The sequence below is a fragment of the Acinetobacter sp. AOR34_HL genome, from assembly GCF_027854795.1.
In the GTDB taxonomy this organism is placed as follows: domain Bacteria; phylum Pseudomonadota; class Gammaproteobacteria; order Pseudomonadales; family Moraxellaceae; genus Acinetobacter; species Acinetobacter junii.
Map to the genome: position 1 here is coordinate 1 of NZ_JAKTID010000085.1, position 57,671 is coordinate 57,671.

Sequence of the window (57,671 nt, forward strand, 5' to 3'; positions counted from 1 at the left end):
AGACAACAAACCAGTAGCAATTAAGTTTGCAACGATAACACTCACTTGTATGTGTTAACGACTGTTTGGGGTTGTATAGTCAAGTAATTAAGTGCATGTGGTGGATGCCTTGGCAGTCAGAGGCGATGAAAGACGTGATAGCCTGCGAAAAGCTCCGGGGAGGCGGCAAATATCCTTTGATCCGGAGATTTCTGAATGGGGGAACCCACCCGCTATAAGGCGGGTATCATAAACTGAATACATAGGTTTATGAAGCGAACGAGGGGAAGTGAAACATCTCAGTACCCTTAGGAAAAGAAATCAATTGAGATTCCCTTAGTAGCGGCGAGCGAACGGGGAGCAGCCCATTAAGTTATGTGTGTTTTAGTGGAACGCTCTGGGAAGTGCGAACGTAGAGGGTGATATTCCCGTACACGAAAGGGCACACATAATGATGACGAGTAGGGCGAGGCACGTGAAACCTTGTCTGAATATGGGGGGACCATCCTCCAAGGCTAAATACTCCTGACTGACCGATAGTGAACCAGTACCGTGAGGGAAAGGCGAAAAGAACCCCTGTGAGGGGAGTGAAATAGATCCTGAAACCGCATGCATACAAGCAGTGGGAGCCGACTTGTTCGGTGACTGCGTACCTTTTGTATAATGGGTCAGCGACTTATATTCAGTAGCGAGGTTAACCGAATAGGGGAGCCGTAGAGAAATCGAGTCTTAATAGGGCGTTTAGTTGCTGGGTATAGACCCGAAACCAGGCGATCTATCCATGAGCAGGTTGAAGGTTGGGTAACACTAACTGGAGGACCGAACCCACTGTCGTTGAAAAGCCAGGGGATGACTTGTGGATAGGGGTGAAAGGCTAATCAAGCCTGGTGATAGCTGGTTCTCCCCGAAAGCTATTTAGGTAGCGCCTCGGACGAATACCATTGGGGGTAGAGCACTGTTTCGGCTAGGGGGTCATCCCGACTTACCAAACCGATGCAAACTCCGAATACCAATGAGTACTATCCGGGAGACAGACTGCGGGTGCTAACGTCCGTAGTCAAGAGGAAAACAATCCAGACCGCCAGCTAAGGCCCCAAAATCATAGTTAAGTGGGAAACGATGTGGGAAGGCATAGACAGCTAGGAGGTTGGCTTAGAAGCAGCCACCCTTTAAAGAAAGCGTAATAGCTCACTAGTCGAGTCGGCCTGCGCGGAAGATGTAACGGGGCTAAAACTATGTGCCGAAGCTGCGGATTTGACATTAGTCAAGTGGTAGGGGAGCGTTCTGTAAGCCGATGAAGGTGTATTGAGAAGTATGCTGGAGGTATCAGAAGTGCGAATGCTGACGTGAGTAACGACAAAACGGGTGAAAAACCCGTTCGCTGAAAGACCAAGGGTTCCAGTCCAACGTTAATCGGGGCTGGGTGAGTCGACCCCTAAGGCGAGGCCGAGAGGCGTAGTCGATGGGAAATTGGTTAATATTCCAATACTTCTGTGTAATGCGATGAGAGGACGGAGAAGGTTAAGTCAGCCTGGCGTTGGTTGTCCAGGTGGAAGACCGTAGGCATGCATCTTAGGCAAATCCGGGGTGCTCTATGCTGAGAGTCGATAGCAAGCTGTACTTGTACAGTGAAGTGGCTGATACCATGCTTCCAGGAAAAGTCTCTAAGCTTCAGTTACACAGGAATCGTACCCGAAACCGACACAGGTGGTCAGGTCGAGTAGACCAAAGCGCTTGAGAGAACTCTGCTGAAGGAACTAGGCAAAATGGTACCGTAACTTCGGGAGAAGGTACGCTGCTGACGGTGATGGGACTTGCTCCCTGAGCGGTTGGCAGCCGCAGAAACCAGGCCGCTGCAACTGTTTATTAAAAACATAGCACTCTGCAAACACGAAAGTGGACGTATAGGGTGTGATGCCTGCCCGGTGCTGGAAGGTTAATTGATGGGGTTAGCGTAAGCGAAGCTCTTGATCGAAGCCCCAGTAAACGGCGGCCGTAACTATAACGGTCCTAAGGTAGCGAAATTCCTTGTCGGGTAAGTTCCGACCTGCACGAATGGCATAATGATGGCGGCGCTGTCTCCAGCAGAGGCTCAGTGAAATCGAAATCGCTGTGAAGATGCAGTGTACCCGCGGCTAGACGGAAAGACCCCGTGAACCTTTACTGCAGCTTGACATTGAACTTTGACCTTACTTGTGTAGGATAGGTGGGAGGCTTTGAAGTTGGAACGCTAGTTCCAATGGAGCCGTCCTTGAAATACCACCCTGGTAATGTTGAGGTTCTAACTCTGTCCCGTAATCCGGGACGAGGACCATGTCTGGTGGGTAGTTTGACTGGGGCGGTCTCCTCCTAAAGAGTAACGGAGGAGTACGAAGGTGCGCTCAGCGTGGTCGGAAATCACGCGTAGAGTATAAAGGCAAAAGCGCGCTTAACTGCGAGACCCACAAGTCGAGCAGGTACGAAAGTAGGTCTTAGTGATCCGGTGGTTCTGTATGGAAGGGCCATCGCTCAACGGATAAAAGGTACTCTGGGGATAACAGGCTGATACCGCCCAAGAGTTCATATCGACGGCGGTGTTTGGCACCTCGATGTCGGCTCATCTCATCCTGGGGCTGAAGCAGGTCCCAAGGGTATGGCTGTTCGCCATTTAAAGAGGTACGCGAGCTGGGTTTAGAACGTCGTGAGACAGTTCGGTCCCTATCTACCGTGGGCGCTGGAAATTTGAGAGGATCTGCTCCTAGTACGAGAGGACCAGAGTGGACGAACCTCTGGTGTACCGGTTGTCACGCCAGTGGCATCGCCGGGTAGCTATGTTCGGAAGGGATAACCGCTGAAAGCATCTAAGCGGGAAGCCTACCTCAAGATAAGATTTCCCTAGGAATTTATTCCTCTAAAGAGCCGTTCGAGACTAGGACGTTGATAGGTTGGGTGTGGAAGCACGGTGACGTGTGAAGCTGACCAATACTAATTGCTCGTGAGGCTTGACTATACAACACCCAAACAGTTGTTGTATTCAAGATAAATTCAATACACAACTTGATTTAGTGTATAAACTAGTTAAAATGCTGAACACAAAGTTAGACTCAATATCTAATCCGTTAATAACTCTTTGGATCGTAAGTAAGGCAAACATTATTAATTAATGTGAATAAGACCCGAAAACACCACAACAGTTTGCTGGCGACAATAGCAAGAGTGAACCACCTGATCCCTTCCCGAACTCAGAAGTGAAACCTCTTCGCGCTGATGGTAGTGTGGCGTTTGCCATGTGAGAGTAAGTCATCGCCAGCTTTTAATTCTAAACACCCCCAACCTAACAGTTGGGGGTGTTTTTTATTGCGTGAAGAATAAATAAATTGGCTTGTGCTAATATCCCTCTATATTTGTATAGGGACATGGAGTAGATATGAAAAAAGGCTTGTTGGTATTGGTTGTTAGCTTATTAGTTCCAAGTATGGCTTTTGCAATCAATGACTTGGATACAGGTCTAAAAGCTTATTATCAAAAAAATTATAAAGTTGCTTTTGACAGTTTTGAAAAATCAGCAAAAATGGGAAACGTTCAGGCAATACACTATTTAGCAAGTTTGTATTTTCAAGGTTTAGGTGTCCCAAAGAATGTAGAAAAGGCTTTTAACTTATTTAATCAATCTGCTCAAAAAGGTTATGCTCCCTCCTTAGCAAATCTTTCGATTATGTATTATGAAGGTATTGGAGTACAAAAAAATCCTGAAAAAGGTTTTGAATATACTAAAAAGGCTGCGAATGCAGGAGATTTGCAATCTCAATTTAATTTAGGTAATGCTTTTCGCAAAGGGAACTTTGTTAAACAAGATTATACTAAAGCTGCTTTTTGGTATGAAAAATCAGCAAAAGCTGGTTATTCTTTTTCTCAAAATGAGTATGGTTTATTATTTGCTCAAGGTTTAGGTGTTGAACAAGATTATTATAAAGCTTACGCATGGATTAGTGTTTCAGCTGAAACAGGAAATGATCAGGCAATTAAAAATTTGAAGAATTTTACTCAAATTTTTAATATCCAAGAAATGAAAAAGGCTAAGGAGCTAGCTGATCAGTATAAAACACTTTATCTTAAATAAAAAAATTAGGTATTTCTGATGAAACTCAATTCATTCTCTCCACTCCCTGAAAACGATGATGAACTTCATCTTCCTGAACTGGTCTATTGGGCTTCTCTTGGTGATATGGAACAAGTCGAACAATTATTGGCTGACGGTATAGACCCAAACCAGACTGATGACGAAGGCTATAGTGCATTACAGGCTGCCGCCGAAAATGATCATTTGGCGGTGGTGAAGCTACTGGTGAGTAAAGGGGCAAATGTGGCTTATAAAGGCGAATATACTGCGCTGCAGCTTGCAGAAATGGCAGAGCATGATGAAGTAATTGCTTATCTTAAAAGTCTTTAAATCACGCATAAAATGATAAATAAAAAGAAGCCCCATCATCCTGACGGGGCTTCTTCGTATTCAGTTTCTTGTCGTTTATATTCCTTATCAACGACCGCTTCCTGCGTATCTTGTTATTTTCAATGAGACTTCCTGTCTCTTTATGTTTTATATGATAGGGCAAAGTTTTCAATTGAACTATTCGCCAATGACGACGATGGTTGTAGGCTTAAGCTTACATGGCAAATATATACTTCATAATAAAAAAAGCGGAATCATCAGACTCCGCTTTTTCTTTAATTTGATTTAGAAATGAATGTCTAAACCAACATATGGCCCTTTAAAATCAAATTTAAGATCATTTTTTTCATAATCATCTAATTCGATGTTTAAGATACGGTAGCCTGCTTTCAATCCTACATCGACTAATAAATTATCAATAAAGTTATATTGTAATTCTGCTTGGGCATCTGTGATTTTAGCATCATTAAAGTTGCTGTAGAGTAACTCGCCTTTAGCACTCAAACCTGTAAACGGTAGTTTGACCCCAGCTGAACCGTAGATCACTGGAATTGTTTTATCGATATCAGTTTTTGTTAAATTCAACGTTTTGACATCGCCATTCAAATTGGTTGCACCAAAACCAACATCTGCATTCACAACGTTATCGAGAATTTCATAATATAGAATGAAATCGGTATGATCGATATCTAAGTCATAAACAGGTTGACCTAAAACTTCATTTTCAGTTTGTGTTTTTAAATTCACATAACGGATTTTTGCATTTGGAATTAATGGAACAGGGTGTTCAACAGCAAGAGAAATTTGTGCAGCCCCTTTACGGTCAAGGTCTTGATCTTGAGCAGAAGTTTGGGTTGCCATATTTGCTTTACCGTCGTATGCCCAGTAGCTCACATCACCTTTGACACCAATAACATCTGCTTGTGCTAAACCACAAAGGCTTGTTCCTAAAGCAAGCATCGATATTTTTAAAATTTTCATCATATAGTCCTAATTTATGAGCATAAACCGTAATGAATTGTTGTGAATTCATCATAGATTGGGCGAATCATATAGTGATCTGTAAAATTATGCAGTAGTCTAATTTTAGTTTTTTGAAAAGAGAATAAGAAATGAAAGAGCAAGAAAACGTTGTTGAATATCCATTATATTTGGCTGGTAAAGCGGTAAAAACAGCAGCGTGGTTAGATGTACATCATAAATATCAGACTCAGGTTTTCGCACGAGTTGCTTTGGCTGATGCTAAAACACTAGAAAAGGCAATTGCATCAGCTGTTAAAGCAGAGGCCGAAATGGCTGCTTTAAAACCTTTTGAAAAACAAAAAATATTGTTGCATTGCGTGAAACGGTTCAATGAGTTGCGTGGTGAATTGATTGAGATTTTGATTGCGGAAGGCGGCAAGCCTCGTGGTGCAGCAAGTGCTGAGGTTGAACGGCTGATTAATACCTTCCAATTGGCTGCGGATGCAGTGACTCAAATGGATGATGGTCGAATAATACCTTTAGCTGTAACACCAGCAGCTTCTCGTTATCGTGGGATGGTTAAACAGGTGCCGATTGGCGCAGTTTCCTTAATTAGTCCATTTAATTTTCCTTTGAATTTAGTGGCGCATAAGATAGCACCTGCAATTGCAGCGGGTTGTCCTTTTGTACTGAAACCAGCAAGTTTAACGCCAATTAGTTCGCTTAAAATTGCAGAGGTACTGGCTGAAACAGATTTGCCTAAAGGTTCATGGTCAGTATTGCCTTGTGATCGTCAAGCGGCGGATATTTTAGTTACGGATGATCGTTTCAAGTTGCTCAGCTTTACGGGTTCTGATCAAGTCGGCTGGGATATGAAAGCGAGAGCAGGTCGTAAAAAGGTTACGCTTGAATTGGGGGGTAATGCTGCGGTGATGATTGAGGCAGATGCAATTGTTGATGATGCTTTGATTGACCGTTTAATTGGTGCAGCTTATGGTCATGCAGGTCAGATTTGTATCAGTGTGCAGCGGATTTTAGTGCATGCTGATATTTATGCGGATCTAAAAAAGAAATTAATCACAAAATTAAAAAAGATTAAAGTTGATGATCCAAGTTTAGCAACGACATTGGTCGGTCCAATGATTAAAGAAGCTGAAGCGATTCGACTGAAAAAATGGATTGATAAAGCCGAGAAGAAAGGTGCAAAAATACTTGTTGGTGGTGTTTTAGATGGCGTTTGTTTTGAACCCACCTTATTGGAAAATGTTGATTCAAAGTTAGAAATTTATAAGGATGAAGCATTTGGCCCCGTTGCCATTTTAGAAAAATATAAGGATTTCGAGCAAGGAATTGCAACAATTAATCAAAGTCGTTTTGGATTACAAGCAGGAGTTTATACACAAAATCTCAATAAAATGTTGTATACATGGGACCATTTACATGTAGGAGGTGTAATTATCAATGATGTGCCAACCTTCCGTGTCGATAATATGCCGTATGGCGGTGTGAAAGACTCAGGCTTAGGTCGAGAGGGAATTCAATCCGCGATTCGAGATATGCAGGAAGAACGGTTGCTGGCGATCAAGCAATAGATTATTCAGGTAGACCTTATGATTCTGCACCTAATAGTTTTCTGTATCTTAAATTTATCATTTGACTGTAAGGTCAACTATTGACTGAGTTGAAAAATAATCAATCGCTCGAAAAGTGTGATTTTTTCGTCAGGAATTTACAGTAAAAAGAAATAAAAACAGGTATTGTTCAGCTATTAAAAGCAGAAAAACAAAATCCAATCTTTAAGGAAGATGGTTTGGTTTTTGCTTGTTTGTACATGGAAATAAGAGACCCACAAGGTTGAACTTTCATGCAAGCAAAACAAGATTTTTACGGTACTTTTCTCTCTGTTGGATAATAACAAGTGAACGCAGTTTGAAAAGTGCCACATGAATATATTAGGTGTTCTATGGCAGATTCTCGTGAAAACTGGACATCACGATCTGGTTTTATTATTGCAGCTGTAGGTTCAGCTGTAGGTTTAGGTAATATCTGGCGCTTTCCATATGTTGCCTATGAAAATGGTGGTGGTGCCTTTCTTATCCCGTATTTATTGGCACTTATCACTGCGGGTTTACCGCTTTTGTTTTTAGATTATGCCACAGGTCATCGTGCTCGTAATTCTCCACCGAAAGCTTATCGTTCTTTATTTAAAGGCGGTGAAACATTAGGTTGGTGGCAAGTCTGTGTCTGTATTATCATCGGTTTATATTACGCTAGTGTTTTGACTTGGGCGGGAAGTTATATTTATTTCTCGATCGGGCAAGCGTGGGGTAGTGATCCTGAAAGCTTCTTCTTTAATACTTACCTACAAACTTCAAAAGCTTCAGGTTTTGATTTTCAGTTTGTTAGTCATCTATTTTGGCCAATTGTGGGAATTTGGGCATTAACACTCATCATTCTTTATGGTGGGGTTAAAAAAGGTGTTGAATTATCGAACAAGATTTTCATGCCTTTACTGTTCGTATTGTTCACTATCCTTGTTGTTCAATCTTTACGTTTACCTGGTGCGGTTCAAGGCTTAAATGCTTTCTTTACGCCAAACTGGGCAGCGATGATGGACTATAAAGTTTGGTTAGCAGCTTATGGTCATACGTTTTTCTCACTTTCTGTAGGTTTCGGGATCATGGTGACCTATGCATCTTACTTGAAGCCTAAAACTAACTTAACAGGCTCTGGTTTGATCGTTGGTTTTGCCAATGCATCGACTGAAATCCTTGCTGGTATTGGTATTTTTGCTGCACTCGGCTTTATGGCACATGCTGCGGGTACAGAAGTTAAAGATGTCGTAAGTGGTGGTATTGGTCTGGCATTTATTGCATTCCCTAAAATTATTTCAAGCTTAGGTGCAGGCGCAGACGTATTTGGTCTGTTGTTCTTCTCATCGTTGTTTGTTGCTGGTATTTCATCGATGGTGAGTATTCTTGAAGTGCCAATCGCAGCAATGCAGGATAAATTGAAATGGGGACGTAAGAAGGCAGTAACGATCATCGGTGGTGGTAGTGCGCTAGTTTCAGTGATTCTATTCTCAAGCGTTAATGCCATTAAGCTGGTGGATATTGTGGATCACTTCATCAATAACATCGGTATTATTGGCGGAGCATTGGTTTCTATCATTAGTATTGCTTGGTTTAAACGTTCTGCTTTGATTGAACTTCGTGATCATGTGAACCGTATTTCTACGATTCAGTTAGGTAAAGGTTGGGCGTTTACGCTTACTGTGATCACATCATTGATCCTGTTAACGACTTTGAGCATGACAGTGATTAACTTGATTAAGAACGGTTACGATACTTACAGTATGAGCTTACAAGGCGTGTTTGGATGGGGCAGTGTCATTTTCTGTGCTGTCGTTGCGCTAGTTTTAAGCAGAATGAAAGATCGCTAGGAGAATAAAATTATGAATACTTCAGCAATCGTAATGATGATTATTTCAATGGTGTTTTTATGGGGTGGACTCGCTTTGTCGATTCGCCACCTAATGAAGAATCCAGAAGATTTAGATGATGTTCTTGAAGAAGTTAAAGATCAGCATACGCTGTGATTGATTCTTAAAAAAAAAGCAGGCTTTTAAGCCTGCTTTTTTATTACGCTTGTTTTTGGATATGACAATAATAGAAACCATCACCTGATTGATTTGAAGGCAACAGCTGACGACCATGAATCTGTTCTATACCCCAATCTGCAGAGATTTTAATTTCTTTTGCATCGGGATGGTCTGCAAAAAAATCGACCATCTGCTGCTCATTCTCGACTTTTAATATTGAGCAGGTGATATAAAGCAGCGTACCGCCAACTTTAAGCTGTTGCCACATCTGTCTCAAAATCTGTTGCTGTAAAGCCACGGTTTGTGCGATGTCTGTGGATTGTCTGAGCAAGCGAATATCAGGATGACGACGAATAACACCTGTTGCAGAACAAGGTGCATCCAGCACGATACAATCGACGGGTTCTGGTGCCTGCCATGTGGTGGCATCGGCTGCGATAATCTCCACCTCAGTTTGATCTAAGCCAAGACGTTCGATATTTTCAGAAACACGCAATAAACGTTTTGCATCATGATCTAATGCGATCAGCTTTTTAGGATTAAAGCGCTCAAGGATGTGTGCTGTCTTTCCGCCTGGTGCAGCACAAGCATCAACCACCACTTTGCCATCTAGGTTCGGTAAAAGCGTGGCGCACAATTGAGCATGTTCATCCTGAACAGAAAAGCCACCTTCTTCGAAACCTGGTAAATGGGTAATATTGCCCGTTTGTTCCAAAACAATACCAACGTCAGAAAGCATGCAAGGACGAGCATTAATCTGTTCTTCGTCCAAAATCTCTAAATATTCATCACGACTAACTTGGCGTTCACTGACGCGCAGGGTGAGTGGCGCGACTTGTTTTAAGGCTTGGCACAGATGCTCTGCTTGCTCAGGCCAATCTTTTTTGATTCGTTTGAATAACCAACTTGGTAAACCATGTGTATTATTCAAAGCTATTTGAAATTCATCTGTTTCACGTGAAACACGACGCAGAATCGCATTGACCAAACCACTCATTGGCTCGAAACCTAATTGCTTAGCAGCATTTACAGTTTCCGAGATTGCAGCATGTACAGGAATACGGGTACATAAAATTTGATATAAGCCAAGATATAAACAACTTTCTAATGCTTCATTGTCTAACGGTTTGGTGAGCAATGGTAAGGTAATGGCTTTTAATGAAAACCACTGGCGTAAACAACCTAAAGTCAGTTCGTGATATAAACCACGATCACGTTCAGAGACCATATTGATATGTTGATTCAATACAGAAGTCAAAGATTGCCCATTTTGAACAGCCAAAAGTGTTTTGATCACTTGCGCACGTAGATTCAGATTTTTTATAGATGATTGATTCGATTGGCTCATGGGAGAATTTGTCCAAGATGTAATTTTTGAGTTTGGGCAATTTGGACAGCATTGAGCGCTTTACCACCTGACCACTGTAAACTGGTTAAGCACACGACACTGTTTTCACCACAAGCGACATGTACGCCTTGCTTATCAATTGCAAGAATTTCACCTAATTGAGCATTTGCTTTACTGATCTCGGAGCGCATTGAACTCCAAACACGTAAGGCGTTATTTTCATCCAATTGAATAAAAGCCACAGGCCAAGGGTTGAACGCACGAATATTGCGGTCGATTTGGATTGCAGTTTGTGTCCAATCAATACGTGCTTCTGATTTCACTAATTTATGTGCATAAACCGTCAGGGATTCATCTTGAACTTCACGTTTGGCAATAAATGATTGCAAACTTTGCTCAGTTTCAAGCACGGTACAAATAGCTTCAGCACCTTGAGTCGCTAACTTGTCATGCAAGGTTGCAGAGGTATCTTCTGCAGTAATTGGACAATAGGTTTTGTACATCATATCGCCTGTGTCCAAACCAGCTGCCATTTGCATGATGGTGATACCTGTTTCAGCATCTCCTGTTGCGATTGCACGTTGAATCGGAGCTGCTCCACGCCATCGAGGTAATAGAGAACCGTGAATGTTTAAACAACCATATTTAGGCGTATCTAATACGGTTTGTGGCAATATCAGACCGTAAGCAGCGACTACCATGACATCAGCACCCAAAGCTGCTAGCTCTTGTTGGGCAGCTAAACCTTCTTCAGTTGACGCTTTAAAATGCAGTGGTTGAAAAACAGGTAAGCCATGTTCAAGTGCAAGTTGCTTCACAGGAGAAGGTGTAAGCTTTTGTCCGCGCCCTGATTTACGATCAGGTTGAGTGTAAACCGCAATAATCTGGTGTGGTGTTTTTAATAATGCCGCCAATGCGGTTGCCGCAAATTCAGGCGTACCAGCAAAAATGATCTTCACAAAGATAATCCACAGAAAATTTACCCCAAATTATAAGCCAAAAAGCCACTAGCCCCTAATTAGGTGAAAGGAATTGTCTTTGAACAAAAAAAGATAGGTTCGCTGGTCATCAGTTAAACGATAACTTGTAGTATGATGGGAAAAGCTCAGTATCATTTCGCCAGAGAGAATGTCCTATTCATCTCGAGCACAAACTTGTTGGGAATAAAAAATGCCTGATTATCGTTCGAAAACATCAACACATGGAAGAAATATGGCTGGCGCGCGCGGTTTATGGCGTGCGACAGGTATGAAAGATGAAGATTTTGGCAAACCTATTATTGCGGTCGTCAACTCATTTACCCAATTCGTTCCAGGTCACGTGCATCTTAAAGATTTAGGGCAACTGGTTGCACGAGAAATTGAAGCTGCTGGTGGTGTAGCGAAAGAATTTAATACCATCGCGGTAGATGATGGTATTGCGATGGGGCATGACGGCATGTTGTATTCATTGCCATCACGTGATTTGATTGCGGACTCAGTTGAATACATGGTCAATGCGCACTGTGCAGATGCGATGGTTTGTATCTCGAACTGTGACAAGATCACACCAGGAATGCTCATGGCGGCTATGCGCCTTAATATTCCAGTGGTTTTCGTTTCTGGCGGCCCAATGGAAGCGGGTAAAGTTAAATTCCGAGGTGATGAAAAAGCGATTGACCTTGTTGATGCGATGGTTGTTGCTGCTGATGAAAGCTATACCGATGAAGAAGTTGCTGCTTTCGAACGCTCTGCGTGTCCTACTTGTGGTTCATGTTCAGGTATGTTTACTGCAAACTCGATGAACTGTTTAACAGAAGCATTAGGTTTATCATTACCAGGCAATGGTTCAATTGTTGCAACTCATGCCAATCGTGAAAAATTATTCCTAAAAGCGGGTCGTTTAGTTGTTGAACTTGCGAAACGTTATTACGAACAGAATGATGACAGCATTTTGCCACGTTCAATTGCAACTAAAGCTGCGTTTGAAAATGCAATGACGCTTGATATTGCAATGGGTGGTTCAACCAACACTGTATTACATTTACTTGCAGCTGCACATGAAGCTGAAGTTGATTTTACAATGGATGATATTGACCGCTTGTCTCGCCAAGTACCAGTGTTGTCTAAAGTTGCACCTGCAAAATCTGATGTACATATGGAAGATGTGCATCGTGCGGGCGGTATTATGGCGATCTTAGGTGAGCTTGATCGTGCCAATCTACTGAATACTTCATGCCCAACCGTACATGAAAAAACACTGAAAGATGCTTTAGATAAGTGGGATATTATTCGCACTGAAGATCCTGATGTTTATGAGTTCTATCGCTCTTCTCCAGGCGGTGTTCCTACGCAAGTAGCATTCTCACAAAACCGTTATTATTCAACGCTTGATGGTGACCGTGAGAAAGGCGTAATCCGTAATGCGGAACATGCTTTCTCTAAAGACGGTGGTTTGGCGGTACTTTACGGTAACATCGCATTAGATGGTTGTATCGTTAAAACAGCGGGTGTAGATGAATCGATTCTGAAATTCACCGGCACAGCACGTGTTTTTGAAAGCCAAGATTCAGCGGTTGAAGCAATCTTAGATCATAAAATCGTTGCAGGTGACATTGTTGTGATTCGCTACGAAGGTCCACGCGGTGGTCCAGGTATGCAAGAAATGTTGTATCCAACAAGCTACTTGAAATCAAAAGGTTTAGGTAAAGACTGCGCTTTGATTACGGATGGTCGTTTCTCTGGTGGTTCTTCAGGCTTATCAATTGGTCACGTGTCTCCTGAAGCTGCTGAAGGCGGTGCAATAGGTTTGGTTGAAGATGGCGATACCATTGAAATCGATATTCCAAATCGTACGATTCACTTGAATGTAGATGATGCAACGATGGCTCATCGTCGTACGGTTCAAGAAGCAAAAGGCTGGCATCCAGCTGAAGAGCGCAAGCGTAAAGTTTCTAAATCACTTAAGATTTATGCAATGCACTCTACGAGCGCAGCAAAAGGCGCTGTTCGCGTTCTGTAATTCTGATCGCCGCTTAAAGCGGCGAGATCCCTCTTACAATAAAAGGGGGATTTTTTTTTGATTTTATTAGATACTGAAGATAATTTTTGCTGACGTATAAATTGATACGTGAGTACAATTTCATTCACTTACAGATTTTATGACCATTAGAGGCTATCGACATGTCTTTGTTACGTCGTTGGTTTGATCCCATCCGATCGCGTTGGTTTTACCAAAAACCTTCTCGTCAGGCGGAATTACCCACGGAACAGGGTTTAAGCATTTATCTTCGTTTAGACGATGTTTATAGTTATCTTGCGGTACAACAACTGGATCAGTTGAATGAGATTTTGAGTGACGAACTCAAACCATTAAAGGTGATTATATCTAGACAGGGTGCAGAACCCCCAAATGGAATGACAGCCGAAGATTGGCTTCAATATTGTCTAAATGATGCCAAGATTCTAGCAAAACAGCATCGTTTTGGATTTGACGATACACCTGAAATACCAACAGCAGAAGCCTTACAACAAGCAGAAACAATTCTAAGAAATACGCCATTAAGAGAACAAAATTTTTTACATTTACTAGAAGATGTCTTTCATATGCTTTGGCAGCAGCAATATGGAAAATTACGTACTTTGCATGCTATGGCCAGCAAGCATCAAACTCCACAAAATTACCCAGAACGCATTTTTAAAGATGTGCCAGTGATTGCTAGCTATTTCGAATTTGGTGAGCGTAAGTATCAAGCTGTTGATGATTTATTACGTTTGACCCGCCGTTTAAAACAACAAAAACTACTTACGGGTAATCCCATCTTTTTGATTAATCATATTGAGTGGCGAGAGCATTTAATCAATGACGGTGAGTCTATAACTGAAGTTCAAGGTTTGCATCCAGAGCTGGATTTATATATCGCTCTTGAAGATCCAATGAGCTGGCTATTACTCGCCTACATCAAAGAAGAACTGGCAAATTATTACAATATCCAATTAAGCGTGTATCCATTAAGTTATCACGGACGTGATTGGTTTGATTGGAGTTTGGCAACACGAGTATCTAAGCGGACACAAGTTGCATTTACACCTTTTTGTCGACCAACCAAAGAGGCAACCTATGAAATGGCAAAATTGTTTTATAGCGTCCCTGTTGAGCAACAAGTCGACTGCATGCATGAGATTTTAGAAGCGGTTTGGACACGTGGAAAAGATTTATCCTTTAAGGCGCATTTTCAAAAAATGCAAAAGCGTTTGGATATTGACCAACTGACTGAACAAGATGTTGAACAATGCTTAAAGCAAAATGATGTTCTGTGTCAGGAAAAGCATCAACCTGATTTTCCAGTCTTAGAGTTTCGTATAGACGGACAAACTTATGTGTTTAATAGTTTGTATCGAGTGTGGATGATTGAAAGCATTATTAGTAATGTTTTAGAAGAAAAGTATAAACAACAAAGCCAAGAGTAACTTTGAGCATTTTAATACTGAACAATAAAAAAGGAAAAAATGATGGGAACGTGGTCACATGAATCGTTTGGAAATGACACTGCAAATGACTGGGCATACGAACTACAGGATGCGACAGACTTTGCAGTGATTGAGGCTGCTTTACAGGTGGCACTTGATGAGGGCGATGAGTATTTAGATGCTGATTTAGCGATGGAAGCCATTGCTGCGGTTGAAGTCATTGCAAAGCGTCTTGGCAAAGGGACTCAATCCGATGTTTACACTGAGAAAGTAGATCAATGGTTAGAAACCATTTCGGAGCAACCAAATGATGGTCTATTGTCATTGGCGAAGCGTGTTTTGGAACGAATAGTTGCTGATGATTCTGAACTCAAGGAGTTGTGGCTAGAGTCCGATGAATATGAGTTATGGTTGGGGAACATTCAGCAGTTAAAAGATGCTTTACAGTAAAAAAGGCAGCTCATGCTGCCTTTGATGATTAAATTTTTATTTTTTTAGGCTAAACAGAACATTCAGAAAGATAGCGGCGAAGGTTGCTGTACCAATTCCACCTAAGTTAAAGCTTCCGAATAATAACTCGAAATTACCCGCACCTAAGATAATTGTCACAGATGCAACGATCAGATTTTTATTATTAGAGAAGTCGACTTTGTTTTCGATCCAGATTTTTGCGCCAGCAATAGTAATTAAACCAAAGACCACAATTGAGGCACCCGTAAGTACCGCGGTAGGAATTGTGCTGATCACGGCACCAAATTTTGGTGATAGACCTAAAAAGATTGCAAAGACACCAGCGATTACAAAGACGATGGTTGAATAAACACGGGTAACAGCCATGACACCGATATTTTCACCGTAAGTCGTCATCCCTGGTGCACCTACACCACCTGATAACGTGGTTGCTAAACCATCGGCAACAAATGCTTTACCTAGTTGAGGAGTCAGGTCTTCGCCTGTCATTGCACCTACTGCTTTGATATGACCTAAGTTTTCTGCAACTAAAATTAATGCAACAGGTGCAATAATTAACATGGCATTCATATCAAAAGTAGGATGCGAAAAGCTTGGAATACCAAACCATGGTGCTGCTGCAATTTGTGAAAAATCGATTGGTTTTCCAAATCCAAGCACATTCGTCGCGATGACGTAAATGGCATAGGCAATCAGTAAACCTACCAACAGTAATAAACGCTGTAATAATCCTTTGGTAAATACCGCGATAACACCCATGCTCAGCACAGTGATGAGCGCCATCCACATTTCAAAAGGCTGACCTGCAACGCCTTTGATTGTTACTGGGGCAAGGTTTAAACCAATGATCATTACGATCGCACCTGTTACAACAGGTGGCATTAATTTTTCAATCCAGCGTGTGCCTGTCAACATGACGGCAAAGCCAATTAAAGCATACAAGATACCGCAAGCAACGATACCTCCAAGTGCAACTGATAGATTCGGGTTTGCACCAGAGCCCGTGATGTGACCTGTAGCGGCTGCAACCACACCAATAAACGCAAAACTTGAACCGAGATAACTCGGTACACGTCCACCTGTGATCAAGAAGAAGATAATCGTACAAATCCCTGACATTAAAATCGCGAGATTTGGATTAAAACCCATCAGCAATGGCGCAAGAACAGTTGCTCCAAACATTGCAAATGCGTGTTGTACCCCGAGTACCGCGCTTTGTAAGGGCGGTAAATATTCGTTTGTCGCAACAGGGCGATGATCAATCTTCCCCTGATACGGCTGCCATTTTGGAAACCAATTTGACATAAAGTAGACTCATTATGTGATATCAGCGCGTATGATACCCTGTCTTAAATTATGCTTTCATCTATTGGTCATTGATCTGAATGAACGCAAATGGTCATAAATTTTATGTTTTTACCTTTTGGTAAAATATATATGTAAATAAACTTCAGAATTCATTGTTGATTTTGCTTGTTGTATTTGCAAAATAGCTCAATTTAATTTTTAAAATAAATTTAAAAAAATTTTGTCCAGTTGGCATATTTTGCCAATTTAACCCTCATCAAACTGAATTATTTGATGAGGGTTAGACATAGAGAATGATTAACCTGTATTGCGAAGCCCTGCGGCAATACCAGCAATACTCACCATTAAGGCATGATCAACAGGTGTATGTTCTGTTTGATGCTCAGCTAAATATAAACGACGACGTTTCATCAACTCAGCTTGCAACAAATGAAGTGGCAATAGATAAGGTTTTCTAACCTGCATCGACTGATCTAAGACTTCATTATTGCTCAGAAGTTTAGACTCACCTTTCAGATTCAAAAGTGTATCAACCGCATTTTGTAATCGTTGTCTTAACTCTATCCCGAGAGCTTTGAGGTCCTGATCATCAGTCAAATGAGATTCGTAATACAACGCAATGTCTGCATCTGATTTAGACAGTACCATTTCCAACATATCAATTAAGGTTTGGAAATACGGCCACTGATCTAGCATGTCATTGAGCGTATTTTTATGTTGTTCATGCACTTGATTAATTGCGGTGCCAGTTCCCAGCCAAGCGGGCAACATCAAACGAATTTGTGTCCAAGCAAATACCCATGGAATTGCACGTAAGGATTCGATGCCGCCACTTACTTTTCGTTTTGCTGGGCGTGATCCCAATGGCAACATTTGCAACTCTAATTCTGGTGTAACGGTACGCAAATAACTCACAAAATTTGGATTCTCACGAACCGTTTGGCGATATACCTTAACGGAGAGATCCGTCATCTGATTCATCAAATCACGCCATTCTTTCTTAGGTTCTGGCGGTGGTAATAAAGTCGCTTCTAAGGTCGCAGCAGTATAGATTTCCAAGTTTTGTAAGGCAATCCCTTCTAAACCAAATTTAAAGCGGATCATTTCACCTTGCTCAGTCACACGAATAGCACCTGAGATTGAGCCTGGTGGTTGAGAAAAGAGCGCTTGTTGGGTTGGAGCACCGCCACGACTGATTGAACCACCACGACCATGGAATAGGGTTAATTGCACATCATGTTTTTTTGCAACCGAGGTGAGTTCTTCTTGTGCACGATATTGAGCCCAATTTGCTGACATAAAGCCTGCATCTTTGGCAGAGTCAGAATAACCAATCATCACTTCATGTTTGCCATGGATATGCTGCTTGTACCAATGCATATTAAACAAGGTATCCATGGTTTTGGCAGCGCCGTCCAAATCTTTCAAGGTTTCGAACAATGGCACGACACGCAGAGGATGTTGAATGCCCGCTTCTTTTTGCAAGAGCAATACAGCCAACACATCACTTGGATATTCAGCCATTGAAATGATATAAGCCCCTAAACTCTCTGCTGGTTGCTCAGCTAGGGTACGCATAGTGGCAAACACTTCGAGCACATCTGGATGTTGAATGAGACTACCTTCTGGCTCATTCAAATACTTAGGTAATAATGGACGTTTACTTTGTAATTCCTGAATCAAGAAGTTTTGACGCGCTTGTTCTGTCCACGATTCGAAATTACCCAAACCTAAATATTCCGTAATCGCAGAAATGGCTTGACGATGACGACCTGATTCTTGGCGGATATCAAGTTTGAGTAGTTCAATCCCAAAACAATTCACACGATAGATAAAATCAAGCAATTGTCCATTGGCGATTTCCGCAAGGTTACTGTCAACAAGGGAACGATAGCAAAGCAGAAGAGGGGCCAATAATTCATCTTTATTCCGAATGATATTGCTATCGTCGGCATCCAAACCTTGTAAACGTTGACCTAAACAATAACGTGTTGCTTTAAGTCGTTCACGGGTAATGCGTAGATATTCACGGTACGGCTCAGGATGTTCATAACCTAAAGCTTCACTAAGTTCTTTAGAACAATTTTGGATAGAAAGTTCCCAACGTAGATTTTCAATATCACGGAGGTATAAATCTGCAGCCTGCCAACGCGATAACCACAGGACTTCCTGTGTCACTTGATGAGTGACATTCGGATTACCATCGCGGTCGCCACCCATCCATGAAGCAAAACGGATCGGTGCTATGCTGAGAGGCAAAGCTTGCAGGCAATGCTGTTGTGTTAATTCATTTAATTCACGAATAAATTTAGGTACAGCATTCCATAACGTTTGTTCAATCGTTGCAAACCCCCATTTTGCTTCATCTACAGGCGTCGGGCGGTGTTGACGGATTTCATCGGTTTGCCATGCAGAGGTGACTAGCTGTTTGAGTGTGGCGATGGTCTGTTGACGTTCGCGAGGCGTTAATTTCTTTTGATCAAGCTGAGACAGACAATCCGTAATATCATCATATTTTTGGATCAGGGTACGACGACTCACTTCTGTTGGATGCGCTGTGAGTACTAGTTCAATTTTTAGATCGCAAATTTGTTGAAATAATTGCTGTTCAGAAATTTGCTGATTTTTAAATTTCTCAAATAGATGAGTGAGTGGATTTGGGCTAGGCGCATGCTCGTCAAACTCTGCATGACGTCGACTACGTACCACGTGATATTGTTCAGCGATATTAGCGAAGTTAAGAAAATGTGAGAATGCTCGTGTTAAGGGCAAAATCTCCTCATCTTTTAGCCCAAGGAAAAGCTGTTCTAACTGCTTCTCAGCTTCTATTTGACCGTCACGTGCACCTTTAGCTAAAGCGCGAATTTGCTCAATTTGATTAAACAAATCTTGCCCAGCATGTAGTTTTAATGTTTCGCCAAGTAAGTTGCCCAGTAATCGGACGTCTTCCCGTAATGGAGCTGTGATTTGTTGAATCATTCTATTTCTCCTGATGTTCTCATTCGACTATAACGTGATTGAGAGACAATCCAAGAGCAGAACGTAAAAAAATGTGAATTTTATTTAATTTTTGGGTTGATATTTAAGCAAAAAAAGCTCAATCGCTTGTTGAATCATCTGATCGATTTCACTCGCGGTCGGCACTTCATCCAATCCGAGTAGAACTCGGTAATGACGTAAGCCCAACATTAAAGACACGATTAATTCAGTTTGCTTTAAAGGATCGTCAGCACGAATAAATTTAAGTGCGATTGCCTGCTCAAAAAAATTACACCAAACATTGCTCATACGCGTATGTGAAGCATCAAAAAACTGCTGTGTTAAAGGGCTTTGTTCTGCTGCGAGTTCGAACAATAAGCGATCAAGTTTTAATGCCTCAGGAAGATAAATAATAGTTAAAGCACGATGGCACATCAGATAGAGTGCTTGTGTAAAATTGGTTTCTGCCGTGAGAATGATTTCTTTAGCACAAATAGATTCTTCACAGGTTTCTTCTATTGCACAGATAAATAAATTGGCTTTGTCTTGAAAGTGGTTATACACGGTCAGTTTCGTGACGCCTGCTTCTTTGGCAATTTGATTCATGTTGGCAACGTGATAACCCATTTTTAGGAAAAGAGATTTCGCAGCCTGTAAAATTTTAGCTCTTTTTTCCAAATCTTTAGGGCGACCACTACTGTTTTGCACGTTATCGTTCTCTTTTAATTAAATTAAAAATCAAATAAATAACTTTAATTTTTAATTAGTGTACTCATGGGTATATTAATTAAAAAATAAACAATTTATCATGATATTCATATTGTGCCTTAAAAAATCAATTTGAATAAGAGCGAAAAAGAGATGAATCTGCTAAATCATGTAATTGTGGGATTGCTCGTACTCAGCAGTGTCACTTTAACAGCATGTCAAAAAGAGGTTCCAAAGACGGAAGAAATTCCTTATGTCATGGTCGCGCAACCGAGTAGTAATCATATTGATCAAAAAAGCTATGCAGGTGATGTACAGGCGAGACAGCAAACGGCATTGGCATTTCGTGTTGGAGGACAAATTACCGAACGCTTTGTTGATGTTGGTGATCGAGTCAGAGTTGGGCAAGTATTAGCGAAGTTAGATGTTAAAGATGCTCAGTTACAACTTAATGCAGCTAAAGCACAGCTAGACAGCGCACAAGCAGCAGCAAAAATTGCAGCGCAAGAATATCAGCGTTATCAGCAATTATTGCCAGTAAATGCAGTCAGTCGCTCACAATTTGATGCGATCAAAAATCAATACGAAGCGGCACAAGCAAGTTTGCAACAAGCACGCTCAAACTATGAAGTTTCTTCGAATCAAACGGGATATAACCAGCTGATCTCCAATAAAAATGGCGTGATTACCGAACGTCAAATTGAAGTGGGTCAGGTGGTTGCAGCAGGACAGGCTGCCTATCTGCTCGCGATTGATGGAGAGCGTGAAGTTGTATTTGGAGTCCCTGAACAAGCAGTCGCAACGATTAAAGTGGGGCAGCCTGCTTGGGTCACACTGTGGTCTCAGCCAGACCTTCGCTTTGCAGCTAAAGTACGAGAGGTTTCTCCTGCTGCTGATCAATCTCGAACATTTACGGTCAAGGTTTCCTTATTGGAAGGTCAATCTAGCATTCAGTTGGGACAAAGTGCGCGTGTATTCTTTGTTGCAAATCAAACGAATGTCCTCAGCGTCCCACTTTCTAGTGTGACGGCTAATGATCAGCAGGCATTTGTATGGGTCGTGACGACAAATAAGACCTTACGTAAAGTTCCAGTTCGCTTGGGTGCTTATGGTCGAGATAGTGTTCCTGTCCTGTCTGGTTTAAAAGCAACGGACTGGGTTGTGGTTGGCGGTGTACATTTGTTACGTGAGCAACAAAAGATTCATCCTGTAGACCGAGAGAATCGTGAAGTCACGATCAAAACTGGAGGTTAATCATGAAATTTAACCTCTCAGAATGGGCACTGAAAAATAAAGGCATTGTGCTTTATTTTATGCTGCTACTCGGCATCGTCGGGATTATGTCTTATTCCAAGCTGTCGCAAAGTGAGGACCCACCTTTTACCTTTAAAGTGATGGTGGTACAGACTTATTGGCCAGGTGCAACGGCTAAAGAAGTCTCGACACTCGTGACCGATCGAATTGAAAAAGAATTAATGACTACAGGTCAGTATGACCGCATCATGGCTTATTCACGTCCTGGTGAATCTTTGGTGACTTTTGTTGCTAAAGACAGTTTACCTTCGAGTGCAATACCTGATGTTTGGTACAACGTCAGAAAAAAGGTCAATGATATCCGCCATCAGTTACCCAGTGGTGTACAAGGACCATTTTTCAATGATGAGTTTGGCGATACTTTTGGCAACATCTATGTCCTTACAGGGAACGATTTTGACTATGCGGTAATGAAAGAATATGCCGATCGTTTGCAACTGCAATTGCAACGAGTCAAAGATGTGAGCAAGGTCAATTTAGTCGGATTACAAGATCAAAAAATATGGATTGAATTATCCAATACCAAAGCGGTGCAGCTCGGTGTACCTGTGACAGCGATTCAAGAAGCGATACAAAAGCAAAATGATATGGCAAGTGCAGGATTCTTTGAGACTGGCACAGATCGTATTCAACTTCGCGTCAGTGGACATTTGCACAGTGTAGATGATCTGAAAAAAATGCCGCTATTGGTCGGTGATAAAACCATTCAATTGGGGGATGTTGCTGATGTTTATCGGGGCTTCAGTGAACCTGCTCAGCCTCGCATGCGTTTTATGGGGGAAAATGGAATTGGCATCGCGGTTTCGATGCGCAAAGGCGGTGACATTATCGCTTTGGGCAAAAACTTAGAAACCGAATTTAATCATTTGCAGAAATCATTGCCTGTGGGCATGAAACTTCAAAAAGTTTCAGATCAACCCGTCGCAGTACAACGCAGTATTCAGGAATTTTTAAAGGTATTGGCTGAAGCGGTTATTATCGTTTTATTGGTCAGCTTCTTTTCATTGGGTTTTCGCACAGGACTGGTGGTGGCTTTGTCTATTCCACTCGTTTTGGCAATGACCTTTGCAGGGATGAATCTATTTGATGTCGGTCTGCATAAGATTTCCCTCGGTGCCTTGATTCTTGCACTCGGTTTGTTGGTCGATGATGCCATTATTGCTGTTGAAATGATGGCAATTAAAATGGAGCAGGGCTATAGCAGACTCAAAGCAGCAGGATTTGCGTGGCAAACCACGGCATTTCCAATGCTGACAGGAACATTGATTACCGCAGCAGGTTTCTTACCGATTGCAACGGCACAATCAGGCACTGGCGAATATACACGTTCTATTTTCCAAGTCGTAACGATTGCGTTAATTGTGTCATGGATAGCAGCCGTACTCTTTGTTCCATATTTGGGTGAAAAATTACTCCCTGACTTCACCAAGCAACAACAGAAAGCAGCATGGTATTTGAGGCTTTGGGCGAGATTGCGGAAACAGCCTGAACCTGTTGTACAGGCACATGGACAGCACCATGATCCCTATCAAACCAAGTTTTATCAGTCTTTCCGTCGTATGGTAGAGCTCTGTATTACGTACCGTAAAACAGTAATCGGAGTCACGGTGGCAATCTTTGTTTTATCAGTTGCGATGTTTAAATTCGTTCCTCAACAATTCTTTCCACCATCTAACCGTGCAGAAATCTTAGTGGATTTAAAACTTGAAGAAGGTGCGTCACTGACAGCGACTGAACAGGCTGTTAAAAAGGTGGAGTCATTCTTATCTAAACAAAAAGGGATCGATAATTATGTTGCCTACGTTGGAACAGGTTCTCCTCGCTTTTACTTACCTTTAGACCAACAACTACCGCAAGCCAGTTTTGCGCAGTTTGTCGTACTCGCATCGTCTTTAGATGATCGTGATGAAATTCGCCGTTCTTTAGAAACGCAAATCAAGCAATTATTGCCTCAAGTGCGTACGCGTGTTTCGTTGCTCGAAAATGGTCCACCAGTGGGATACCCATTGCAATATCGTGTTTCAGGAGAAGATCTAAGCACCGTGCGTCTATGGGCACAAAAAGTGGCAAAAGTGATGAGTGAAGATCCGAATACCACCAATGTGCATTTAGATTGGGGTGAGCCAAGCAAGATTATTGCTATCGAAATCGATCAAGACCGTGCGCGTCAAATGGGTGTTACGAGTTTTGATTTAGCCAATTTCTTGAATGCTTCGGTGACTGGTACAGTGATGAATCAGTATCGCGAAAAACGTGAGTTAATTGAAATTCGCTTGCGAGGAGATCAGGCTGAGCGTGCAGAAGTGGCATCTTTAGCATCTTTAGCCGTTCCGACAACGCAGGGCACAACAGTCCCATTGGCACAGATTGCAAAAATCGAATCACGATTTGAAGAAGGCTTGATTTGGCATCGTAACCGTTTACCAACCATTACTGTAAGAGCAGATATTCGTAGCCATCTACAACCTGCCACGGTAGTTCAGCAGTTAGCTGATCAGATGCAGGACTTGCGTGATGATCTGCCAAATGGTTATTTGCTCGAAGTTGGGGGAACTGTTGAAGAATCTGCTAAGGGTCAAAGTTCAGTCAATGCAGGAATGCCATTATTCCTAGCTGTAGTGATGACTTTGCTCATGATTCAATTACGCAGTATGTCGCGTGCGACGATTGTATTGTTAACCGCACCATTAGGGTTAATAGGCGTTGTTGCATTCTTGCTATTGTTTAATAAGCCTTTTGGTTTTGTGGCTATGCTTGGGACAATCGCCTTGTCTGGTATGATCATGCGTAACTCATTGATCTTGATTGATCAGATTGAGCAAGATATTCAGGCTGGACAAGCAGCATGGGATGCGGTGATTGATGCGACGATGCGACGATTCCGTCCGATTGTACTGACAGCACTCGCTGCAGTTCTTGCAATGATCCCACTTTCACGCAGTATTTTCTTTGGTCCAATGGCTGTTGCAATTATGGGTGGATTGATTGTTGCGACCTTATTAACCCTATTTTTCCTGCCTGCACTCTATGCAGCGTGGTTTAAGGTCAAAAAAGCAACATATCTAACGTAATTATTTTGTGAATAAAGGTGCGAAATATTGAAAATTTCAATATAGTAGCACCTATATTTTAAGACCAAAAAATAATTGAATTTCATTGCATGATTGATTTGGCAAAATGCATGGATTGAGGTGAAATAGAGCATGGGGCAAGACAATATTGAACAGCATCGTCGCTATGTAGCGATTTCTTACGTGTTCATGTTTCTTGCATTATTTACAATTTTGTTTGCTGCGTTTGCATACATGTTTGCACGAAAAGTTGCGATTGTGGATAATGCCGAAGTTTGGATTCATGCGCATGCCCTATGGATCATGCGTAATGTGCTGTTATTTATTATGATGGCTTTTTTTGCCTCTTTGTGGTTTATCCCATTGTTCTTTTTTGCATGGGACAGTGCAATTTGGGTGACTGCTACAACAGTCACAGGTGTCGTATTTAGTTCAATTGCTTGGTTATTCTTGTTGAATGCTTGGCTGAAAGGACTTTCTAAGTATTTAAAAAATAAAGCAGTTTTCTAATAAAGCTGCTTTTTTATTAACTTAGACCTTGTAAATTTGTAATATAGCCCCTATCTAGGCTCTGTTGATCTCAAAAATAAGATCAACAGAGCCTATTTATTCGTAGAGATTTAATAAATTCCGTGAGGAGCATCGCCAACCATGGCTAAACGTGATTATTATGAGGTTTTAGGCGTTTCGAAAACCGCAGGTGATGATGAGATCAAAAAAGCCTATCGTAAGTTGGCGATGAAGTATCACCCTGACCGTAACCCTGACAACGCTGAAGCTGAAGAAAAATTCAAAGAAGCATCAGAAGCCTATGAAATCCTGTCTGACAGTGAAAAGCGCAGTATGTATGACCGTGCTGGACATAGTGCATTTGAAGGTGGTTTTGGTGGTGGCGGTGGCTTCGGTGGCGGTTTTAGTGCCGAAGATATTTTCAGCCAATTTGGTGATATTTTTGGTGGTGCATTTGGTGGCGGTCGCCAGCAGCAACGCCAACGCCGTGGTTCAGACCTCCGCTATGTGATGGAATTGACCTTAGAAGAAGCAGTTAAAGGCGTTAAAAAAACCATTACTTTTACGGCTCCTGCGCCATGTGAAACTTGTGATGGCAAAGGATCTAAAAATCCAAACGATGTCGAAACATGCCGTACTTGTCATGGTTCAGGTCAAGTTCGTATGCAACAGGGCTTCTTCTCTGTGCAGCAAACTTGTAGCACCTGTCGTGGTCAAGGCAAAATTATTAAAAATCCTTGTAATACTTGTCATGGCTCTGGTGTTGCAGATCGTCAACAAACACTTGAAGTTACCATCCCTGCGGGTGTGGACAACGGTGATCGTGTTCGCTTAACAGGTAAAGGCGAAGCGATTCGTGATGGTCAATCAGGTGATTTATACGTTGAAGTGGTTGTGCGCGAGCATGAGATTTTCCAACGTGATGGCGCTGATCTATATATGGATGTGCCAGTTAGTATCGCGGATGCCGCTTTGGGTAAAGAAATTGAAATCCCAACCTTGGACGGTCGTGTGAGTTTGAAGATTCCTGAGGGGACTCAAACGGGTAAATTATTCCGTTTACGTGGCAAAGGTGTTCGTCCTGTACGTAGCAGTATGGTGGGTGATTTACTTTGCCGCATCGTTGTAGAAACCCCAGTAAATTTAACTAGCCGTCAACGCGAGTTACTTAAAGAATTACAAGCATCTTTAGATGGTGATGGTCATGCATCGTCTCCAAAGAAAAAATCATTCTTTGATCGCCTCTTTGATTAATAGGCATCAATAAAAAAACCTGCTTCGGCAGGTTTTTTTATGGGAAATTTTAAATCCTCAGCAACCTTCATTTTTCAAATGAGGGAGCATTGTCTATCCTATAACATACTGAATTAGCAGAAATTTACCCTCTATTTTTAAAGAGGTGTTAGGGGGATTTAAGTCTATGATAAGTAATACTTTATAGATGTATAGATGCCATTCATTTGCTATAGTAGCGAAATTGTTTAAATAAAAGACTGGGAAACATTATGTCAACTTCTCCACGCATTGGGATCTTAGGTGCTGGCGGACGCATGGGCCGTATTCTGATTCAGGCTGTACAAGAAGCAGGCTATCAACTTGCAGCAGCAGTAGAACGCCCTGAAAGCAGTTTAGTCGGCGCAGATGCAGGTGAGCTTGCAGGCGTTGGAAGTTTGGGCGTAAAGATCGTTGGCAGTTTAGCTGAAGTATTAAAAGATTGTGACGTGGTGATTGATTTCACTGCACCAGCCGCAACAGAACAACACTTAAAGCTTTGTCGTGAAGCTGGTGTAGCGATGGTGATTGGAACGACGGGCATGTCTGAGGAACAAAAAGCATTCTTAGATGAATCAGCAACTCAAACCCCAGTTGTTTATGCTGCAAACTATTCTGTAGGTGTAAATGTATCAATCAAACTTTTGGAACTTGCAGCAAAAGTATTTGGTGATACGGTCGATATCGAAATCATTGAAGCACATCACCGTCATAAAGTAGATGCACCGTCTGGCACAGCATTTATGATGGGTGAAGCAATCGCTGATACCTTAGGGCGCAACTTAAAAGAAGTTGCAGTCTATGGTCGTGAAGGCTATACGGGTCCACGTGATCGTCAAACTATCGGTTTTGAAACCATTCGTGGTGGCGATATTGTGGGTGAGCATACCGTTATGTTTATCGGTGAAGGTGAACGTGTTGAAGTGACGCACAAAGCGACAAACCGTATGAACTTCGCTTCGGGTGCAGTACGTGCAGCAGCATGGGTTGTAGGGCGTGAAGCTCGTAAATATGACATGAAAGATGTCTTAGGCTTTAACGATATTCAAGTATAAAAAGTTCCCTTTTTGCACTATAAAAAGAGCTTATTGCGCTTTCAATAAATCCCAAAAAGCACGATAAGCTCCAAACCTCATTACAACAATTGAGCATGACATGAATAAAAAACATATTGTTCTTGCTACGCTGCTAAGTGCGACGAGTTTGGTCGTCAGTGCCGCAGAAGCTCCAAAACTCAGTTTGCATCGAAATAATATTAAAGTTTGGACATATCAAACTAAAAATAATCCAGTATTCCAATATAAAGCAGAAACAACGTTTGATGTGCCATTAGAACGGGCTGTAGCCGTAGTTCTTGATGTTGAACGCACCCCACAATGGGTTCCATATGTGGGTAAGGCTCAACTATTATCTCGAGACGAGAAGAAGGGCGAGTTCACATTATATATGGTGCTTGATTTTCCTTTTCCATTAAAAGATCGCGATGTGGTGATTAAAGGGAAAATGAGTAAAAATGCGGATGGCAGTATTAGTATTAAAAACAATGCCATTAAAAATAACTATCCTGAACAGCCTGATGTGATTCGTTTAACCCGCTATGAGGGTGATTGGACTTTTCAAAAGTTAGCAAATAATAAAGTCAAAGTATCTACAACAGGTTATGCAGATCCAGCTGGTGCAATTCCGCTTAGTTTTGTGAATATGTTTGTACAGCAACAACCCTATCAAATGCTGATGAAAATGAAAAAGGAAGTGAATAATCCTTTGTATGCACAACCGAAATTACCAGATGTACTGAAGTAATAAAAAAGCCTGATTCAATCAGGCTTTTTTATGTTCTAGGTTTGGGTGCAGTGCTGATAGTTAAGCTTAGATCGAGATGCGAGAAAGATTTGGATAAACACCAAAAGTAATCCAATCGCTGCAAGAGCTGCTCCGATCATTGATACTGAGGCATAGCTCAGACCTAGACTTAAAACAGCTCCTCCTGCCGCCGCGCCAACTGCATTGCCTAAGTTAAATGCTCCGATATTTACAGAGGAAGCGAGACCAGATGCTTCATGTGCTACCGACATAACGCGCATTTGCAGTGATGGTACAATTGCAAATGCTGCCGCGCCCCATAGAACCAGCCCAACAGCTGCTCCGACTTGGGTTTGGGCCAGCAGAGGGAAAACGGCCATCAATACAATCAAGGCGATGAAGAAGCCAATTAACGTCTTATCAATAGATCGATCTGCAAGCTTGCCACCTAGATGGTTTCCAATCGAAAAGCCAACTCCAATTAAAACTAACATCATGGTGATAAACATCGGTGAGGCGTGATTGAAAGCAACTAAACTCGGGGCGATATAGGTGTAAAGGGTAAACATTGCGGAGGCACCGAACACGGTGGTAAGAAGTGCCAAAATCACAGGGAGCCGAGTGAGAACTTTTAATTCCATTTTAACGTCGGGTTTTTTTCCAACAGCACCCACAGGCAGTGCTTTCCATAGAGAAAACATCGTTACTACACCCAACACCGCAATCGCAAGAAAAGACATCCGCCAGCCAATGGTTTGTCCTACCCATGTCGCTAAAGGAACGCCACCAATATTGGCAATTGTTAGTCCCATGAACATGGTAGCTACAGCACTGGCTTGTTTATGTGCAGGTACGACACTCGCAGCGACGACTGAGCCAATCCCGAAAAAAGCACCGTGATTGAGACTGGTAATCAAGCGTGCGCCCATCAGACTCATATAATTTGGTGCAAATGCCGCAATTAAGTTGCCTATGGTAAAAATGGCCATCAGAAGAATTAAAGCATTGCGACGAGCAAAACCACCGAACCATAAAGTGACGATTGGGGCACCTAGCATCACCCCCAAGGCATAACCTGTAATCAACATACCTGCACTTGGAATCGAAACACCAAGATCATGGGCAATGTTCGGCAATAAGCCCATAGGCGAGAATTCAGTGGTTCCAATGGCAAACGCACCAATAGCTAATGCGAGCAAAGGAAGATTGATGCGCTGCTTCATGTTTATTTATCCCATACTGGTGCAAGTTCAGGTGGGTCAATTTCACGACCATTACGATCCAGTTCCGCAATCAGCTGCATCTCTTGTCCGCTTAGTTTTAATTCTTGTGCTTTCAAGTTGCTGATCAGGTTCTCACGTTTGGTTGATGATGGAATAACCGCATAACCCTTTTGTAATGCCCAAGCTAAAGCAACTTGTGCTGAAGTAGCCTGATGTTGTGCTGCAATCTCAAGCAAAGTTGGGTCTTTGAGCACTTTCCCGTAAGCAAGAGTCATATAAGAGGTCACATCAATCTGTTGTTGTGTCAGGTAATTTGCCAAGTTTTGATTTTGCAAATAAGGGCTTAGTTCGATTTGATTGGTGGCAATATGTTCCGCGCCAATGCTATCAATCGCTTGTTGAGTAAGTGCAATATTGAAATTTGAAATCCCAATGAGTTTGGTTAAGCCTTGTTGTTTGGCTTCTAATAATAATTGCATCACTTCTGTGATATCTGTCCCTTGCGATGGTGCTGGCCAATGGATTAAGGTCAGATCAACTGCTTCAGTGCCTATTTTTTGCAAACTTTCTTTTAGGCTTGGGATCAGGCGTTGTTCAGAAAAGTTATTGACCCATATTTTTGTAGTTAAGAATAAATCTTGGCGAGCAATCCCGCTTTCACGGATAGCCTGTCCTACTGCTGCTTCATTCTCATAAATTTGTGCTGTATCAATAGCGCGATAGCCGACATCTAAGGCAGTTTTGACTGAATCAATCAGGATTTTATCATTTAAACGATAAGTACCTAAACCAAATTGAGGGATTTGCATATTCTTCACCTAATTTTTTAACTCAAAAGAGTCTAATTTGTTGATGAAGGCAATTTTGCGATGATTATTGTTGCTAAAAAATAGATGAATTTGCAAAATATAGTTGACTGAATATCAACAATAGGGGGTGATAATGAAATCAAGTATTGAGGAATTGCTCGCTTTTATAACGATTGTTGATACAGGTTCATTTATTGCAGCTGCTGAGCGATTAGGTCAAACAGCATCTGGCTTGAGTCGTTCTTTGAGTCGTTTAGAGTCTAAGCTTGAAGTGACTTTGCTGGAACGCACCACACGAAAATTAAAACTCACTCAAGAAGGTCAGCAGTTCTTAGCGCATGCCCGAAAGATTTTAAATGATTTGAGTGTGGCCGAAGAGGCTTTGCAGCGTTCAGATCAAGATACATCTGGTTTGATTCGTGTTGATTCGGCTGCGCCATTTATCTTGCACGTGATTGCTCCTTTGATGCGCGTATTTCGGCAGCGCTATCCGAATATTGAAATTGAATTAAACAGTAATGATCAAGTGATTGATTTACTAGAGCATAAAACTGATGTCGCATTTCGCTTTGGTGAATTACATGATTCAAGTCTTCATGCAAAATTGGTATGTAAAAGTCGCTTGTATATTGTGGCAAGTCCACATTACTTAAAACGGATGGGGACACCGACGCAAGCAAAACAATTGTTACAGCATGATTTAATTGGCTTCACACGCCCGATTCATATTAATCAGTGGCCGATTAAAGTAGATGATGAATACTTCTTTGCACAAGCCAAAATCAAAGCATCTAGTGGGGAGACAGTACGGCAATTGTGTCTACGAGGACAGGGAATTGCACGATTATCTGAGTTTGAAATCTGGCAAGATTTAAACGAAGGACGTTTGGTCGCATTATTTGAAGACCAAATTGAGCACTCTTATCAAAGCATCCATGCTGTTTATTACCAACAAGAGCATTTACCCAAACGTGTTCGTCTCTTTATTGAATTTTTGTCTGAGCAACTAAGCCAAGGTTTTTCTGTGTGTCAGTAGATATGGGTGGAACTTGAACTTCGAGAACAGGAATAGATTCTCCTGTTGTTTGAGGGATAGACATGACAATCTGTTGCTCTTTGCGCGTACACTCCAAAACAACTGTTGGTAATAATGATGCGCTTACGACCACACCATTTTCATTGGGTTTTTTATAGGTCAACTCTACCGTATCTGTTTTGGTTTGAGGGTTATGATTTTTTAGTTTCCATAGCTCATAACCTTGTCGGTTTTGAATTTTCAAATAACCTTCAGCGAGAGATTTGCAAATTTCTTGCTGCTGATGTGTTTTCTGATCAGGCAACTGACAACCTGTAAGTAGCAATATACTCACTAAAAATAAGTTATTAATTTTCATTGTTTTACTCCTCTGCTGTTGATTTTTATAGCTTAAAGGTGTTGTATAAACCAATACAGATACAGAAATTTTTAAAAAATCAGTACAGACATGACATTTCAATATCAACGCTTGGCGGAACAGCTGTCACAAAAGATTTACCAACATGAACTGCAACCGCAACAGAAGTTAAGTTCATTAAGAGAATTTGCACGCCAACAAAAAATCAGTTTAAGTACAGCGCAGCAATGTTATGAATTGTTAGAAGCCAAAGGCTTGATCTATGTCAAGCCTAAATCAGGTTACTTTGTTAGCTCGAGACAATACCAAAGTCCGGTACCTGAAAGCCCAAAATTTGAATCGATGCCAAGACGAGTTTCAAATTTAGAGTTGCAAAATCAAATCCAAACGGCATCCATACAAAGTCATTTAACGCCCTTAGGTGCGATTCAGTTATCTCCTCATTTAATACCTGTGCATGGGTTACGCCGTTCTTTGCAGCGAGCTTTGAAGCATTGCCAACCTGAAGATTTTTTGTACTGTAATAAACAAGGACATCTACAGCTCCGACAAGCACTTTCTGATCATTGGCGTGAGGATGGTATCTATATCGCCCCAGACGATATTTTTATTAGTAATGGATGTATGCCTGCACTGTCACTCTTGATTCAGCAAATGAGTCGAGAGGGCGATAGTATTATCGTTCCAACACCAACCTTTAACGGTCAGCTTCAGCTCCTTGCAGGATTGAAACGTAAAATTATTGAAATACCTGCGGATCATCAAGGCATAGACCTAGAGCGGTTAGAATATTTTATGCAGCAGGGTAGTGCGAAGTTATGCTTACTGACTGCGAATTTTCAAAATCCTTTGGGCTATTGTCTGAGCAATCAGCAAAAGCAAAAAATTGCCGAGTTGGCACAAAAGTATCAATGCTTTGTTTTGGAAGATGATATTTATGCTGAATGTAGTTTTCAAAAAGAACGCCCTTTACCGATTCGTTATTGGGATCAACAGGGCTATGTAATTTGGTGTGGTTCTGTTTCTAAATCTTTATCCAGTGCTTATCGTGTGGGGTGGTTTTGTTTAGGTCAACAATTACAGCACTTAAGACCAGCTCTGTTAGCAAATAATGTTGGGGTTAATACCCCCTTACAGCTTGGTTTAGCCGACTTTATCTATAGTCGTGCCTATCGAGAGCATTTGGAGCGTTTAAGACCTGCTCTCATGCAGCAAGTCGAACAATATCGTGCATGTATTTTGGAGCAGTTTCAGGGGATTCCGATCGCACTTAGCCAATCGAGTGGTGGATATGCGCTGTGGATGCAACTACCAAACACCATTACAGGTTTAGAGTTGTATTATCGCGCGCAGCAATATGGAATCAATATCGTTCCAGGTGAGGTATTTGGTGAAGATCAGCGTTATCAGCATTTTCTACGATTAAACGCTGGCCATGCTTTGACTGATGAAATCCGCCAAGCTATTCAGCAGTTGGCGGATTGGGTCAGAGAAAGTCTCACGTCGAAATTGAGTTAGTCGAAGTCTGCTTTCAAGACGATGCGATAACGTGCTTGACCTGAATGAAGTCGCTCAATGGCATCGTTGAGCTGTGACATAGGATAGAGTTCAATTTGCGGGGCGATATTTTTACGTGCTGCAAATTGAAGAAGTTGACGAAGTGCTAAAGGGGAACCCGTCGGTGAACCTGTTACTGATTTGGCACCATCAATCAAAGCACCGACTGAAACTGGAATAGGTTCTAAAGTCAGACCTAGAAAATGCAATGAGCCATTAGGTGCTAAAGTACTGAGAAAGGCTTGCCAGTTTAGCGTCACATTGACTGTACTCAACAATAAATCAAATTTTCCTCGTTGAGCTTTGATGGCCTGCGCATCGCGGCTATTCACAACGTGATCTGCACCCATGGCTTTCAGCTCATCAGTTTTCTCAGGATTTGAGCTAAATGCCGTAATTTCACAACCCCATGCTTTGAGCAGTTTAATCGCCATGTGACCTAAGCCACCGATACCAATTACACCGACATGATGCGTGGCTTGGATTTTATGTTTAAGTAGAGGATCGAAAACGGTAATCCCGCCACATAACAAAGGACCTGCACTTTCTGGGTCTAAATCATCGGGTAGGGGAATCACCCATTGCCAGCCAGCTCGAACTTTATCTGCAAATCCACCAGCATGTCCTACGATCGTTGCAACACTGCCGCCAGTACATAACACTTGATTACCACCGATGCAGGGATCACAAGCTTGACAACTTTCTGCTGTCCATCCGATACCTACACGTTGACCTACTTTGAGTCCTTTCGCTTCAGAACCAAGAGCAGTGATGGTTCCAATAATTTCATGACCAGCAACCACAGGATAAGTAGATGATCGCCAATCATTATTAATCACTGAAATATCTGAATGACATAAACCACAATATTCAACTTTGACTTCGACTTGATGGGCTTGTAAATCGCCTGCGTCAAATTTATAAGGAACCAGTTGTTCACCTGCTTGCATCGCAGCATAAGCACGTATTTGATTGTTGCTCATGGAAGGACTCCTTTGGATAGGATTGTATTTTATTTAAAGGGACAATGATTTTCGTGATCGTTGACCATGCCCACAGCTTGCATGAATGCATAACAAGTCGTTGGACCCACAAACTTAAATCCACGCTTTTTTAAGGTTTTAGACAGGGTTTGGCTGATCTCTGTTTGTGCTGGGGCTTCTCGATAATTGATCACATCATTGTTCAATACATCGTGACTGACAAAAGCCCACAGCCATGCAGAGACATCGTCCACATCCTGCTTTAATTGTTGCCAAGCAATCGCATTGTCTCGAATTGCTTTTAGTTTACCTAAATGGCGAATCAGACCTGTATCACTCAGTTTATGTTCCAGTTGATCATCTGTAAGCTCGGCAATTTTTGCTACAGGATGTTGAAAGAAATGAGCACGGTAGTGTTCTCTTTTCTTGAGTACAGTAATCCAAGAAAGGCCAGCTTGTTGACCCTCTAGGCAAAGCATTTCAAATAAACGCGCTTCATCGTATTCAGGCTTACCCCATTCTTCATCATGGTAAGCGATATACAGGGGGTCATCAGAGCACCAACCACAGCGTTGAATTGTCATTTTGATGCTCCTTATCGTTATAAATATCGAGAAAATTAAAGTTTGAATGCAACCCATTCATTTGGGCGAGTATCCCAATAATACAACTCAGCAGAACTCAAATCAGTGAATTTCAACCAAAAGTCTTTACCAGATTTATCTGCGAAACCTGTGCTGATCAGCAAAGCATCTTCGGTGATTTCCATAATCCAACCTTGATAGCTGGTGCCATTCAGAATAATTTTTTGCTGATTTCCTGATTCTGCAAATGTAACCAGACGTTCTATCAATGCTTCTGACATTGTGTGTTCCTAACGTAAATATGGGTATGGATTGACTGCTCCACGCCCTTTGCCATTTAAATAAATACCGTAATGTAAATGCGGAGCAGTATGACGTGCATTACCTGTATTGCCGACATAGCCAATCACATCACCCTTGCGAATATAATCCCCAACTTTAAGTCCGCGTTTGTGGTCATCCAGATGTGCATAGTAGTGCCAAGAACCTGATGGTCCTAAGATCCAAATGACCTTGCCACCCAAATTATTATTGCGTAAATCTGCGATGAGTCCTTCGGTTGCACTATACACTTTCGTGCCACGCTCTGCCATGATATCAATCCCTTCATGGCTTCGCCCTTGGCTACGTGCAGCTCCCCAAGTATCGCGCAACTCGTTTTTGCGAACACCTTTTACAGGTATGGGGAGACGAGAGTCTAAGCCCATATTTTTTAATTTGCTGACTTGTGCACTGGGTAAAGGAGATGGTTTTTGGGGTGTGGTGGTACACGCAGATAGAAAAATAATGAGCAGTCCAATCACCGTATACGAAATTGAATGTCGCACATAAACTCCTATGTTTTGATCCATCGCATTTTAAAGTGTTTAAGTTTTTTGTTTTGCAGTGATCAGTTTCTTCATCGCGGTTGGAATACCTTTAGCAATCGCAGATTCTGGTGTGAGCCATATCCCATTTAATTCTAAGCTCAGTTGTTCTTTCTGATCATGTTCCACGTGGAACATTTTTTCATCGAGCAACCATGTGAAGTGTGTAAAACTATGACTGATCTGTAAGGATGATACTTGAGCTTGTAACTTAAAGTGCTGTTCGATCTGTTGTAATTCAGTTGCACTTTCAATGATAGGAAGACAATACAATCCACCCCAAAGACCATGAGCTTCACGCTGTTGCCAAAACCATTCTTCACCTGACTGAATCACAACGACACTTGCTGTTTTAACAGGAACAGGTTTCTTGGTCTTTTTAAATGGCAACTCTTGTTCTAGGCCTTGTTGATATGCCTGACAGTGTTGTTGCATAGGGCAATATAAACAGAGAGGTTTTTTCGGAGTACATACTGTTGCACCCAAATCCATAATGGCTTGGGTATAGTCATGATTTCGCTGTTCTGGACATAAATCTTCAGCAATTTTCCATAAAGCACGCTCATGTTGTGGCTTGGATAAATCATCTTCAATCGCAAAGAAACGAGCCAAAACACGTTTCACATTGCCATCCATGATTACACCGTATTGACGCAAACCGAGCGACATGAGCGCCCCTGCGGTTGAGCGTCCGATCCCAGGAAGTTCAATCCATTGTTCTAAGGTTGCAGGGAATTTACCTTGCTGATGAACAATCGCTGCGGCTTTGTGCAAATTTCTTGCTCTTGCATAATATCCAAGACCCGCCCAAAAAGGAGCAACATCATCCCAGCTTGCCTGACCTAGATCATTTACGGTAGGAAAGCGTTGAATAAAACGATCGAAATATTGCAACACTGTTTTGACTTGAGTCTGTTGCAACATAATTTCTGACACCCAAACTTTATACGGGTCATCGGCAACTTGCCAAGGTAGGTCATGGCGACCATGTTGATCAAACCATGTAAGTAAAGCATCAGAAAATGAGAAATCAGACATGAATCAGAACATTGAAAAGTAGAATTATAGTATAGCGGAAATATGCACTAGAGGGTTTGTGCGAAGAGCTCATGAGCTTTACGATTTCTATCTAGGAGGATGAGAGGATTATCTGAAATTTCTAAAAACTCTCGAAAAAAATTGCACTCTGTTGGCGACATCCATGTCGCCGTTTCACAAGTCAATGTTGGCGAGTATTGGTATAAATACGAATTTTAAAATTACTTTAAATGCTTATCTAACAATTCATACATCGCTTCAAGACCTTGACGCTCTGCTTCTGCGTTATAGCCCAAATCTACGTTATTGGCTTTAGCACGCTCATCGGCTTGTGGGTTACTAAAACCATGTTTAGCATCTTCGAAAATAATTACTTCATGGTTCACTTCAGCAGCGTGCATTTCTTCACGGAAACTTGCAACATCGTCCAAAGTCACCATGCTATCTAGTTCACCATGTAACACTAAGATTTCTGCTTTTAGCTTACCTTTTTCAGCAGGAGCTTTGGGACTGAGATTCGCATGGAACGTTGTTACCGCTTTTAAGTTAGCACCTGAGCGAGCTAGATCCAATACCACTTTGCCGCCATAGCAGAAGCCAATCGCTGCAAGTTTTTCGGCATTTACCTCAGGCTGATTTGCCAAAGTATTTAGACCTGCTTGTGCACGATCAACTACAGTATCCACATGCTCAAACGTTTGCATCATCCATTCGTATGCTTGTGTTGAAGTTGTTGTTACTTTCTTATCACCATACATATCAATTGCGAGAGCAGCAAAGCCGTGTTCAGCCAGTTCACGTGCACGTTGTTCTGTATATTCATTACGTCCCCACCATTCAGGTGCAACGATTACGCCTGCTGTCGGCATATCGATTGCAGGTGCAGCAAAATAACCTACCAAACGTTGACCATCTGGTGCTGTATATTCAATTTCACGAGTTGTAATCGGGAAGCTCATTTTCAAATCCTAATCTGTATTTTTAGAATGCATTGATTAAAACATAAAAAGCAAAAGTTGATACGCTGAGAAAACTAATAAACTGTTGCTTTTGTTAAATAATGGCAATAAAAAAGAAGAATACAAAGATTCTTCTTTTTATAAATTGAGATGTTGATTTTCTATACTTTGCCACGTGACAAAAAGCCCACGACAGCGAGAATAACAGCGACAACCAGTAAAATAACGGCAAAATCTTTGGATAAACCTGCTACACCACCAAAGCCAAGTAAACTAGCAATTAATGCGATGATTGCAAATATAATAGCCCAACGGAACATATGAGTTACCCTCCTAATTTTATTATGTTTTTACTATAGCGTGTATTTTTTGAGCAAAATGTGGTGTTTCTGTGGTTGAAATGTTCACTATAGAAAGAAGTGTTAAAAAGCGAATGATTTCAGTAACTCAGTTTTTTGAATTGGAATGCTATAATATGCACATTCTCCTCTTTAGCTTAAAACCATGTCTTTAGAACTGCGTCCGAACTTTTGGAAAAACTACTCACTTGATCAGCTAAACCCTGCTGAGTGGGAAGCTCTATGTGATGGCTGTGGTTTGTGCTGTTTGGTCAAGCTTGAAGATGAAGACACCGCAGAAGTCGTATATACCAAAGTGGCATGTAAGCTTCTAGACTGTAAAACGGCACGTTGTTCAGACTATGCACACCGCCAAGAGCATGTTGCAGATTGTCTACAATTAACCCCTGAACGTTTGCAAACGATTACATGGTTGCCCCCAAGCTGTGCTTACAGACGTCTGAATGAGGGGAAAAATCTTCCGTCATGGCATTATTTGAATACTGGCTCTCGTCAGAGTGTTCTAAAAGCAAAAAAATCTGCGGCAGGACGTTGTATTTCAGAAACTGAAGTTAATGAAGATGACATTGAAGATTATGTCGTACGGTGGGTGCGTTGATCTTTTAATCATATCGTTTGGTTAAGTGGATCTTGATCAAAAACAACAATTTTACAGTATTTCTATGTGCTGATCTCCGTAATATGAATGAATGCGAAGGGAGATCAGTCATGTCAAAATTATTTGTAGCACCTTTAATTTGTAGCAGTGCACTTTTGCTACTCGCTTGTGGTCCCAATAACACCAACTCTAAGGCACCAGAAAACTCTGTTCAACATACTCAAAATACGCTCAACCAAACTTTTCGAATTGATACTTTTGCCCAGTTTGATGAACCTTGGGCTGTTGTTGTCTTGCCTGATCAGCGTTTACTGATCACTGAGCGTAAAGGACAGTTAGAATTATTTGATCCTAAAACTAAGAAGAATCTTAATGTTCAGGGCATCCCCACTGTAAGTTATGGGGGGCAAGGTGGCTTAGGTGATGTAGTCTTGCATCCTGATTTTAAAAATAATCATTGGATTTATCTCAGCTATGCTGTGCAAGGCAGTGGTGGTTATGGTGCTGAAATTTCTTGTGCCAAACTTGATTTATCTAATCCTGAGCAACCGAAGTTAACGGATTTAAAACGAATTTGGCAGCAAGTACCTAAAGTGTCAGGGCAAGGACATTATGCTCATCGTATGTTATTCGGTGCTGATGGAAAACTTTGGGTAAGTTCAGGTGAGCGACAAAAATTCGATCCTGCCCAAGATATGAAAAGCAATCTAGGTAAGATTCTACGTTTAAATGAAGACGGAACTCCTGTATCAGATAACCCTTTTAGCCAACAAGGTGGCGTGACTGCTGAAATTTGGTCATTGGGTCATCGTAATCCACTGGGTATGGCGTTTGATGACCAAAAACAATTGTGGGTAGTGGAAATGGGGCCGAAAGGAGGTGATGAACTTAATCAGATTCTTAAAGGCGCGAACTATGGTTATCCAATCGTATCGAATGGCGATCATTACTCAGGATTACCAATTCCAGATCATAAAACTCGCCCAGAATTTAAAGCGCCTGCAATCGATTGGACACCTGTGATTTCACCTTCAAGCATGATTATTTACACGGGTGATAAATTCCCGTTATGGCAGCAGAAAGCTTTGATTGGTGGTTTGTCTTCCAAGTCGATTGTTGTGGTTGATTTAAAATCGCAACCCGTTAAAGAAGTGCAACGTTTGGATATGAAGCAACGAATTCGTGGCTTACAACAAGCACAAGACGGTTCGATTTGGGTGATTCAAGATGGTCCACAAGCAAAATTGCTAAAGCTCAATGCAAACTAAATATGAACTCAAAGTGAAAAGATTAATGATGCAGTCGAAATACCAAAATTTATTTTCAAATAAAACATTGATGTTGATTGGGCTGTTGTCCTGTAGCTCGAGTTTATGGGCACAGCCTTTAACTGAGCTACAAATAAAAAAGATTGTCGATCAGCAATTTAAACCACTTTTAGAAGAATACAAAATTCCTGGTTTAGCCGTTGCCGTGACTTTAGATGGTCAACATTACTTTGTAAATTATGGTGTTGCTTCGCTACAAAGCAAACAAGCTATGACCAATAGTACCTTGTTTGAACTTGGTTCAGTCAGTAAAACGTTCAATGCGACTTTAGCGGGGTATGCGCAAGCACAAGGGAGGTTGTCATTATCGGATCATCCTGCCAAATACTTCCCTGAGCTTAAAAATACAGCAGTGAATCAGGCTACATTGCTGAATTTGGGAACCTATAGTGCAGGTGGTTTTCCACTGCAATTTCCAGATGAAGTTGTTACTCAGCAGGATATGGTTCAATATTTTCAAAACTGGAAAACAAAAACCAAAATCGGGGAGGCTCGTCAATACTCAAATCCGAGTATTGGTTTAATGGGTTATGTCACAGCTTTGGCGATGAAAAAGCCATATGCGGAATTGATAGAGAAAACCTTACTTCCTCAATTAGGAATGACACAGAGTTATATTCATGTCCCTGAACAAAAGATGTCACAATATGCTTGGGGCTATAAGAATAACCAAGCAATCCGTGTATCAGCGGGGATGTTTGATGCTGAAGCCTATGGTGTTAAAAGCAGTAGTTCGGATATGCTGAAATTTTTAGATGCACAGATCAATTCAGCTCAATTAGATCGGCCAATTCGTCAAGGCGTTGAAAATACCCATATCGGTTATTATAAAGTCGGTGCAATGACGCAGGGTTTGGGATGGGAGCAATATGCTTATCCCGTTAAGCTTGAAACACTTTTACAAGGCAACTCAAGTAAAATGGCTTTAGAAAGCCATGCAGTAACGCTGATCAAACACCCCCAAATTGCCTCACAATCCACTTATTTTAATAAAACAGGATCTACCAATGGCTTTGGAGCTTATGCCGCATTTGTCCCTCAGCATAAAATCGGTATGGTGATGCTCGCCAATACCAATTTCCCAAATGAAGCGCGTATTAAAGCAACCTATCAAGCGATGCAGCAGATTCTGAAACAGAAGGCAGCCCCTTAACTTGATCAGTTGTTGGTAGATTCAAATTGTAGATTTGATTCAGACACAATAGACTAGGATAAAACAGCATAAAGTCAGTGATGATGTCAGATACGCATATTCCTTTACCTGAACGTTTACGTCCTCGTGACTTATCCGAAATTATCGGACAAGATCATTTGTTAGGTGAAAATGCACCTTTGCGCCAAATGATTGATCAAGGGCATTTACCTTCGATTATCTTTTGGGGTCCGCCAGGGGTAGGTAAAACTACGATCGCATTATTGCTGGCGCAAGCAGTTGATCGCCCATTTATTAGCTTATCTGCGCTGAATACTGGTGTAAAAGAGCTACGAGAAGTGATTGCGGAAAGTGGTGATCTGCTGACTCCAGTGGTGTTTATTGATGAGATTCATCGCTTTAATAAATCGCAGCAAGATGCGTTACTAAATGCGGTCGAAAAAGGCAAAATTACGCTGATCGGCGCAACCACAGAGAACCCATCTTTTGAAGTTAATAGCGCTTTACTGTCGCGTTGTCAGGTCTATACGCTGAATAGTTTGGATGCTGATGCCATTCAAACACTCATCAATAAAGCGATTCAAAGTGATAAGTTTCTCAAAGAGCGTTTTATTCAAGTTGAAGAATATGATGCCCTGATTCAATTTGCTGCAGGTGATGCGCGTAAGGCGCTTAATCTGATCGATTTAATCGCCAGTACCTTTGAAGCTGATGTTGAAAATGTCGTGACCAACGCGATTGTCGTCAAAGTTGCACAGCAGAACATTGCGCGTTATGACAAGTCAGGTGAGCAGCACTACGATCTGGTTTCAGCATTTATTAAATCGATTCGGGGAAGTGATCCAGATGCTACCTTGTATTGGATGGCAAGAATGCTGAAAGGTGGAGAAGACCCAATATTTATTGCTCGTCGCATGTTGATTGCGGCATCAGAAGATATTGGAAATTCTAATCCAAATGCCTTGTTACTTGCAGGGGAGTGCTTCCGTTCAGTTCAAGCGGTGGGTATGCCTGAGGCGCGTATTATTTTAGGACAATGCGCAGTTTATTTGGCAACCAGCCCGAAAAGTAATAGTACCTATTTAGCCATCAATCGTGCCTTAGAGTTGGCAGAGAAAACGGCAAATTTGCCTGTACCATTGCACTTGCGCAATGCGCCAACCAAACTGATGAAGCAACAAGGATATGGGGTGGATTATTTGTATCCACATAATTATCCTGAACATTTTGTATTACAAGACTATTTGCCACCTGAATTGCGTGGTACGAAGCTGTATGAACGAGCCTTAAATAAACGTGAAGTTGAAGCTGAACGTTTGCAACAGCGCCGCTGGCAGCAAGAACAGCAACAGCAATAATACTTTCTGGGCGCGTGCCTCATTTTAAATTTACCAAAGCAGCATTTTAGTCCCGATTGATGGCATGTTGCTTTGGTTCCAAGATTCAATTGATATCAATATGAACTCAAAAACAGCAACACTGATTGGACTGCTTGCCATTTTGCTTTGGAGTTTAATTGTTGCGCTCATTAAAGAAGTAAGTACTCAGTTTGGTGCAGTTGGTGGTGCGGCATTAATCTATACACTTGCTTCAATATTCTTATTACTTTCTGTTGGTTGGACGCCTATCAAAAGTTTTCCAAAAACTTATTTGATTTGGGGTGCTTTTTTATTTGTCGCCTATGAAATTTGTCTTTCACTTTCAATTGGATATAGCCAAACAAATAGACAAGCAATTGAAGTCGGAATGGTCAATTATTTATGGCCAACTTTCACGATGGTTGCGGCGATTTTATTTAATCAACAAAAAGCAAATTTTCTGATTATTCCTGGCTTCGTTGTTTCTCTACTCGGTATTTGTTGGGTTTTGGGAGGAGAGCAAGGATTTGATTTGATTGGCATGGCTAACAATATTCAACAGAACCCACTGAGTTATGGATTGGCATTTCTAGGGACATTGTTGTGGGCGGCTTATTGTACCCTTACCGCACGAATCGCTCAGGGAGTAAATGGAATTACTTTATTCTTTATTTTGGTTTCGATCGTGCTTTGGATTAAATATCTTGTGATGGGGGGGAATGGCTTTATTTTTGATTGGTCATCCTCTATTTCCTTGGTTTTTGCTGCTGCTGCGATGGGCTTCGGCTATGCAGCTTGGAATGTTGGAATTTTGCATGGTAATGTGACATTACTGGCAGGAGCATCTTATTTTATTCCTGTGCTTTCCGCTTTTTTTGCTGCATTGTTACTGAGTACGCCTTTGGGTCTTTCTTTTTGGTATGGTGCGCTGATGGTGTGTGTCGGTTCTATACTGTGTTGGTTGGCGACAAAGGCGAAGTCATAAACAAAAAGTGTTTTTTATTCAAATCAGCTTGGTGAAATAGCTATTGATCAATGGTTTAAACTATTTATTGATTCAAAAATTTATCAAGCATTACAAAAATAACAAGTTATGCCTTTTTATATCAGAAAGAATGAGCTTTAATCTAAAAAGGCATAATAAAAATATAGTTTTAATCTATGACTTTTAAATATTTGAATAAACTGACGACAGCAACAATCATCGCCTTTACCTTATCAGGCTGTGCAAGTACTCCACTTGATCAAGATCGGTCAGAACAATTGTTTTTTGGTGGTCCGATCATAACGATGGAAGGTATGACGCCAACATATGCAGAAGCCTTGCTGGTTAAAGATGGAAAGTTTCTTTTTGTTGGTTCAAAAAAACAGGCAGAGCATTTAGCAAATTCGAATATTCAATCCATTGATTTAAAGAATAAAACACTTTTGCCAAGTTTTATTGATGCACACAGCCATGTAAATATGGTTGGATTCCATCAGATGGTTGCAAATCTTTATCCTGCGCCAGATGGTCAAGTTTCTGATATTGATTCTTTGGTTCAAGTATTATCTCAATGGAAAAAGCAAAATCCTCAAGTCATTCAAACGATGGGGGGGATGGATTTTGGGAAATGGTTATGATGATGCGCAATTAAGTGAACAGCGTCATCCGACAGCAACCGATTTAGATCGAGTCTCCAAAGATCAGCCCGTGATGATTTTACATCAATCAGGGCATCTCGCTTCAGTGAATCACAAAGCACTAGCCTTGTTAAATATCAATCAAAATACTGAAAATCCATCAGGAGGGATTATTCGTCGGGAAACCAACTCGAATGTTCCTAATGGGGTGCTGGAAGAGTCCGCATTATTTACTGCGATTGGTTCAATATTCAAAGATGTGCCACTGCAAGTGATGTTTGAAATTGCTCGTAAAGGTCTTGATGGTTATGTCAAAAATGGTTTCACTACAGTACAAGAGGAACGAGCAGATCAAGGTACGACGGAGATGTGGCAGGCGCTTGCCAAGCAAAATCAACTTCCGATAGATGTCGTATCTTATCCTGATATCACCACTAGCCAAGAATATATGCTTAAGCAAGGAAGTAGCCGACAATACGATCATCACTTCCGTATAGGTGGCGTTAAAATCAGTTTAGATGGTTCACCTCAAGGTAAGACTGCATGGTTAACTCAAGCCTATAAGATTCCACCTGAAGGTAAAGATAAAAATTATAAAGGCTATCCAGCGATCAAAGACGATCAACAGGTCGATCAATATATTAATGTAGCCTTCAAACATGGCTGGCAAGTGCTCGTTCATGCCAATGGAGATGCGGCAATAGATCAGTTTATAGGTGCTGTCAAAGATGCTACGGCAAAACAAGGTAAAGCAGACCGCAGAAGTGTATTGATTCACTCGCAAACGATTCGAGATGATCAGCTAGACCAATTGAAGGCTTTAGATATTATTCCTTCGTTCTTCTCATTACACACCTATTATTGGGGGGATTGGCATCGCCAACAAACACTAGGCGAGACGCGAGCAGCACATATTTCCCCAACAGCAACTGCACTAAAGAAAAATTTAATCTTTACCGAACACCATGATGCTCCCGTTGTTCCACCACATAGCATGATGATGCTCGATGCTACAGTCAATCGCGTGACGCGTAGTGATTATGTTCTAGGTGCCGATGAACGTATAAGTCCTTATCTTGCCTTAAAATCGATGACGGATTGGGCTGCTTATCAATATTTTGAAGATCAATATAAGGGTACGTTAAAGCAAGGAAAGCTCGCCGATTTAGTGATTTTAGATAAGAACCCACTGACTGTACCAAGCCGAGAAATCAAAAAAAATTAAAGTTTTGGCGACCTATAAAGAAGGTAAACTTATTTATCAGCAGTAGTCAAAATGAAGACATAAAAAAACCAGCTCAAAGGAGCTGGTTTTCTATAAATCATGAATGCTTAAAATGATTAGATATCATCTAAGTTAATGCCTAAACGTGCAGCAACTTCTTCATAAGCTTCAACCACACCGCCTAAACCTTGACGGAAGCGGTCTTTATCTAATTTTTTCTTGGTATCTTTATCCCATAAACGGCAACCGTCTGGAGAGAATTCATCACCCAATACGATGCGGTCATGGAACACACCAAATTCAAGTTTGAAATCAACAAGAATCATATTACCTGCATCGAATAATGCTTTAAGTACATCATTCACTTGGTAAGTAAGTTCTTTCATTTTTTCAAGTTGATCAGCAGTTGCCCAACCTAAAGCGATTGCTTGCGATTCATTTACCATTGGATCGCCAAGAGCATCATCTTTGAAGAATAATTCAAATGTAGGAGGCGTTAACTCTTTGCCTTCTTCAACACCTAAACGACGGCAAAGTGAACCAGCAGCATAATTGCGGATGACACACTCTACAGGAATCATTTGAAGCTTTTTAACAAGTACTTCCGTTGGAGAAAGTAACTTTTCAAAATGAGTTTCGATACCTGCTTCAGCCAACTTCTCCATGATGAAGGCGTTAAAACGGTTGTTGACCTTGCCTTTACGATCTAGTTGTTCGATTTTTTCGCCATTGAACGCAGAGGCATCATCACGAAAGACTAAAATCAGGTGGTCAGCATTATCTGTTTCATACACAGATTTTGCTTTACCAGTATAGAGCAAGGTTTGTTTTAACATGGGGGAACCTTTTGAATAATATGCCTAGTAAACGACTAGGCTGGCCAATTTTGATAAATCTGGGCTAATACTTCAGTTGCGACAGTAGGGTCAGCAAAAGTTGTATCAAGCTTAAACAGAGCAACAGTATTACTTGAGCCCACAGCAGAGAGTTTGAGTAGGTAATTTTGATCACCTACAGTAATCGTCGCCTCATAACCATTATCTGCTTGAGAGACAATCTTATAGTTGAGACTACTCAATGTTGCGAAAGTGTATTGCCAAGCTGCAGCAGTTGGACCTTCAACTTTAAGTAATGGGTTTTTATTGCCATCCATTACAAGTTGAGGACGACCTAAAGTTGCTGTAGTCGCATCACTGGTATTCGCTGTTGCCTGCATCGGATCAGGGCGAGGTAAAGCGTAACGGTTGCCACTTTTATTTTCGAATGTAGGTGCATGTTGAATCGCAAGTGGATCAACCGTTGGAGCTGGATACAATGGTGTAAATGGTCTTACCGTTGCATTCTCAGGGAATTTGAGAGGTTCCAGTGTTTTCGCATTTTTATAATCTAATGAGTGATTATTGAGGGCAAAGCGACCACAACCAGCCAAACTTAAAGCTGAAATAACAAGGACAACACCAAGACGTAATTGCATCATAAATTGCTCGTATTAAATTATTCCCGCAGCTTTTAGACTGTTACGGATAGGTTCACGATATTGTTCAGCGAGAGGGGTTAGCGGTAAACGAAGACCAGTGCTGATATAACCCATCTCATGCAAAGCCCATTTCACAGGAATTGGGTTTGATTCGCAAAACAAAATATTGTGTAGATTTGCAATTTGTTGATTTAAACGTTGAGCTTTTTCTTTGTCGCCAGCTAAAGCAGCTTCACAGACGTCACTCATTTGCTTTGGTGCAACATTCGCAGTTACAGAGATGTTGCCTTTAGCACCTAGTAGCATCAGTTCCCAAGCAGTTTCATCATCGCCTGAGTAAATAGCCATTTTACCAGCTAAACCTTCGATGAGAGCTTGTCCACGTGGAACATCGCCTGTCGCATCTTTGATACCAATAATGTTTTTCACATCTGCAAGACGAATAACAGTTTCATTTTGCATATCCACGCCTGTACGACCTGGAACATTATAAAGAATTTGTGGAATATCAACGGCCTCAGCGATAGCTTTATAGTGTTGGTATAAGCCTTCCTGAGTTGGTTTATTATAATATGGCGTTACAAGTAATGCTGCATCTGCGCCTAATTCTTTCGCAGCTTTGGTCAGCTCAATCGCTTCGCGTGTTGAGTTTGCACCTGTACCCGCAATAATCGGAATGCGTTTGTTTGCAACACGAATCACCTCTTTTATGACCTGAGTATGTTCTTCCATACTAAGGGTCGATGCTTCGCCTGTTGTGCCGACCGCAACGATACTGTGAGTACCTTGTTGGATGTGCCACTCAACAAGCTTCTCAAGACTCTTCCAATCTACGCTGCCATCTTCATACATAGGGGTGACGATTGCGACAATTGAGCCTTGAATATTCTGTGCTAGCTGAGTCATTTTGAAAAAATATCCTATTTTCCCATCCGAGATTGAAGTATTTGAAACGAAATATTGGATGGTTGCAGTATTTTGATTCGTCACTCAATCAATATGGTGAGTTGAATGACAATTATGCAAATTATGACTGATCAGCGACATAAGAACAATATGCTTTAGTTAAACTGTGGAAAACTTTAATTGATCTTTGTATTGAATTCTTTTCATTTGCTGAAAAAGTTAAACATGACTAGTCATAGAACAAGCAGCAGCGTATTTTAAAATGATGGAATTTAAATAGGGTGATCAGATGCTTAAGCAAGTAAAACAAAGTGTTTTAATTGTAGTGGATGTGCAAAATGGTTTCACGCCAGGAGGAAATTTAGCGGTGGCAAACGCCGATGAAATTATTCCGAAGATTAATCAACTTGCACAAAAGTTTAAGCATATTGTGCTAACGCAGGACTGGCACCCTGACCAACATATTTCTTTTGCAGATAATCATCCCAATAAAAAGCCCTTTGAGACCATCGAATTGGATTATGGTCGTCAAGTATTATGGCCTAAACATTGTGTTCAAGGGACGCATGATGCTGAATTTCATCCCCATTTAAATATTCCGACAGCCCAACTGATTATTCGAAAAGGTTGCCATCAAAATATTGATAGTTATTCAGCTTTTATGGAAGCAGATCGTAAGACACCAACTGGATTGAATGGATATTTGAGAGAACATCAGATAAATACTGTGTATATCGTTGGGATTGCTACAGATTTTTGTGTCGCTTGGACTGCGATTGATGCTGCTGAACTGGGTTTTGATACTTATGTGATAGAAGATGCCTGCAAGGGAATTGATTTAAACGGCTCTTTGCAACAAGCATGGCAAGATATGTTGCAAAAGGGTGTGCATCGCATCGAAGCCTCCAGTATTTTGCTTTAAACTTGTGGTTTATATCCCAAAAAAGCTACACTTTATTGAGTGATGCTTTGTATTTACCCAGATTTATTTGAGAGTTGTATGATTGACGAATTAGATGATTTTGATAAAAAAATTATTCATCATTTACAACTCAATGGTCGTTTAGCTAATCAAGAATTGGCTGAGCTGGTGGGGCTTTCGACCTCGCAATGTTCTCGTCGACGAATCCATTTAGAACAGACCAAAGTGATTACAGGATATTATGCTCAGGTGGCTCTGAGCGCAGATCCCACGCCAATTATGGGAATTATTGAAGTTAAATTGCAGAATTATAATGATGCGACGCATGATCGCTTTGTCGACTTTCTCTTAAGAGAACCTGCGGTTAAAGATATTCATAAACTTACAGGCAGTTATGACTTTGCACTTAAAGTCGCTGTTAAAAGCTTAGATGAAATGGTAAAACTGATTGGGATCTTGTCCTCCAGTGATTTTGGTGTAAGTAACTTAAATACCTCAATTGTTTTAGAAAAATTAAAAGAAAATGGCATCGCGATGAAATAAAAAAATTTGATCTATGACGCTAAAAGCTGATTAGTCAAATTGCTGGATATTCATATCTGATTGATCATTCGAAATCCGTTATTGTGAATATAAATTGCATTTATGATAAAAATATAAGAAAAAATTGCGAAAATTAAATAAAAATGATCAAATATGTCATATCTTTTTTAAAGATCTCTCCCTTCTGTTGTTCTCCTATTGAGTTATACCATTATGAATACCGATCAAAATGTATCTTTGGTAAGTCCAGTCATGTCTGCAATAGATCAGCATTCTAAGATTGAGGATGCCTTGGCCATGTTAATCGGTACTTTCATCTTATCTTTTGCAATGACGCTATTGCAGCAAGCGGGCATTATGACAGGTGGTACAGCGGGTCTATCCTTACTCATCCACTATGTGACCGATATTAAATTCGGGGTACTCTTTTTCCTGATTAATATTCCATTTTATTATTTTGCTTATAAAAAGATGGGTATGGGATTGGTGGTCAAAACCTTCATTGCTGTTGCTTTGCTGGCTAGCTTTACAGAGACCATTCCACATTTTTTTCAGTTGTCTGATGTCAATCCGATTTATGCAACTATCTTTGCAAATGTGTTGATGGGAGTCAGTTTTTTGATCTTATTTCGACATCGTTCGAGTTTAGGTGGAATTAACTTGTTGGTTTTATATCTGCAAGAGCGATTTAAAATTCCTGCTGGAAAAGTACAGATGGGCATCGATGTTGTAATTTTACTGGCATCGTTATTTTATGTGGATTGGAAGTTAGTTCTATTTTCAATTTTGGGTGCGGTAATTCTAAATTTAATTATTTTATTGAACCATAAAACCAGTCGTTATATTGCTTAATACGATCAAAAGTTTCTAAAAAGGAAATGGAAGAAAGACGAACCTTTCTTCCATTTTTTATTATTCGACTGTTACACTTTTTGCAAGGTTACGTGGCTGATCCACATCAGTACCACGCAATACAGCGACATGATATGACAGAAGCTGTACAGGGATACTGTAAACAATAGGTGCTAACCATTCATTGACTGCTGGGATATGAACTACGTGTTGGCGATCTTTTTCTTGGATTCCGCTATTTTCATCAGCAAAAACAAAAAGCTCGCCGCCACGCGCTTGTACTTCTTCCATATTCGATTTTAATTTATCGAGCATGTCATCATTTGGTGCCAAAATTACCACAGGCATTTCATTGTCAACTAATGCCAATGGACCATGTTTGAGTTCACCTGCCGCATAACCTTCAGCATGAATATATGAAATTTCTTTGAGCTTCAAAGCACCTTCTAGTGCGATTGGGAAGTGTGTTCCACGACCAAGGAATAAACAGTGGTTCTTTTCTACAAATAACGCAGACAAACGAAGAATCGAAGTATTGTGCTGCAAAGTATCTAGAATTACTTTCGGGCAATGCCATAAAGCTTCAGTAATTTCTGTTAACTGGGCATCAGAGAGACGTTGCTTCACTTGACCGATTTTTAGAATCAGTAACATTAATGCAGCAAGTTGCGTGGTAAATGCTTTAGTTGAAGCAACACCAATTTCAGGGCCAGCAAGAGTGAGTAAATGATGATCTGTTTCGCGAACCATCGATGATGTCGCAACGTTACAAATCGTCATCGTGCTAATGTCAATCGTGTTGGCTTTAGCGCGTTTTTGGGTTTCACGTAAAGCTGCTAGGGTATCTGCCGTTTCACCAGATTGAGAAATACAGATATACAGCGTATTTGCCACAATGACAGGCGTACGATAGCGGAACTCGCTGGCAATTTCGACTTGGCAAGGTACGCCGATTAATTGTTCAAACCAATATTTTGCAATCATGCCTGCGTGATAGCTGGTTCCACAGGCAATAATTTGTACCTGTTGGATTTTAGCAAAATCAGCATTGGCATATTGAAGAAAATCTTCACGCAAATAATTGCCATTTAAGGCTTGAGAAATGGTTTGCTGGATCGCTTCTGGCTGCTCATAAATTTCTTTGAGCATGAAGTGCTTATATTCACCTTTAGATGCGTTGCTAACCGTAGCATCCAGTTCTTTCACTGGGCGTTGAACAGCTTCACCTTGCGCAAAAACTTCAATGCTCGTACGAGTTAAGCGAGCAATATCGCCTTCTTCTAGATAAACAAAACGGTTAGTGACTGGAAGTAGAGCCAATTGATCTGAACTGATAAAGTTTTCACCGATACCCACACCAATCACGAGAGGAGAACCTTCACGGACAGTGATTAATTCATCTGGATGTTCAGTATGAATAATTCCAAGAGCGTAAGCGCCTTTCAGTTGTGGAATAACTTTTTGTACGGCTTCAAGTAAGCTATCAGTATGTTTTAATGCGTCATGTACGAGATGAGCAACAACTTCGGTATCTGTTTGAGAGGTAAATACATAACCTAAGGCTTGTAGATCGTCTTTTAATTCTTGGTAATTTTCAATAATACCGTTATGTACGACAGCGACATTTCCAGAAACGTGTGGATGTGCATTATTTTCAGTTGGTTTACCATGAGTTGCCCAACGTGTGTGTGCAATTCCGATATTACCCATTAAATGTTGGTCTGAAACAGCTTCGGCAAGATTAGCTACTTTTCCTACGCGACGCTCACGTAGAATTTTTTGATTATTGAGTAATGCTAAGCCAGCAGAGTCGTAACCACGATACTCAAGACGCTTGAGTCCTTCGATCAAAATATCAGTTACACAACGCTGAGCAACGCCTCCAACAATACCACACATAATTTTATCCTCTTATTTTTTCAGCTTTTGGGGACGTTGATAATTTGCTTTTTCAAACTGTTTAGATCGTTCGACAGCCAAACTATGGTCAGTCACATCTCGTGTTAAGGTTGAACCAGCGCCAGTTGTAGCACCAGTACCGATTTTGATCGGAGCAACCAGTGAATTATTGGTGCCAATAAATACATGATCTTCAATAATAGTTCTATGCTTATTTGCGCCATCATAGTTACAAGTAATCGTACCTGCACCGATATTACAATCCGCACCAATATCAGCATCACCAAGATAAGTGAAATGATTGGCTTTAGAACCTACACCAATATTAGAATTTTTAACTTCTACGAAGTTACCGATATGCACATCATTTGCAAGATTTGCGCCTGGACGTAAACGAGCAAAAGGACCAATTTGAGTATTTTCGCCTACTACTGCATTTTCAAAAATACTATAAGCCTGAACTTTAGTGCCTGCTGCGATACGCGTGTTCTTTAAGATACAGCCTGCACCAAGTTGTACGTTATCACCGAGCTCACAGTGACCTTCAATAATAACATTCACATCGATTTGAACATCTTGCCCACATTTTAATGTGCCACGTAGATCAAAACGATTTGGATCAATTAAGTGAACGCCTTGTTGCATTAATTCTTTGGCTTGTTGTTGTTGAAATTGACGTTCCAACGTAGCGAGTTGTAGACGATCATTTACGCCTTCAACTTCAAATGCAAGTTCAGGTTGAATGGAAGCGATTTCCAGACCATCTGCAACCGCCATCGCTACGATATCGGTAAGATAATATTCGCCTTGTGCGTTATTATTCGACAGCTTTGGTAGCCATTTGTGTAGTTTTGCATTGCTAACGCAGTAGATCCCCGTATTGATCTCTTGGATCTGACGTTGTTCTTCATTGGCATCTTTATGTTCAACAATGGCTTGAACTTTTCCAGCCTGACGAACGATACGACCATAGCCCGTTGGATTTTCGACATCGAGTGTGATCATCCCAATACCCGACTGGCTAGATGCTTCTAGTAATTGTTCAAGAGTACTGAGTCGAACTAAAGGCACATCACCATATAAAATGAGTGAGATACCATCTTGCGGTAAAACTGGTAATGTCATCTGTACAGCATGACCAGTACCTAATTGCTCAGCTTGTTCAACCCATTCAATCTGTTCTTGTGCAAAGCTTTGTTTAACAAGTTCACCGCCATGCCCATAAATGGTAATAATATTTTGGGCGTTGAGTTTTTTTGCGGTTTCAATGACGTGTCCCAAAAGTGGACGACCTGCAAGTGGTTGTAATACTTTAGGAAGCTTTGAACGCATTCGCGTTCCTTTCCCTGCAGCTAGAATAATGACGGTTGTTGACATAATTAACCCTAATATTAATGTGTTAGGTCAAAAAATAAAATTGAATAAGAAAAATACATAATGCAGCCCAAAGTCCTGCAATCAGGTCATCAAGCATAATACCAAAGCCGCCAGAAACTTTTTGGTCAGCCCAATTAATTGGAAATGGTTTCCAGATGTCGAAGATACGGAATAAGACAAAACCTGCAATGACCCATAACCAATTCATTTGCTGTAAGTAGAGCAGAGGTAAAAAGGTAATCGATTGTCCAGCAAATTCATCCCAAACGATACGACCATCATCATGGACATTAATCACTTTGGCAGTGTGGCCACAAATATAAATGCCTGCAATCGACATAAGTAGGATTGCAAAAACACTGGCATTGAAGCCAAGTATTAGCCACAGGGGGACGAAAAGAAGAGCAAATGCTGACCCAAAAGTACCAGGGGCTTTGGGACTGAGACCAGAGCCAAATCCTACACCGCAGAACACAATAAAGCGGTCAAACCAAGTCATTTGGCTAAAGTGAATAGGGGGTTTATGCAAAGTGTTGATATCCATGAACATGTAATGGGTAAACTTCGCCCATATACTTAAATAACAATCCAGTTTGTTGGGTAATTTCGCCGATTATTGTAAACGGTACATCAGATTGATGTCGCGATAGTTCTTCGAATTTTTGCGGTGATATTGTAAAGCATAATTCGTAGTCATCCCCACCAGCGAGCGCATATTGCCAAGCTTGTTGTTGGTCTAATGCTTTTAGTGCTGAATCTATTGGCAAACGATCTAAAAATAAGGTCGCACCCACGCTAGAAGCTTTCAGAATATGTCCTAAGTCTTGTGCTAAACCATCCGAGACATCGATCATACTGGTCGCTCGACCTTTCAGTCGCTGACCTAACTGACAACGTGGTGTTGGATAATCTAAACGTTGTTGTAGTGCATGACCTAAATGGTGCAGTCCATACGCAGCATCACCAACTTGCCCACTCACGCATATATAGTCACCGATTTGCGCACCAGCTCGCGTAATTGCTTGTCCTTGTTCGATCCAACCTAGCGCTGTCACTGTAATCGTTAATTGGGAGCTTTGCGTAGTATCTCCACCGATTAATGCAACATTGAATTGGTCACAACATTCAAAGAGTCCTCGACTGAATTCAGCCAACCATGCCTCATCTACACTTGGTAAACTGAGTGCAAGCAAGATGCTGTGTGGTTGAGCTCCCATTGCCGCGATATCTGATAAATTCACGGCTACACTTTTCCAACCCACAGCATGTGCTGAGGTGTCTAAAGGGAAATGGCGACCAGCGACTAGAGTGTCTGTGCAAATGACGAGTTGTTGCGAGGAAGGAGGGGTGAGGATGGCTGAGTCATCACCAATACCTAAACTGACATCCTGATGAGATGCTCGTTTAAAGTAACGGTCAATAATTGAAAACTCAGCCATGAAACATCAAGCCTATTATTTCGCTTGTTGTTTTTCGGCTTCACGAAGCTTTGAAGAAAGACGATCTAATACACCATTGATGTATTTATGACTGTCTGCACCACCAAAGTGTTTTGCTAGCTCAATTGCTTCATCAAGTACAACGCGATAAGGAACTTCGAGGTGATCTCGTAATTCATAAGCGCCCAATCGTAAGGTTGCAAGTTCTACACCATCAAGTGCAGATAGCTCACGGTCAAGTACAGGAATGAGTAACTCATCTAAAGCTTCATGTTGAGCAACCACTTGAGTGAGTAATTCATGGTAGTAGTTGAGGTCAACCTTGTGCATGGCATTTTCAACACGTGTACGTGCTTCAATTTCATGAACAGGATTTTGACTCATTTGCCATTCATAAATCCCTTGTACAGCAAAACGACGTGCTTTGCGTTTCGCTGCATAAGCGGCCTGAAGTGTTTGCGACATGCTTTAAATTGCCTTTAATAAGTTAACCATTTCGATAGCAGTAAGTGCAGCTTCGCTACCTTTATTACCTGCTTTCGTACCTGAACGTTCAATCGCTTGTTCGATGCTATCGGTAGTTAAAACACCGTTGATCACAGGCATTGAGCTTTCAAGTGCTACAACACCTAGACCTTTAGCACATTCACCAGCAACGAAGTCAAAGTGAGGTGTGCTACCACGAATTACTGCACCTAAAGCGATGATGGCATCAAATTTGTTTGAAGCCGCTAATTTCTTCGCAACGATCGGCAGTTCCCATGCACCTGGTGCATGAATCACGGTGATCGCATCTTCTGCAACGCCGTGACGTTTTAATGTGTCGATCGCACCTTCAAGTAAATGTTCTACAACGAAGCTATTGAAACGACCAACTAAGATCGCATAACGACCTTCGCTTGCGAGATGTAATAAACCTTCAATTCGGCGAATTGCCATAGCAACCTCGATTATTTTGCTGTGATTTGATCGGCAGTGATGTATTCCACCACCTCTAAATGAAATCCTGATAAAGCATTGAAACGAAGCGGAGAACTCAACAACTTCATTTTCTCAACACCAAGATCACGTAAAATTTGTGCACCGACACCAATTGTTTGATATTGCTGCGATAGAGCTGCATTTGATTTCAGTGGCTTTGGTTGGTTCAAATGATGAATGGCATGACCTAAATCTTCCAAGTGATCTTGTCCAATCCAAACCAATACACCACGGTCACTTGCAGCAATCGTTTTCATTGCAAGATCAAGATTCCATGCTGGAGAACCATCGGCTTTATTAAGCTTTAAAAGATCACGAACAGGATTGAATCCATGAACACGAACAGTGGTCACGCCTTCTTTCGGCTCACCTTTTACCAAAGCTAAATGAATGTCTGGGTTACCGATTTCACGGTATTTATAAAGATCAAAAGTCCCGTATTCAGTTTGAATGGTTTCTTGAGATAAGCGTTCAACAGTTTGCTCATTGGTCATACGGTAGTGAATTAAATCCGCAATCGTACCAATCTTGAGACCATGCTTTTCTGCAAATACTTCTAAATCAGGACGGCGCGCCATAGTGCCATCTTCATTGATAATTTCACAGATCACTGAAGCAGGCTCTAAACCTGCTAAGCGTGTTAAGTCACATCCAGCTTCGGTATGACCTGCGCGATGTAAGACACCACCTGGTTGAGCCATTAATGGAAAAATATGACCAGGTTGAACAATATCGCTTGGTTTAGCGTGGGCAGCTACAGCTGTGCGAATAGTATGTGCACGTTCTGCTGCTGAGATACCTGTGCTGATGCCTTCGGCTGCTTCGATTGAAAGGGTGAAGTTCGTGGCATGTTGAGCGCCGTTTTGATCAACCATAAGCGGAAGGTTGAGTTGCTTACAACGTTCGCGGCTTAATGTCAGACAGACCAAACCACGTGCATGTGTAATCATGAAGTTAATGTCTTCAGGACGAACATGGGTAGCAGCGATGACTAAGTCACCTTCATTTTCTCGATCTTCGTCATCCATGAGGATAACCATTTTGCCTGCACGAATATCTGCGACAAGTTCTTCAACACGACTCAGCGGCATTCGCTTTCACCTTTTAAGCAGCCTTTTAAGGCATTAGTATTCGATAAATTTGGCATAGTTTACCGCATTTTAAAACTTTTCGCCTGTGCTTCTTATCGCACGTGACGAATTTATACATCATGCTGAGTAAACGCTTTTATTGATCTAAATATTTTGTTTTTTCTAAAAATTTCATTGTTTTGCAATAATTTTTAACTCAAGCTGCGCTGAATCGATTTAAGAATATAGTTTGAGTGTGTTGATGTTTTAGGCAAATCAAGCACTTTTTGATGGAATGAACTTTATCGTTATTCAAATAATAAACCCCATTCTATACTTAAAAAATGGGGATATTTTATCGAGGTGAATTACGAAAGGCTGGATGATTCAGATGAGACTTTTGCCTTTTTACCCATTAAAATTTCAGTGCGCAGATTTTGAGCTAAAGTTGCACACTCCTCATTCATACCATTAATCATAAATGCATGACGTGTCATGATATTACTTGGGTTTGGCATTGCAACTAATTCATAGCTATGTTGAATCGCTTTTAATTGCTCGTGATTCAAATGTAAGGCAGCTTCTTTTGCATGTAAATGTTGAGTTAGGCGTTTCGAAGTTTCAATTGCGTCGAGCTGCATGGCATCTACAGGGCTAGCAACAGAACCACGCGTTTGCAAGGCAAAGCGTTTGTCTTCGCGATAACGTTTATACAGTACTTCTGCGAGCAGTTGGAAAACAGCACCAATCATCATAAGACATTCTAAAGCATGTGTTTGATCTGACTGAGTACTTAAGGTTGCCCCTTCAGCATTAAACTCTTGTTCAACACAAATTTTAGATGGATCAATTTGATAATGTTTAGCACATAGATCGATACTTTTATCCAAAAATAACTGACAAAGCTTAAAGTAAGGCAATGAAACGGATTGGTTAACACTATT

The 57,671-nt window shown here is 41.2% G+C and carries 51 protein-coding genes, 2 rRNA genes and 1 pseudogene (1 of these 54 running past the window's edge); 27 read left to right on the plus strand and 27 right to left on the minus strand.

The annotated features are described in order from the left end of the window. The first annotated feature begins 77 nt into the window (after nt 1–77). The 4 genes from MKL32_RS14710 (at nt 78) to MKL32_RS14725 (ending at nt 4,408) form a co-directional block, all read left to right on the plus strand. Nucleotides 78–2,968: ribosomal RNA gene (locus MKL32_RS14710) — 23S ribosomal RNA — on the plus strand. A 187-nt stretch (nt 2,969–3,155) separates the two neighbouring features. After that, nucleotides 3,156–3,270 (plus strand): 5S ribosomal RNA (rrf, locus tag MKL32_RS14715). Nucleotides 3,271–3,385: 115 nt separating this feature from the next. Beyond that, entirely contained in the window at nt 3,386–4,078 is a 693-nt protein-coding gene (locus MKL32_RS14720) for a tetratricopeptide repeat protein (RefSeq protein WP_005403492.1), read from the plus strand. A gap of 18 nt (nt 4,079–4,096) precedes the next feature. Then, nucleotides 4,097–4,408: an ankyrin repeat domain-containing protein gene (locus tag MKL32_RS14725; RefSeq protein WP_005403491.1), complete on the plus strand. Its 312-nt coding sequence runs from the start codon at nt 4,097–4,099 to the stop codon at nt 4,406–4,408. 285 nt (nt 4,409–4,693) lie between these two features. Here the strand turns inward: MKL32_RS14725 and MKL32_RS14730 are convergent, their stop codons facing one another. Continuing rightward, entirely contained in the window at nt 4,694–5,389 is a 696-nt protein-coding gene (locus MKL32_RS14730; RefSeq protein ID WP_004951059.1) for a TIGR04219 family outer membrane beta-barrel protein, read from the minus strand. 131 nt (nt 5,390–5,520) lie between these two features. Between MKL32_RS14730 and MKL32_RS14735 the strand changes: the two genes are divergently transcribed. The 3 genes from MKL32_RS14735 to MKL32_RS14745 all read left to right on the plus strand — a co-directional run bounded on the left by MKL32_RS14735 (nt 5,521) and on the right by MKL32_RS14745 (nt 8,969). Further along, nucleotides 5,521–6,963: an aldehyde dehydrogenase family protein gene (locus MKL32_RS14735; protein ID WP_151831398.1), complete on the plus strand. Its 1,443-nt coding sequence runs from the start codon at nt 5,521–5,523 to the stop codon at nt 6,961–6,963. 371 nt (nt 6,964–7,334) lie between these two features. Beyond that, a complete protein-coding gene (locus tag MKL32_RS14740) occupies nt 7,335–8,813 on the plus strand; it encodes a sodium-dependent transporter (protein WP_004910343.1) in 1,479 nt (492 codons plus the stop codon). A 12-nt stretch (nt 8,814–8,825) separates the two neighbouring features. After that, a complete protein-coding gene (locus MKL32_RS14745) occupies nt 8,826–8,969 on the plus strand; it encodes a methionine/alanine import family NSS transporter small subunit (protein ID WP_004910340.1) in 144 nt (47 codons plus the stop codon). Between the two features lie 43 nt (nt 8,970–9,012). On the opposite strand, the gene rsmB is transcribed toward MKL32_RS14745, so the two are convergent. Together rsmB and fmt are read right to left on the minus strand one after the other, a co-directional pair. After that, nucleotides 9,013–10,320 (minus strand): 16S rRNA (cytosine(967)-C(5))-methyltransferase RsmB, encoded by a 1,308-nt coding sequence (gene rsmB / locus MKL32_RS14750; protein ID WP_270900709.1) that lies wholly within the window; start codon nt 10,318–10,320, stop codon nt 9,013–9,015. Then, nucleotides 10,317–11,279: a methionyl-tRNA formyltransferase gene (gene fmt, locus MKL32_RS14755; RefSeq protein ID WP_136700137.1), complete on the minus strand. Its 963-nt coding sequence runs from the start codon at nt 11,277–11,279 to the stop codon at nt 10,317–10,319. Before fmt ends, rsmB begins: the two co-directional genes overlap by 4 nt. 211 nt (nt 11,280–11,490) lie before the next feature. Between fmt and ilvD the strand changes: the two genes are divergently transcribed. The 3 genes from ilvD to MKL32_RS14770 all read left to right on the plus strand — a co-directional run bounded on the left by ilvD (nt 11,491) and on the right by MKL32_RS14770 (nt 15,218). Next, nucleotides 11,491–13,320 carry a dihydroxy-acid dehydratase gene (ilvD, locus tag MKL32_RS14760; protein ID WP_004951068.1) on the plus strand — a complete coding sequence of 610 codons (1,830 nt, stop codon included), beginning with the start codon at nt 11,491–11,493 and terminating at the stop codon, nt 13,318–13,320. A 161-nt stretch (nt 13,321–13,481) separates the two neighbouring features. Further along, on the plus strand, nt 13,482–14,768 hold the full coding sequence (locus MKL32_RS14765; protein WP_004951069.1) for a hypothetical protein: 1,287 nt from the start codon (nt 13,482–13,484) through the stop codon (nt 14,766–14,768). Nucleotides 14,769–14,810: 42 nt separating this feature from the next. After that, nucleotides 14,811–15,218 (plus strand): DUF4259 domain-containing protein, encoded by a 408-nt coding sequence (locus tag MKL32_RS14770; RefSeq protein WP_270900710.1) that lies wholly within the window; start codon nt 14,811–14,813, stop codon nt 15,216–15,218. A 36-nt stretch (nt 15,219–15,254) separates the two neighbouring features. On the opposite strand, the gene MKL32_RS14775 is transcribed toward MKL32_RS14770, so the two are convergent. From MKL32_RS14775 to MKL32_RS14785, 3 genes are all read right to left on the minus strand, one after another. Next, nucleotides 15,255–16,544, minus strand: coding sequence for a solute carrier family 23 protein (locus MKL32_RS14775; protein ID WP_004910321.1), 1,290 nt, complete (start codon nt 16,542–16,544; stop codon nt 15,255–15,257). A 300-nt stretch (nt 16,545–16,844) separates the two neighbouring features. Next, the gene (ppc, locus tag MKL32_RS14780) at nt 16,845–19,526 is read right to left on the minus strand and encodes a phosphoenolpyruvate carboxylase (RefSeq protein WP_004965157.1); all 2,682 of its coding nucleotides are present in this window, start codon (nt 19,524–19,526) and stop codon (nt 16,845–16,847) included. An 84-nt stretch (nt 19,527–19,610) separates the two neighbouring features. Next, the gene (locus MKL32_RS14785; RefSeq protein WP_270900711.1) at nt 19,611–20,234 is read right to left on the minus strand and encodes a TetR/AcrR family transcriptional regulator; all 624 of its coding nucleotides are present in this window, start codon (nt 20,232–20,234) and stop codon (nt 19,611–19,613) included. Between the two features lie 153 nt (nt 20,235–20,387). On the opposite strand from MKL32_RS14785, the gene MKL32_RS14790 reads away from it, so the two are divergent. The 6 genes from MKL32_RS14790 (at nt 20,388) to MKL32_RS14815 (ending at nt 28,204) form a co-directional block, all read left to right on the plus strand. Beyond that, a complete protein-coding gene (locus MKL32_RS14790) occupies nt 20,388–21,488 on the plus strand; it encodes an efflux RND transporter periplasmic adaptor subunit (RefSeq protein ID WP_004910310.1) in 1,101 nt (366 codons plus the stop codon). Between the two features lie 2 nt (nt 21,489–21,490). Then, a complete protein-coding gene (locus tag MKL32_RS14795) occupies nt 21,491–24,619 on the plus strand; it encodes an efflux RND transporter permease subunit (RefSeq protein ID WP_004910306.1) in 3,129 nt (1,042 codons plus the stop codon). Nucleotides 24,620–24,751: 132 nt separating this feature from the next. Further along, nucleotides 24,752–25,129, plus strand: coding sequence for a hypothetical protein (locus tag MKL32_RS14800; protein WP_039047234.1), 378 nt, complete (start codon nt 24,752–24,754; stop codon nt 25,127–25,129). 141 nt (nt 25,130–25,270) lie between these two features. Next, nucleotides 25,271–26,383 (plus strand): molecular chaperone DnaJ, encoded by a 1,113-nt coding sequence (dnaJ, locus tag MKL32_RS14805; protein WP_004951083.1) that lies wholly within the window; start codon nt 25,271–25,273, stop codon nt 26,381–26,383. A gap of 251 nt (nt 26,384–26,634) precedes the next feature. Further along, nucleotides 26,635–27,456, plus strand: coding sequence for a 4-hydroxy-tetrahydrodipicolinate reductase (gene dapB / locus MKL32_RS14810; RefSeq protein WP_004910297.1), 822 nt, complete (start codon nt 26,635–26,637; stop codon nt 27,454–27,456). A gap of 100 nt (nt 27,457–27,556) precedes the next feature. Continuing rightward, on the plus strand, nt 27,557–28,204 hold the full coding sequence (locus tag MKL32_RS14815; RefSeq protein WP_004965151.1) for an START domain-containing protein: 648 nt from the start codon (nt 27,557–27,559) through the stop codon (nt 28,202–28,204). Between the two features lie 35 nt (nt 28,205–28,239). Here MKL32_RS14815 and MKL32_RS14820 read toward each other — a convergent pair whose 3' ends face one another. Together MKL32_RS14820 and dkgB are read right to left on the minus strand one after the other, a co-directional pair. Next, on the minus strand, nt 28,240–29,427 hold the full coding sequence (locus MKL32_RS14820; protein WP_087540670.1) for an MFS transporter: 1,188 nt from the start codon (nt 29,425–29,427) through the stop codon (nt 28,240–28,242). A gap of 2 nt (nt 29,428–29,429) precedes the next feature. After that, nucleotides 29,430–30,236 (minus strand): 2,5-didehydrogluconate reductase DkgB, encoded by an 807-nt coding sequence (dkgB, locus tag MKL32_RS14825; RefSeq protein WP_270900712.1) that lies wholly within the window; start codon nt 30,234–30,236, stop codon nt 29,430–29,432. A gap of 133 nt (nt 30,237–30,369) precedes the next feature. Here dkgB and MKL32_RS14830 point away from each other — a divergent pair, with 133 nt between their 5' ends. Next, entirely contained in the window at nt 30,370–31,272 is a 903-nt protein-coding gene (locus tag MKL32_RS14830; RefSeq protein ID WP_270900713.1) for a LysR family transcriptional regulator, read from the plus strand. Here MKL32_RS14830 and MKL32_RS14835 read toward each other — a convergent pair. Further along, nucleotides 31,220–31,630: a hypothetical protein gene (locus MKL32_RS14835; RefSeq protein ID WP_270900714.1), complete on the minus strand. Its 411-nt coding sequence runs from the start codon at nt 31,628–31,630 to the stop codon at nt 31,220–31,222. The two genes, MKL32_RS14830 and MKL32_RS14835, sit on opposite strands and share 53 nt — an antisense overlap. A gap of 90 nt (nt 31,631–31,720) precedes the next feature. Here MKL32_RS14835 and MKL32_RS14840 point away from each other — a divergent pair, with 90 nt between their 5' ends. Further along, complete coding sequence (locus tag MKL32_RS14840; RefSeq protein WP_151831308.1) at nt 31,721–33,148, plus strand: aminotransferase-like domain-containing protein; 1,428 nt, start codon at nt 31,721–31,723, stop codon at nt 33,146–33,148. On the opposite strand, the gene ahr is transcribed toward MKL32_RS14840, so the two are convergent. From ahr to MKL32_RS14875, 7 genes are all read right to left on the minus strand, one after another. After that, nucleotides 33,145–34,170, minus strand: a complete 1,026-nt coding sequence (ahr, locus tag MKL32_RS14845) for an NADPH-dependent aldehyde reductase Ahr (protein WP_270900715.1) — start codon at nt 34,168–34,170, stop codon at nt 33,145–33,147. The genes MKL32_RS14840 and ahr overlap by 4 nt on opposite strands. 29 nt (nt 34,171–34,199) lie before the next feature. Then, entirely contained in the window at nt 34,200–34,754 is a 555-nt protein-coding gene (locus tag MKL32_RS14850; protein WP_005403474.1) for a DNA-3-methyladenine glycosylase I, read from the minus strand. A gap of 35 nt (nt 34,755–34,789) precedes the next feature. Beyond that, nucleotides 34,790–35,035, minus strand: a complete 246-nt coding sequence (locus MKL32_RS14855; RefSeq protein ID WP_004910282.1) for a hypothetical protein — start codon at nt 35,033–35,035, stop codon at nt 34,790–34,792. Between the two features lie 9 nt (nt 35,036–35,044). Continuing rightward, nucleotides 35,045–35,605 (minus strand): M23 family metallopeptidase, encoded by a 561-nt coding sequence (locus tag MKL32_RS14860; RefSeq protein ID WP_373866318.1) that lies wholly within the window; start codon nt 35,603–35,605, stop codon nt 35,045–35,047. A 15-nt stretch (nt 35,606–35,620) separates the two neighbouring features. Then, complete coding sequence (gene mutY / locus MKL32_RS14865; RefSeq protein WP_005403473.1) at nt 35,621–36,658, minus strand: A/G-specific adenine glycosylase; 1,038 nt, start codon at nt 36,656–36,658, stop codon at nt 35,621–35,623. A 221-nt stretch (nt 36,659–36,879) separates the two neighbouring features. Then, nucleotides 36,880–37,617 carry a dienelactone hydrolase family protein gene (locus MKL32_RS14870; protein WP_004910277.1) on the minus strand — a complete coding sequence of 246 codons (738 nt, stop codon included), beginning with the start codon at nt 37,615–37,617 and terminating at the stop codon, nt 36,880–36,882. Between the two features lie 161 nt (nt 37,618–37,778). Then, entirely contained in the window at nt 37,779–37,937 is a 159-nt protein-coding gene (locus MKL32_RS14875; protein ID WP_004910276.1) for a DUF1328 family protein, read from the minus strand. Between the two features lie 184 nt (nt 37,938–38,121). Here MKL32_RS14875 and MKL32_RS14880 point away from each other — a divergent pair, with 184 nt between their 5' ends. From MKL32_RS14880 to MKL32_RS14905, 6 genes and pseudogenes are all read left to right on the plus strand, one after another. After that, nucleotides 38,122–38,574 (plus strand): YcgN family cysteine cluster protein, encoded by a 453-nt coding sequence (locus MKL32_RS14880; RefSeq protein ID WP_004951112.1) that lies wholly within the window; start codon nt 38,122–38,124, stop codon nt 38,572–38,574. 110 nt (nt 38,575–38,684) lie between these two features. Next, nucleotides 38,685–39,842, plus strand: coding sequence for a PQQ-dependent sugar dehydrogenase (locus tag MKL32_RS14885; protein WP_039908685.1), 1,158 nt, complete (start codon nt 38,685–38,687; stop codon nt 39,840–39,842). 25 nt (nt 39,843–39,867) lie between these two features. Continuing rightward, nucleotides 39,868–41,055 (plus strand): class C beta-lactamase, encoded by a 1,188-nt coding sequence (ampC, locus tag MKL32_RS14890; RefSeq protein ID WP_005403471.1) that lies wholly within the window; start codon nt 39,868–39,870, stop codon nt 41,053–41,055. 83 nt (nt 41,056–41,138) lie between these two features. Then, entirely contained in the window at nt 41,139–42,413 is a 1,275-nt protein-coding gene (locus MKL32_RS14895) for a replication-associated recombination protein A (protein ID WP_004910268.1), read from the plus strand. A gap of 100 nt (nt 42,414–42,513) precedes the next feature. Beyond that, nucleotides 42,514–43,398, plus strand: a complete 885-nt coding sequence (gene yddG / locus MKL32_RS14900) for an aromatic amino acid DMT transporter YddG (protein ID WP_039908735.1) — start codon at nt 42,514–42,516, stop codon at nt 43,396–43,398. Nucleotides 43,399–43,574: 176 nt separating this feature from the next. Beyond that, nucleotides 43,575–45,307: pseudogene (locus MKL32_RS14905) on the plus strand (amidohydrolase). A gap of 70 nt (nt 45,308–45,377) precedes the next feature. Here the strand turns inward: MKL32_RS14905 and purC are convergent. From purC to dapA, 3 genes are read right to left on the minus strand one after another with little or no spacing between them, the layout of a single operon-like run. After that, a complete protein-coding gene (gene purC / locus MKL32_RS14910) occupies nt 45,378–46,097 on the minus strand; it encodes a phosphoribosylaminoimidazolesuccinocarboxamide synthase (protein ID WP_005403468.1) in 720 nt (239 codons plus the stop codon). A 35-nt stretch (nt 46,098–46,132) separates the two neighbouring features. Next, entirely contained in the window at nt 46,133–46,735 is a 603-nt protein-coding gene (locus MKL32_RS14915; RefSeq protein ID WP_020899820.1) for a hypothetical protein, read from the minus strand. Between the two features lie 15 nt (nt 46,736–46,750). After that, nucleotides 46,751–47,644, minus strand: a complete 894-nt coding sequence (gene dapA, locus MKL32_RS14920; RefSeq protein ID WP_151790498.1) for a 4-hydroxy-tetrahydrodipicolinate synthase — start codon at nt 47,642–47,644, stop codon at nt 46,751–46,753. A 289-nt stretch (nt 47,645–47,933) separates the two neighbouring features. Here dapA and pncA point away from each other — a divergent pair, with 289 nt between their 5' ends. From pncA to MKL32_RS14935, 3 genes are all read left to right on the plus strand, one after another. Continuing rightward, on the plus strand, nt 47,934–48,566 hold the full coding sequence (pncA, locus tag MKL32_RS14925) for a bifunctional nicotinamidase/pyrazinamidase (protein ID WP_270900716.1): 633 nt from the start codon (nt 47,934–47,936) through the stop codon (nt 48,564–48,566). Between the two features lie 78 nt (nt 48,567–48,644). Then, complete coding sequence (locus MKL32_RS14930) at nt 48,645–49,109, plus strand: Lrp/AsnC family transcriptional regulator (RefSeq protein WP_004910252.1); 465 nt, start codon at nt 48,645–48,647, stop codon at nt 49,107–49,109. A 213-nt stretch (nt 49,110–49,322) separates the two neighbouring features. Next, nucleotides 49,323–49,961 (plus strand): YitT family protein, encoded by a 639-nt coding sequence (locus MKL32_RS14935; RefSeq protein WP_005403466.1) that lies wholly within the window; start codon nt 49,323–49,325, stop codon nt 49,959–49,961. A 60-nt stretch (nt 49,962–50,021) separates the two neighbouring features. Here the strand turns inward: MKL32_RS14935 and glmS are convergent, their stop codons facing one another. From glmS to MKL32_RS14975, 8 genes are all read right to left on the minus strand, one after another. Beyond that, on the minus strand, nt 50,022–51,860 hold the full coding sequence (glmS, locus tag MKL32_RS14940; protein WP_125272519.1) for a glutamine--fructose-6-phosphate transaminase (isomerizing): 1,839 nt from the start codon (nt 51,858–51,860) through the stop codon (nt 50,022–50,024). A 12-nt stretch (nt 51,861–51,872) separates the two neighbouring features. Beyond that, on the minus strand, nt 51,873–53,237 hold the full coding sequence (gene glmU / locus MKL32_RS14945; RefSeq protein WP_087540304.1) for a bifunctional UDP-N-acetylglucosamine diphosphorylase/glucosamine-1-phosphate N-acetyltransferase GlmU: 1,365 nt from the start codon (nt 53,235–53,237) through the stop codon (nt 51,873–51,875). Between the two features lie 22 nt (nt 53,238–53,259). Then, a complete protein-coding gene (locus MKL32_RS14950; protein ID WP_004910111.1) occupies nt 53,260–53,781 on the minus strand; it encodes a phosphatidylglycerophosphatase A family protein in 522 nt (173 codons plus the stop codon). Then, entirely contained in the window at nt 53,759–54,676 is a 918-nt protein-coding gene (thiL, locus tag MKL32_RS14955; protein ID WP_004965060.1) for a thiamine-phosphate kinase, read from the minus strand. The genes MKL32_RS14950 and thiL overlap by 23 nt, the downstream gene beginning before the upstream one ends. A gap of 15 nt (nt 54,677–54,691) precedes the next feature. Next, a complete protein-coding gene (gene nusB / locus MKL32_RS14960; protein WP_004679125.1) occupies nt 54,692–55,141 on the minus strand; it encodes a transcription antitermination factor NusB in 450 nt (149 codons plus the stop codon). Between the two features lie 3 nt (nt 55,142–55,144). Beyond that, nucleotides 55,145–55,615, minus strand: coding sequence for a 6,7-dimethyl-8-ribityllumazine synthase (ribH, locus tag MKL32_RS14965; RefSeq protein ID WP_151723259.1), 471 nt, complete (start codon nt 55,613–55,615; stop codon nt 55,145–55,147). Between the two features lie 11 nt (nt 55,616–55,626). Then, nucleotides 55,627–56,748, minus strand: a complete 1,122-nt coding sequence (ribBA, locus tag MKL32_RS14970) for a bifunctional 3,4-dihydroxy-2-butanone-4-phosphate synthase/GTP cyclohydrolase II (RefSeq protein ID WP_004951142.1) — start codon at nt 56,746–56,748, stop codon at nt 55,627–55,629. A gap of 347 nt (nt 56,749–57,095) precedes the next feature. Then, nucleotides 57,096–57,671 carry the 3' end of a hypothetical protein gene (locus tag MKL32_RS14975; RefSeq protein WP_171425343.1) on the minus strand. 729 nt of this gene lie beyond the right edge of the window, so 576 of the gene's 1,305 nt are visible here — the last part of the coding sequence; its start codon lies off the right edge, out of view; its stop codon occupies nt 57,096–57,098.

What these genes read in the sequence shown, in the direction of transcription:
- thiL (WP_004965060.1), bottom strand. Translation starts at nt 54,676, where the DNA reads ATGGCTGAGTTTTCAATTATTGACCGTTACTTTAAACGAGCATCTCAT.
- MKL32_RS14840 (WP_151831308.1), top strand. Translation starts at nt 31,721, where the DNA reads ATGACATTTCAATATCAACGCTTGGCGGAACAGCTGTCACAAAAGATT.
- MKL32_RS14935 (WP_005403466.1), top strand. Translation starts at nt 49,323, where the DNA reads ATGAATACCGATCAAAATGTATCTTTGGTAAGTCCAGTCATGTCTGCA.
- MKL32_RS14885 (WP_039908685.1), top strand. Translation starts at nt 38,685, where the DNA reads ATGTCAAAATTATTTGTAGCACCTTTAATTTGTAGCAGTGCACTTTTG.
- MKL32_RS14790 (WP_004910310.1), top strand. Translation starts at nt 20,388, where the DNA reads ATGAATCTGCTAAATCATGTAATTGTGGGATTGCTCGTACTCAGCAGT.
- ribBA (WP_004951142.1), bottom strand. Translation starts at nt 56,748, where the DNA reads ATGCCGCTGAGTCGTGTTGAAGAACTTGTCGCAGATATTCGTGCAGGC.
- MKL32_RS14870 (WP_004910277.1), bottom strand. Translation starts at nt 37,617, where the DNA reads ATGAGCTTCCCGATTACAACTCGTGAAATTGAATATACAGCACCAGAT.
- dkgB (WP_270900712.1), bottom strand. Translation starts at nt 30,236, where the DNA reads ATGCAAATCCCTCAATTTGGTTTAGGTACTTATCGTTTAAATGATAAA.
- MKL32_RS14775 (WP_004910321.1), bottom strand. Translation starts at nt 16,544, where the DNA reads ATGTCAAATTGGTTTCCAAAATGGCAGCCGTATCAGGGGAAGATTGAT.
- glmS (WP_125272519.1), bottom strand. Translation starts at nt 51,860, where the DNA reads ATGTGTGGTATTGTTGGAGGCGTTGCTCAGCGTTGTGTAACTGATATT.
- MKL32_RS14930 (WP_004910252.1), top strand. Translation starts at nt 48,645, where the DNA reads ATGATTGACGAATTAGATGATTTTGATAAAAAAATTATTCATCATTTA.
- MKL32_RS14875 (WP_004910276.1), bottom strand. Translation starts at nt 37,937, where the DNA reads ATGTTCCGTTGGGCTATTATATTTGCAATCATCGCATTAATTGCTAGT.
- dnaJ (WP_004951083.1), top strand. Translation starts at nt 25,271, where the DNA reads ATGGCTAAACGTGATTATTATGAGGTTTTAGGCGTTTCGAAAACCGCA.
- MKL32_RS14915 (WP_020899820.1), bottom strand. Translation starts at nt 46,735, where the DNA reads ATGCAATTACGTCTTGGTGTTGTCCTTGTTATTTCAGCTTTAAGTTTG.
- MKL32_RS14850 (WP_005403474.1), bottom strand. Translation starts at nt 34,754, where the DNA reads ATGACAATTCAACGCTGTGGTTGGTGCTCTGATGACCCCCTGTATATC.
- purC (WP_005403468.1), bottom strand. Translation starts at nt 46,097, where the DNA reads ATGTTAAAACAAACCTTGCTCTATACTGGTAAAGCAAAATCTGTGTAT.
- MKL32_RS14770 (WP_270900710.1), top strand. Translation starts at nt 14,811, where the DNA reads ATGGGAACGTGGTCACATGAATCGTTTGGAAATGACACTGCAAATGAC.
- MKL32_RS14815 (WP_004965151.1), top strand. Translation starts at nt 27,557, where the DNA reads ATGAATAAAAAACATATTGTTCTTGCTACGCTGCTAAGTGCGACGAGT.
- ilvD (WP_004951068.1), top strand. Translation starts at nt 11,491, where the DNA reads ATGCCTGATTATCGTTCGAAAACATCAACACATGGAAGAAATATGGCT.
- ribH (WP_151723259.1), bottom strand. Translation starts at nt 55,615, where the DNA reads ATGGCAATTCGCCGAATTGAAGGTTTATTACATCTCGCAAGCGAAGGT.
- yddG (WP_039908735.1), top strand. Translation starts at nt 42,514, where the DNA reads ATGAACTCAAAAACAGCAACACTGATTGGACTGCTTGCCATTTTGCTT.
- ampC (WP_005403471.1), top strand. Translation starts at nt 39,868, where the DNA reads ATGATGCAGTCGAAATACCAAAATTTATTTTCAAATAAAACATTGATG.
- mutY (WP_005403473.1), bottom strand. Translation starts at nt 36,658, where the DNA reads ATGTCTGATTTCTCATTTTCTGATGCTTTACTTACATGGTTTGATCAA.
- MKL32_RS14725 (WP_005403491.1), top strand. Translation starts at nt 4,097, where the DNA reads ATGAAACTCAATTCATTCTCTCCACTCCCTGAAAACGATGATGAACTT.
- ppc (WP_004965157.1), bottom strand. Translation starts at nt 19,526, where the DNA reads ATGATTCAACAAATCACAGCTCCATTACGGGAAGACGTCCGATTACTG.
- MKL32_RS14950 (WP_004910111.1), bottom strand. Translation starts at nt 53,781, where the DNA reads ATGGATATCAACACTTTGCATAAACCCCCTATTCACTTTAGCCAAATG.
- MKL32_RS14765 (WP_004951069.1), top strand. Translation starts at nt 13,482, where the DNA reads ATGTCTTTGTTACGTCGTTGGTTTGATCCCATCCGATCGCGTTGGTTT.
- MKL32_RS14720 (WP_005403492.1), top strand. Translation starts at nt 3,386, where the DNA reads ATGAAAAAAGGCTTGTTGGTATTGGTTGTTAGCTTATTAGTTCCAAGT.
- dapB (WP_004910297.1), top strand. Translation starts at nt 26,635, where the DNA reads ATGTCAACTTCTCCACGCATTGGGATCTTAGGTGCTGGCGGACGCATG.
- MKL32_RS14735 (WP_151831398.1), top strand. Translation starts at nt 5,521, where the DNA reads ATGAAAGAGCAAGAAAACGTTGTTGAATATCCATTATATTTGGCTGGT.
- MKL32_RS14730 (WP_004951059.1), bottom strand. Translation starts at nt 5,389, where the DNA reads ATGAAAATTTTAAAAATATCGATGCTTGCTTTAGGAACAAGCCTTTGT.
- MKL32_RS14740 (WP_004910343.1), top strand. Translation starts at nt 7,335, where the DNA reads ATGGCAGATTCTCGTGAAAACTGGACATCACGATCTGGTTTTATTATT.
- MKL32_RS14855 (WP_004910282.1), bottom strand. Translation starts at nt 35,035, where the DNA reads ATGTCAGAAGCATTGATAGAACGTCTGGTTACATTTGCAGAATCAGGA.
- MKL32_RS14835 (WP_270900714.1), bottom strand. Translation starts at nt 31,630, where the DNA reads ATGAAAATTAATAACTTATTTTTAGTGAGTATATTGCTACTTACAGGT.
- glmU (WP_087540304.1), bottom strand. Translation starts at nt 53,237, where the DNA reads ATGTCAACAACCGTCATTATTCTAGCTGCAGGGAAAGGAACGCGAATG.
- MKL32_RS14860 (WP_373866318.1), bottom strand. Translation starts at nt 35,605, where the DNA reads ATGGATCAAAACATAGGAGTTTATGTGCGACATTCAATTTCGTATACG.
- pncA (WP_270900716.1), top strand. Translation starts at nt 47,934, where the DNA reads ATGCTTAAGCAAGTAAAACAAAGTGTTTTAATTGTAGTGGATGTGCAA.
- MKL32_RS14830 (WP_270900713.1), top strand. Translation starts at nt 30,370, where the DNA reads ATGAAATCAAGTATTGAGGAATTGCTCGCTTTTATAACGATTGTTGAT.
- MKL32_RS14800 (WP_039047234.1), top strand. Translation starts at nt 24,752, where the DNA reads ATGGGGCAAGACAATATTGAACAGCATCGTCGCTATGTAGCGATTTCT.
- rsmB (WP_270900709.1), bottom strand. Translation starts at nt 10,320, where the DNA reads ATGAGCCAATCGAATCAATCATCTATAAAAAATCTGAATCTACGTGCG.
- MKL32_RS14795 (WP_004910306.1), top strand. Translation starts at nt 21,491, where the DNA reads ATGAAATTTAACCTCTCAGAATGGGCACTGAAAAATAAAGGCATTGTG.
- MKL32_RS14745 (WP_004910340.1), top strand. Translation starts at nt 8,826, where the DNA reads ATGAATACTTCAGCAATCGTAATGATGATTATTTCAATGGTGTTTTTA.
- ahr (WP_270900715.1), bottom strand. Translation starts at nt 34,170, where the DNA reads ATGAGCAACAATCAAATACGTGCTTATGCTGCGATGCAAGCAGGTGAA.
- dapA (WP_151790498.1), bottom strand. Translation starts at nt 47,644, where the DNA reads ATGACTCAGCTAGCACAGAATATTCAAGGCTCAATTGTCGCAATCGTC.
- nusB (WP_004679125.1), bottom strand. Translation starts at nt 55,141, where the DNA reads ATGTCGCAAACACTTCAGGCCGCTTATGCAGCGAAACGCAAAGCACGT.
- MKL32_RS14895 (WP_004910268.1), top strand. Translation starts at nt 41,139, where the DNA reads ATGTCAGATACGCATATTCCTTTACCTGAACGTTTACGTCCTCGTGAC.
- MKL32_RS14820 (WP_087540670.1), bottom strand. Translation starts at nt 29,427, where the DNA reads ATGAAGCAGCGCATCAATCTTCCTTTGCTCGCATTAGCTATTGGTGCG.
- MKL32_RS14880 (WP_004951112.1), top strand. Translation starts at nt 38,122, where the DNA reads ATGTCTTTAGAACTGCGTCCGAACTTTTGGAAAAACTACTCACTTGAT.